The organism is Clostridium rhizosphaerae (genome assembly GCF_016765585.1).
Taxonomy (GTDB): Bacteria; Bacillota; Clostridia; order Clostridiales; family Clostridiaceae; genus Clostridium_AT; species Clostridium_AT rhizosphaerae.
Genome location: NZ_JAESWC010000023.1, coordinates 1 through 57,671 on the forward strand (window position 1 = coordinate 1; position 57,671 = coordinate 57,671).

General features: G+C 32.2%; 65 protein-coding genes, 2 tRNA genes and 1 other RNA gene (1 of these 68 running past the window's edge). 4 read left to right on the forward strand and 64 right to left on the reverse strand.

Annotation, left to right across the window (positions count from 1 at the left end):
- From JK636_RS22265 to JK636_RS22315, 11 genes are all read right to left on the reverse strand, one after another.
- Nucleotides 1-100, reverse strand: a 100-nt coding sequence (locus tag JK636_RS22265; RefSeq protein WP_202751192.1) for a GTP-binding protein, incomplete at its 3' end; no start/stop codon positions are given.
- Between the two features lie 62 nt (nucleotides 101-162).
- A tRNA-Thr gene (locus JK636_RS22270) sits at nucleotides 163-238 on the reverse strand.
- 14 nt (nucleotides 239-252) lie between these two features.
- Nucleotides 253-326 (reverse strand) — tRNA-Gly (locus tag JK636_RS22275).
- A 72-nt stretch (nucleotides 327-398) separates the two neighbouring features.
- Nucleotides 399-1,028 carry an RNA polymerase sporulation sigma factor SigH gene (gene sigH / locus JK636_RS22280; protein WP_202751296.1) on the reverse strand — a complete coding sequence of 210 codons (630 nt, stop codon included), beginning with the start codon at nucleotides 1,026-1,028 and terminating at the stop codon, nucleotides 399-401.
- Nucleotides 1,029-1,113: 85 nt separating this feature from the next.
- Complete coding sequence (locus tag JK636_RS22285) at nucleotides 1,114-1,626, reverse strand: NYN domain-containing protein (protein WP_202751193.1); 513 nt, start codon at nucleotides 1,624-1,626, stop codon at nucleotides 1,114-1,116.
- A 2-nt stretch (nucleotides 1,627-1,628) separates the two neighbouring features.
- A complete protein-coding gene (rlmB, locus tag JK636_RS22290) occupies nucleotides 1,629-2,399 on the reverse strand; it encodes a 23S rRNA (guanosine(2251)-2'-O)-methyltransferase RlmB (protein WP_338025816.1) in 771 nt (256 codons plus the stop codon).
- A 104-nt stretch (nucleotides 2,400-2,503) separates the two neighbouring features.
- Entirely contained in the window at nucleotides 2,504-2,920 is a 417-nt protein-coding gene (locus tag JK636_RS22295) for a Mini-ribonuclease 3 (protein ID WP_202751194.1), read from the reverse strand.
- Between the two features lie 6 nt (nucleotides 2,921-2,926).
- On the reverse strand, nucleotides 2,927-4,324 hold the full coding sequence (gene cysS, locus JK636_RS22300) for a cysteine--tRNA ligase (protein WP_202751195.1): 1,398 nt from the start codon (nucleotides 4,322-4,324) through the stop codon (nucleotides 2,927-2,929).
- 168 nt (nucleotides 4,325-4,492) lie between these two features.
- Nucleotides 4,493-5,194 (reverse strand): 2-C-methyl-D-erythritol 4-phosphate cytidylyltransferase, encoded by a 702-nt coding sequence (ispD, locus tag JK636_RS22305; protein ID WP_202751196.1) that lies wholly within the window; start codon nucleotides 5,192-5,194, stop codon nucleotides 4,493-4,495.
- The gene (locus JK636_RS22310) at nucleotides 5,187-6,293 is read right to left on the reverse strand and encodes a PIN/TRAM domain-containing protein (RefSeq protein WP_202751197.1); all 1,107 of its coding nucleotides are present in this window, start codon (nucleotides 6,291-6,293) and stop codon (nucleotides 5,187-5,189) included. Before JK636_RS22310 ends, ispD begins: the two co-directional genes overlap by 8 nt.
- A gap of 117 nt (nucleotides 6,294-6,410) precedes the next feature.
- Complete coding sequence (locus JK636_RS22315; RefSeq protein ID WP_202751198.1) at nucleotides 6,411-6,893, reverse strand: CarD family transcriptional regulator; 483 nt, start codon at nucleotides 6,891-6,893, stop codon at nucleotides 6,411-6,413.
- Between the two features lie 150 nt (nucleotides 6,894-7,043).
- On the opposite strand from JK636_RS22315, the gene JK636_RS22320 reads away from it, so the two are divergent.
- A complete protein-coding gene (locus JK636_RS22320; protein ID WP_202751199.1) occupies nucleotides 7,044-7,448 on the forward strand; it encodes a DUF1573 domain-containing protein in 405 nt (134 codons plus the stop codon).
- A 36-nt stretch (nucleotides 7,449-7,484) separates the two neighbouring features.
- On the opposite strand, the gene disA is transcribed toward JK636_RS22320, so the two are convergent.
- The 11 genes from disA to JK636_RS22375 all read right to left on the reverse strand — a co-directional run bounded on the left by disA (nucleotide 7,485) and on the right by JK636_RS22375 (nucleotide 20,234).
- The gene (disA, locus tag JK636_RS22325) at nucleotides 7,485-8,549 is read right to left on the reverse strand and encodes a DNA integrity scanning diadenylate cyclase DisA (RefSeq protein ID WP_202751200.1); all 1,065 of its coding nucleotides are present in this window, start codon (nucleotides 8,547-8,549) and stop codon (nucleotides 7,485-7,487) included.
- 10 nt (nucleotides 8,550-8,559) lie between these two features.
- Entirely contained in the window at nucleotides 8,560-9,924 is a 1,365-nt protein-coding gene (gene radA, locus JK636_RS22330; protein WP_202751201.1) for a DNA repair protein RadA, read from the reverse strand.
- 171 nt (nucleotides 9,925-10,095) lie between these two features.
- Nucleotides 10,096-10,857 (reverse strand): glucosamine-6-phosphate deaminase, encoded by a 762-nt coding sequence (gene nagB, locus JK636_RS22335; protein ID WP_202751202.1) that lies wholly within the window; start codon nucleotides 10,855-10,857, stop codon nucleotides 10,096-10,098.
- A complete protein-coding gene (locus tag JK636_RS22340) occupies nucleotides 10,854-11,579 on the reverse strand; it encodes a GntR family transcriptional regulator (protein ID WP_202751203.1) in 726 nt (241 codons plus the stop codon). Before JK636_RS22340 ends, nagB begins: the two co-directional genes overlap by 4 nt.
- 133 nt (nucleotides 11,580-11,712) lie before the next feature.
- Nucleotides 11,713-13,743 carry a penicillin-binding transpeptidase domain-containing protein gene (locus JK636_RS22345; protein ID WP_202751204.1) on the reverse strand — a complete coding sequence of 677 codons (2,031 nt, stop codon included), beginning with the start codon at nucleotides 13,741-13,743 and terminating at the stop codon, nucleotides 11,713-11,715.
- An 87-nt stretch (nucleotides 13,744-13,830) separates the two neighbouring features.
- Nucleotides 13,831-16,290, reverse strand: coding sequence for an ATP-dependent Clp protease ATP-binding subunit (locus tag JK636_RS22350; protein ID WP_202751205.1), 2,460 nt, complete (start codon nucleotides 16,288-16,290; stop codon nucleotides 13,831-13,833).
- A 26-nt stretch (nucleotides 16,291-16,316) separates the two neighbouring features.
- On the reverse strand, nucleotides 16,317-17,351 hold the full coding sequence (locus tag JK636_RS22355; RefSeq protein ID WP_202751206.1) for a protein arginine kinase: 1,035 nt from the start codon (nucleotides 17,349-17,351) through the stop codon (nucleotides 16,317-16,319).
- 36 nt (nucleotides 17,352-17,387) lie between these two features.
- Nucleotides 17,388-17,903, reverse strand: a complete 516-nt coding sequence (locus JK636_RS22360; protein WP_202751207.1) for a UvrB/UvrC motif-containing protein — start codon at nucleotides 17,901-17,903, stop codon at nucleotides 17,388-17,390.
- Between the two features lie 63 nt (nucleotides 17,904-17,966).
- Entirely contained in the window at nucleotides 17,967-18,422 is a 456-nt protein-coding gene (locus JK636_RS22365; protein WP_202751208.1) for a CtsR family transcriptional regulator, read from the reverse strand.
- A gap of 227 nt (nucleotides 18,423-18,649) precedes the next feature.
- Nucleotides 18,650-19,420 carry a hypothetical protein gene (locus JK636_RS22370; RefSeq protein ID WP_202751209.1) on the reverse strand — a complete coding sequence of 257 codons (771 nt, stop codon included), beginning with the start codon at nucleotides 19,418-19,420 and terminating at the stop codon, nucleotides 18,650-18,652.
- A gap of 97 nt (nucleotides 19,421-19,517) precedes the next feature.
- Nucleotides 19,518-20,234: a lysophospholipid acyltransferase family protein gene (locus tag JK636_RS22375; RefSeq protein WP_202751210.1), complete on the reverse strand. Its 717-nt coding sequence runs from the start codon at nucleotides 20,232-20,234 to the stop codon at nucleotides 19,518-19,520.
- Between the two features lie 113 nt (nucleotides 20,235-20,347).
- On the opposite strand from JK636_RS22375, the gene JK636_RS22380 reads away from it, so the two are divergent.
- Nucleotides 20,348-21,202 (forward strand): GNAT family N-acetyltransferase, encoded by an 855-nt coding sequence (locus JK636_RS22380; RefSeq protein ID WP_202751211.1) that lies wholly within the window; start codon nucleotides 20,348-20,350, stop codon nucleotides 21,200-21,202.
- A gap of 32 nt (nucleotides 21,203-21,234) precedes the next feature.
- Here JK636_RS22380 and JK636_RS22385 read toward each other — a convergent pair whose 3' ends face one another.
- The 3 genes from JK636_RS22385 to JK636_RS22395 are packed head-to-tail and all read right to left on the reverse strand — an operon-like array spanning nucleotide 21,235 to nucleotide 23,210.
- Nucleotides 21,235-21,885, reverse strand: coding sequence for a DUF6483 family protein (locus JK636_RS22385; RefSeq protein ID WP_202751212.1), 651 nt, complete (start codon nucleotides 21,883-21,885; stop codon nucleotides 21,235-21,237).
- A gap of 23 nt (nucleotides 21,886-21,908) precedes the next feature.
- A complete protein-coding gene (locus tag JK636_RS22390; protein WP_202751213.1) occupies nucleotides 21,909-22,640 on the reverse strand; it encodes a gamma-glutamyl-gamma-aminobutyrate hydrolase family protein in 732 nt (243 codons plus the stop codon).
- Nucleotides 22,641-22,664: 24 nt separating this feature from the next.
- On the reverse strand, nucleotides 22,665-23,210 hold the full coding sequence (locus JK636_RS22395) for a GNAT family N-acetyltransferase (protein WP_202751215.1): 546 nt from the start codon (nucleotides 23,208-23,210) through the stop codon (nucleotides 22,665-22,667).
- Nucleotides 23,211-23,358: 148 nt separating this feature from the next.
- Here JK636_RS22395 and JK636_RS22400 point away from each other — a divergent pair, with 148 nt between their 5' ends.
- Nucleotides 23,359-23,556 (forward strand): hypothetical protein, encoded by a 198-nt coding sequence (locus tag JK636_RS22400; protein WP_202751216.1) that lies wholly within the window; start codon nucleotides 23,359-23,361, stop codon nucleotides 23,554-23,556.
- A gap of 127 nt (nucleotides 23,557-23,683) precedes the next feature.
- Here JK636_RS22400 and ssrS read toward each other — a convergent pair.
- The 3 genes from ssrS to JK636_RS22410 form a co-directional block, all read right to left on the reverse strand.
- Nucleotides 23,684-23,875, reverse strand: a non-coding RNA gene (gene ssrS, locus JK636_RS24220) — 6S RNA.
- A gap of 105 nt (nucleotides 23,876-23,980) precedes the next feature.
- A complete protein-coding gene (locus JK636_RS22405) occupies nucleotides 23,981-24,928 on the reverse strand; it encodes a polysaccharide deacetylase family protein (protein ID WP_202751217.1) in 948 nt (315 codons plus the stop codon).
- Between the two features lie 28 nt (nucleotides 24,929-24,956).
- A complete protein-coding gene (locus tag JK636_RS22410; protein WP_202751218.1) occupies nucleotides 24,957-25,583 on the reverse strand; it encodes an HAD-IA family hydrolase in 627 nt (208 codons plus the stop codon).
- Nucleotides 25,584-25,745: 162 nt separating this feature from the next.
- Here JK636_RS22410 and JK636_RS22415 point away from each other — a divergent pair, with 162 nt between their 5' ends.
- Nucleotides 25,746-26,144 carry a hypothetical protein gene (locus JK636_RS22415; protein ID WP_202751220.1) on the forward strand — a complete coding sequence of 133 codons (399 nt, stop codon included), beginning with the start codon at nucleotides 25,746-25,748 and terminating at the stop codon, nucleotides 26,142-26,144.
- 27 nt (nucleotides 26,145-26,171) lie between these two features.
- Here JK636_RS22415 and JK636_RS22420 read toward each other — a convergent pair whose 3' ends face one another.
- The 36 genes from JK636_RS22420 to JK636_RS22590 all read right to left on the reverse strand — a co-directional run.
- The gene (locus JK636_RS22420) at nucleotides 26,172-27,710 is read right to left on the reverse strand and encodes a serine hydrolase domain-containing protein (RefSeq protein ID WP_202751222.1); all 1,539 of its coding nucleotides are present in this window, start codon (nucleotides 27,708-27,710) and stop codon (nucleotides 26,172-26,174) included.
- Nucleotides 27,697-28,260 (reverse strand): histidine phosphatase family protein, encoded by a 564-nt coding sequence (locus tag JK636_RS22425; protein ID WP_202751224.1) that lies wholly within the window; start codon nucleotides 28,258-28,260, stop codon nucleotides 27,697-27,699. The genes JK636_RS22420 and JK636_RS22425 overlap by 14 nt, the downstream gene beginning before the upstream one ends.
- Before the next feature lie 104 nt (nucleotides 28,261-28,364).
- Nucleotides 28,365-29,558: an MFS transporter gene (locus tag JK636_RS22430; protein WP_202751226.1), complete on the reverse strand. Its 1,194-nt coding sequence runs from the start codon at nucleotides 29,556-29,558 to the stop codon at nucleotides 28,365-28,367.
- 133 nt (nucleotides 29,559-29,691) lie between these two features.
- Entirely contained in the window at nucleotides 29,692-30,474 is a 783-nt protein-coding gene (locus JK636_RS22435; RefSeq protein ID WP_202751228.1) for a hypothetical protein, read from the reverse strand.
- Between the two features lie 11 nt (nucleotides 30,475-30,485).
- Nucleotides 30,486-30,740, reverse strand: coding sequence for a TfoX/Sxy family protein (locus tag JK636_RS22440; protein ID WP_202751230.1), 255 nt, complete (start codon nucleotides 30,738-30,740; stop codon nucleotides 30,486-30,488).
- Nucleotides 30,741-30,957: 217 nt separating this feature from the next.
- Nucleotides 30,958-31,851: an AraC family transcriptional regulator gene (locus tag JK636_RS22445; RefSeq protein WP_202751232.1), complete on the reverse strand. Its 894-nt coding sequence runs from the start codon at nucleotides 31,849-31,851 to the stop codon at nucleotides 30,958-30,960.
- Nucleotides 31,852-32,034: 183 nt separating this feature from the next.
- Nucleotides 32,035-32,793 carry a metallophosphoesterase family protein gene (locus tag JK636_RS22450; RefSeq protein ID WP_202751241.1) on the reverse strand — a complete coding sequence of 253 codons (759 nt, stop codon included), beginning with the start codon at nucleotides 32,791-32,793 and terminating at the stop codon, nucleotides 32,035-32,037.
- Nucleotides 32,794-32,964: 171 nt separating this feature from the next.
- The gene (locus tag JK636_RS22455) at nucleotides 32,965-33,843 is read right to left on the reverse strand and encodes an SPL family radical SAM protein (protein WP_202751251.1); all 879 of its coding nucleotides are present in this window, start codon (nucleotides 33,841-33,843) and stop codon (nucleotides 32,965-32,967) included.
- Nucleotides 33,844-33,874: 31 nt separating this feature from the next.
- Complete coding sequence (locus tag JK636_RS22460) at nucleotides 33,875-34,483, reverse strand: HD domain-containing protein (RefSeq protein WP_202751252.1); 609 nt, start codon at nucleotides 34,481-34,483, stop codon at nucleotides 33,875-33,877.
- Nucleotides 34,484-34,522: 39 nt separating this feature from the next.
- On the reverse strand, nucleotides 34,523-35,092 hold the full coding sequence (rfbC, locus tag JK636_RS22465) for a dTDP-4-dehydrorhamnose 3,5-epimerase (protein WP_202751253.1): 570 nt from the start codon (nucleotides 35,090-35,092) through the stop codon (nucleotides 34,523-34,525).
- A gap of 17 nt (nucleotides 35,093-35,109) precedes the next feature.
- Nucleotides 35,110-36,537, reverse strand: coding sequence for a UDP-N-acetylmuramate--L-alanine ligase (gene murC, locus JK636_RS22470; RefSeq protein ID WP_202751254.1), 1,428 nt, complete (start codon nucleotides 36,535-36,537; stop codon nucleotides 35,110-35,112).
- 42 nt (nucleotides 36,538-36,579) lie between these two features.
- Entirely contained in the window at nucleotides 36,580-37,122 is a 543-nt protein-coding gene (locus JK636_RS22475; protein ID WP_202751255.1) for a hypothetical protein, read from the reverse strand.
- Nucleotides 37,123-37,257: 135 nt separating this feature from the next.
- Nucleotides 37,258-37,992, reverse strand: coding sequence for an aminoglycoside phosphotransferase family protein (locus tag JK636_RS22480; protein ID WP_202751256.1), 735 nt, complete (start codon nucleotides 37,990-37,992; stop codon nucleotides 37,258-37,260).
- Between the two features lie 80 nt (nucleotides 37,993-38,072).
- A complete protein-coding gene (locus tag JK636_RS22485; protein ID WP_202751257.1) occupies nucleotides 38,073-38,318 on the reverse strand; it encodes a hypothetical protein in 246 nt (81 codons plus the stop codon).
- Between the two features lie 221 nt (nucleotides 38,319-38,539).
- Complete coding sequence (locus tag JK636_RS22490; RefSeq protein WP_202751258.1) at nucleotides 38,540-39,664, reverse strand: radical SAM protein; 1,125 nt, start codon at nucleotides 39,662-39,664, stop codon at nucleotides 38,540-38,542.
- A 115-nt stretch (nucleotides 39,665-39,779) separates the two neighbouring features.
- A complete protein-coding gene (locus tag JK636_RS22495; RefSeq protein WP_202751259.1) occupies nucleotides 39,780-39,947 on the reverse strand; it encodes a hypothetical protein in 168 nt (55 codons plus the stop codon).
- 145 nt (nucleotides 39,948-40,092) lie between these two features.
- Entirely contained in the window at nucleotides 40,093-40,761 is a 669-nt protein-coding gene (locus JK636_RS22500) for a Type 1 glutamine amidotransferase-like domain-containing protein (protein WP_202751260.1), read from the reverse strand.
- Between the two features lie 122 nt (nucleotides 40,762-40,883).
- A complete protein-coding gene (locus JK636_RS22505; protein ID WP_338025815.1) occupies nucleotides 40,884-41,348 on the reverse strand; it encodes a GNAT family N-acetyltransferase in 465 nt (154 codons plus the stop codon).
- Between the two features lie 93 nt (nucleotides 41,349-41,441).
- Entirely contained in the window at nucleotides 41,442-42,413 is a 972-nt protein-coding gene (locus JK636_RS22510) for a DUF2971 domain-containing protein (protein WP_202751261.1), read from the reverse strand.
- Between the two features lie 144 nt (nucleotides 42,414-42,557).
- A complete protein-coding gene (locus JK636_RS22515) occupies nucleotides 42,558-43,034 on the reverse strand; it encodes a cupin domain-containing protein (RefSeq protein ID WP_202751262.1) in 477 nt (158 codons plus the stop codon).
- 325 nt (nucleotides 43,035-43,359) lie between these two features.
- Entirely contained in the window at nucleotides 43,360-43,887 is a 528-nt protein-coding gene (locus JK636_RS22520; protein ID WP_202751263.1) for a GNAT family N-acetyltransferase, read from the reverse strand.
- Nucleotides 43,888-44,008: 121 nt separating this feature from the next.
- Nucleotides 44,009-44,608, reverse strand: a complete 600-nt coding sequence (locus tag JK636_RS22525) for a DUF5071 domain-containing protein (protein WP_202751264.1) — start codon at nucleotides 44,606-44,608, stop codon at nucleotides 44,009-44,011.
- A gap of 198 nt (nucleotides 44,609-44,806) precedes the next feature.
- Entirely contained in the window at nucleotides 44,807-44,995 is a 189-nt protein-coding gene (locus JK636_RS22530; protein ID WP_202751265.1) for a hypothetical protein, read from the reverse strand.
- A gap of 99 nt (nucleotides 44,996-45,094) precedes the next feature.
- Nucleotides 45,095-46,027 carry a hypothetical protein gene (locus JK636_RS23740; protein WP_243428292.1) on the reverse strand — a complete coding sequence of 311 codons (933 nt, stop codon included), beginning with the start codon at nucleotides 46,025-46,027 and terminating at the stop codon, nucleotides 45,095-45,097.
- Nucleotides 46,024-46,512 carry an RNA polymerase sigma factor gene (locus JK636_RS22540; protein WP_243428293.1) on the reverse strand — a complete coding sequence of 163 codons (489 nt, stop codon included), beginning with the start codon at nucleotides 46,510-46,512 and terminating at the stop codon, nucleotides 46,024-46,026. The genes JK636_RS23740 and JK636_RS22540 overlap by 4 nt, the downstream gene beginning before the upstream one ends.
- A 209-nt stretch (nucleotides 46,513-46,721) precedes the next feature.
- The gene (locus JK636_RS22545; protein WP_202751266.1) at nucleotides 46,722-47,642 is read right to left on the reverse strand and encodes a hypothetical protein; all 921 of its coding nucleotides are present in this window, start codon (nucleotides 47,640-47,642) and stop codon (nucleotides 46,722-46,724) included.
- 115 nt (nucleotides 47,643-47,757) lie between these two features.
- Nucleotides 47,758-48,051 (reverse strand): CD3324 family protein, encoded by a 294-nt coding sequence (locus JK636_RS22550; RefSeq protein ID WP_202751267.1) that lies wholly within the window; start codon nucleotides 48,049-48,051, stop codon nucleotides 47,758-47,760.
- 209 nt (nucleotides 48,052-48,260) lie between these two features.
- A complete protein-coding gene (locus JK636_RS22555; protein WP_202751268.1) occupies nucleotides 48,261-48,878 on the reverse strand; it encodes a DUF1062 domain-containing protein in 618 nt (205 codons plus the stop codon).
- Nucleotides 48,879-49,270: 392 nt separating this feature from the next.
- Nucleotides 49,271-50,149, reverse strand: coding sequence for an aminoglycoside phosphotransferase family protein (locus tag JK636_RS22560; RefSeq protein WP_202751269.1), 879 nt, complete (start codon nucleotides 50,147-50,149; stop codon nucleotides 49,271-49,273).
- Nucleotides 50,150-50,609: 460 nt separating this feature from the next.
- Nucleotides 50,610-50,990 carry an epoxyqueuosine reductase gene (locus JK636_RS22565; protein WP_202751270.1) on the reverse strand — a complete coding sequence of 127 codons (381 nt, stop codon included), beginning with the start codon at nucleotides 50,988-50,990 and terminating at the stop codon, nucleotides 50,610-50,612.
- Nucleotides 50,991-51,978: 988 nt separating this feature from the next.
- Nucleotides 51,979-53,421 carry a PQQ-dependent sugar dehydrogenase gene (locus JK636_RS22570; RefSeq protein ID WP_202751271.1) on the reverse strand — a complete coding sequence of 481 codons (1,443 nt, stop codon included), beginning with the start codon at nucleotides 53,419-53,421 and terminating at the stop codon, nucleotides 51,979-51,981.
- Between the two features lie 887 nt (nucleotides 53,422-54,308).
- A complete protein-coding gene (locus JK636_RS22575) occupies nucleotides 54,309-54,536 on the reverse strand; it encodes a YdeI/OmpD-associated family protein (protein WP_202751272.1) in 228 nt (75 codons plus the stop codon).
- Nucleotide 54,537: 1 nt separating this feature from the next.
- The gene (locus tag JK636_RS22580; protein WP_202751273.1) at nucleotides 54,538-55,116 is read right to left on the reverse strand and encodes a GNAT family N-acetyltransferase; all 579 of its coding nucleotides are present in this window, start codon (nucleotides 55,114-55,116) and stop codon (nucleotides 54,538-54,540) included.
- A gap of 141 nt (nucleotides 55,117-55,257) precedes the next feature.
- Nucleotides 55,258-55,386 carry a hypothetical protein gene (locus JK636_RS23965; RefSeq protein WP_274601636.1) on the reverse strand — a complete coding sequence of 43 codons (129 nt, stop codon included), beginning with the start codon at nucleotides 55,384-55,386 and terminating at the stop codon, nucleotides 55,258-55,260.
- A 615-nt stretch (nucleotides 55,387-56,001) separates the two neighbouring features.
- Nucleotides 56,002-56,424 (reverse strand): hypothetical protein, encoded by a 423-nt coding sequence (locus JK636_RS22585; protein ID WP_202751274.1) that lies wholly within the window; start codon nucleotides 56,422-56,424, stop codon nucleotides 56,002-56,004.
- A gap of 432 nt (nucleotides 56,425-56,856) precedes the next feature.
- Nucleotides 56,857-57,671, reverse strand: the 3' portion of a protein-coding gene (locus JK636_RS22590) for an NAD-dependent epimerase/dehydratase family protein (RefSeq protein WP_202751275.1). The gene runs 88 nt beyond the window's last position; 815 of the gene's 903 nt are visible here — the last part of the coding sequence; its start codon lies beyond the right edge, outside the window; its stop codon occupies nucleotides 56,857-56,859.

The window sequence follows — 57,671 nt, forward strand, 5'->3', positions numbered from 1 at the left end:
TTGTTATTGCTGCTGTTAATGTTGTCTTACCGTGGTCTACGTGTCCTATTGTTCCAATATTAACGTGAGGTTTGTTTCTTTCAAATTTTGACTTTGCCATTTTTTTGTTCCTCCTTTTTCAAATACACTCACCCTGGTGTGTTGTTAATTAAAAATATTTATTGGAGCCCATGACCGGGATTGAACCGGTGACCTCCACCTTACCAAGGTGACGCTCTGCCGACTGAGCTACATGGGCAATTTAAACTTTTCTGGAGCGGGTGAAGGGAATCGAACCCTCGTAACTAGCTTGGGAAGCTAGGGCTCTGCCATTGAGCTACACCCGCCCATATGCAACTAAATGTCACATACCAATTACTAATTTTAATATATAGAAGCACATATGTCAATATGTATTTTTACTTTCCATATAAACTCTTTTCAAGTTTCCTTTTCACTCTTTGAAGAGCATTATCAATTGACTTTGCATGTCTGTTTAAATCACAAGCAATTTCCTGATAGGATTTTCCATCTAAATATGAAGACAATACCTCCATCTCCAAATCTGATAAAACCTCTCCTATCTCTCCTTCTATGTACTTAAGTTCTTCCTGGCTTATAATAAGCTCTTCCGGATCTGTTACTTTAGCCATAGATAATATATCCAAAAGCGTTCTGTCAGATTCTTCATCATAAATCGGCTTGTTTAAAGATATATATGTGTTTAACGGTATATGTTTTTGACGAGTTGCAGTTTTTATTGCAGTGATAATCTGTCTTGTAACGCAAAGTTCAGCAAAAGCTTTAAATGAAGCTAGCTTATCCGACTTAAAATCTCTAATAGCCTTATAAAGCCCAATCATTCCCTCTTGATAAATGTCCTCTTTGTCGGCACCTATCAGAAAGTAAGATTTTGCTTTAGCCTTTACAAAATTCTGATATTTACTAATTAAATATTCCTGAGCCCTAATATCACCTTTTTTTGCCTCGATAACGATTTCTTCGTCCAGCTTATCTTCAAAACCATAATAATTTTTAGCAAAACTCATCCTGTTTTCCACAATATCCCCCCCAAAGCAACACAACGCCTTAACACTGATTATACATTACAAATATTTTTTTCGTCAAGGGATTTTATCGGCTTCTACGTATTTTTTCAAGTTTTTCCAAAACATCCTTTTGAATTCTATCTTCTAACAGGTGTCTTTTCTCTGAATACTTTTTTTGAGTTTTAACACTTATTCTGTTTTCAGTCTCTTTAACATCAAAATAAAACTCAAGTGATGATATCCTTATTGCACCTCTCTGAAATACTAGCTGTTGTTCCAGGGAATCAGAGGTTACTACACATACTTCCGTTTTTCGTCCAATACTGTCAATGGTTTTCTCAATATATGTGTCTGCAGTTTCCCCTTCCTTTGTATATACTACAGACAAATGCTCACTTATCTTTTCCTTCTTTTGCAAGCTTCCACTAACCATATGGGCATCAAATACAAGTATTATCTTATAACCTTTGAAAGCGGCATAATTTTGCAAATAATCTATAAGCTTTTGCCTTGCCGCTTCAAAACTATAATCTTTTATATCTCTAAGCTCAGGCCAGCTGTTTATGACGTTATATCCATCAACGAAAATATTTCTCAACTTTATTTCCTATTAAATCTTTGCTTTAAAATTTCGTACATCATAATTCCGCCAGCTACAGAGGCGTTTAGGGAATTTATGCTTCCTACCATTGGTATTTTAGTAAGCACATCGCATTTACTCTTTGTAAGCTTTGAAACGCCTTTCCCTTCACTACCAATTACTAAAGCCAAGGCTCCACTAAAATCAACATCAAAGCAGTAGCTTTCTCCGTCCATATCTGCACCATATATCCATATACCTCTATCTTTAAGTTCATCGATAGCGGTATTAATGTTTGTAACCTTAGCTATCTTCATATGCTCAATAGCACCGGCTGATGATTTATAAACTACAGGTGTTATTCCAACGTTTCTTCTCTTAGGAATAATTATACCATGAGCCCCACATACCTCAGCACTTCTTATTATTGCTCCAAAATTATGAGGATCTTCTATCTCATCTAATATTATAATAAAAGGCTTCTCATTTTTTTCTTCTGCAAGCTTTAGCATATCTTCAACTTCAAAATATTTATACGGAGTAACTATAGCAATAACTCCTTGATGCGCATTAGATATGGACATGGAATCAAGCTTTTTTCTATCTACTTCTTTAACGACTATGTGCTTATCTCTAGCTAAAGCTAATACTAGATTAATAGAACCTTCTACATCGCCCTTCGCTACAAATATTTGCTCTATTGTTCTATCAGATTTTAGTGCCTCAATGACAGCATTTCTTCCTTCAATTAAATCTTCTCTAACTGGCAATTCTTCTTTCTTTTCCTTAATATTAACGTCATTTTTTAACGGCCTTCTATTTACCTTCACTTCTTTGTTTTTATTATCACGGAAATCCTTTTTCACATTATCCCTTCCTTTGTGGAAACTTCATATCATTCTGCTTTTATCTGTACTATTTTATTAAGAATGTAATTCAATCTATCGTTTTGCTCTGTAATATATAAATATCCTAACATTGCTTCAAAACCTGTAGCTGCACGATATTCCTGCATATCTGCATTCTTTGGTACAGTTCCAGACTTCGAATTTCTACCTCTTTTAAACATGCTTATTTCATCATCTGTCAATTCAGACTCCATTTGCTTAATAAATTCACTTTGTGCATGAGCCTTTACATAGGAAATTGCCTCTACATGAAGCTTATGTACAGACAATTCCCTATTTCTATTTACAAGATAAGTTCGTATAAAAACCTCATAGATAGCATCCCCTATAAATGCAAGCACCAATGGATTAAGCATTTTTGCATCCTGGACATTGAATTTATCTTTAAGTATATCAAACTCCATATTGTTTTAAACCTTCTTCCACCTTACTCCCTGTGGGGTATCCTCAAGTACAATTCCTCTGGATTTTAAGTCATCTCTTATTTTATCTGAAAGATCCCATTTTTTTTCTTTTCTTGCTTGTTGTCTTTGAGCGATTAATTCCTCAATTTCATCTTCAAGGCTTCCTTTAGTAGACTTTTGAAGTATTCCAAGCGGCTGACCAAGTTCTCTTATAAGCTCTAACGAATATTTAATCAACTCCTTTGAAGAATTGATGTCAATATTACTGTTTATGTCTCTTACTAAATCAAAAATTATTGAAATACCATCTGCTGTATTAAAATCATCATCCATCTTTTCTATATACTTATCTCTATAGCTGTCTAGATTAATCTTATAAGTTTTTTCTTCATCACTCATTGTTTCTGCGTTGACTTCTTCTAAAAGGCTTTCAAGATTTCCTACAGCATTATAAAGTCTTTCAAGCGAAGCTTTCGCTGAGTCTAAAAGATCTACACTGAAGTTCAGCTGGGTTCTGTAATGCCCAGATAACATAAACAACCTTACTACATCTGGATCATAATTTTTCAATATTTCTCTAGCTGTGAAAAAGTTATTAAGTGATTTTGACATTTTTCTATTGTCAACATTTATAAACGCCGAGTGAATCCAATAGTTGGCAAATGTTTTACCTGATCTTGCTTCACTTTGGGCTATCTCATTTTCATGATGTGGAAATACTAAATCTTCCCCTCCAGCATGAATATCAATAGTTTCGCCTAAAAGCTTATGAGCCATACAAGAACACTCAATATGCCATCCTGGTCTTCCAAGTCCCCAAGGGCTTTCCCATGCTGGCTCTCCCGGTTTTTGTTTTTTCCAAACAGCGAAATCCATTGGGTCCTTCTTTCTTTCATCAACACTGATTCTTGCACCTGCTTGAAGGTCATCTAATTTTTGCCCAGAAAGTTTGCCATAATCATTAAACTTTTTAGTACTAAAGTATACATCTCCATCTACCTCATAAGCATATCCTCTATCAACTAAATCTTTTACAAAATCAACAATTTCATCGATAAATTCAGTTGCTCTTGGATTTATTGAAGCTCTCTTTATATTTAAAGCATCTGCATCCTTGTAATACTCATTTATAAATCTGTCCCCTAATTCCCTAACTGTTGTATTTTCCTCATTAGCCTTCTTTATCATCTTGTCATCAATATCGGTAAAATTTTGGACAAATTTAACGCTATACCCTCTATATTCTAAATATCTTCTGAATGCATCAAAAACTATAAAAGTCCTTCCATTACCTATATGAAAAAAATTATATACAGTAGGACCGCATACATACATCTTAACCTCACCTGAGGTTATCGGTATGAATTCCTCTTTTTTCTTGGTTAATGTATTATATATCTTCATTACATTTTACCTCCTGGTATTTATCTTCTATGTAGTATAAAAACTTATATATTTATACTATAATATTCTACCACACAATAAATTTCTATACGACATGTAAATTAATAAAATAAAACTCACCTTTTAAGGTGAGTTAAAAATCATTACAGTGAAATTATATATACTAATTTAAAGTACGTCAACTGATAAATGTTCTAATATTCTTTCTCCGATGATTAAATCTTCAGGTGTAGTTATTTTTATATTGTCATAGTTTCCCTCATAAAGATATACTTTATGACCATAATGTTCTACAACGCTAGTATCATCAGTAACCGTAATACCTTCATTTATTCCTTTTTCATGACAGGCTAAAATTAAATCATACTTAAAACACTGCGGCGTTTGAACTTGAAAAAGAGAATTTCTATCTAAAGTATCAATAGAAAATCCATTTTGATCAACATATTTTATAGTATCCTTGGGCTTGACACCGCACGTGCACGCTCCATATTTTTCAGCATTGATTATACCTTCTTCAATTGTACTTCTATCAACAAATGGTCTGGCGCCATCATGGATAAGAACAACATCACTTTTTTTAACTGCCTTTAATCCATTAAATACTGAGTGCTGCCTTTCCTTTCCACCTTCAACAACGGCTGAAATTTTGTTTATACCGTATTTTTTAACAATCTCATCCATACAATACTGTTTTTTATCTTTCGCAGTTACTAAAACTATTTCGTCAACCAACTCACAAGCTTCAAAAGCTTTTAGTGTGTAATAAAGAATAGGTTTACCCTTTATATTAAGAAATTGCTTATTAATATCAGCTTTCATTCTTGTTCCCTTACCTGCGGCAACTATTACTGCGCTGACTTTACTCATTTTCAAAATCCTCTTTACGTTTAGCAAAAATCATTCTTCCTGCTGCAGTTTGAAGTACAGAAGTAACTATAACATCCATAGTTTCTCCAATATGCCTTTTTCCTCCTTCAACAACAATCATGGTACCATCATCAAGATAAGCAATACCTTGTCCCGATTCCTTTCCATCCTTGATTATCTGAATTCTCATTTCTTCTCCTGGTAAAACTACAGGCTTAACTGCATTTGCCAGCTCATTTATATTCAGTACTGGAACTCCCTGAAATTCTGCAACCTTGTTCAAATTATAATCATTTGTTATAACCTTGCCATTTAAAACTTGAGCCAGCTTTAAAAGCTTACTGTCTACTTCAGCTATATCTGGAAAGTCTTTTTCATAAATTTGAACATCAATATTTAATTCCTTTTGAATCTTATTAAGAATATCTAATCCTCTTCTTCCTCTGTTTCTTTTTAGCCCATCGGAAGAATCGGCTATGTGTCTTAGCTCTTCTAGAACAAAATTAGGAATTATTAGGGATCCCTCAATAAATCCTGTTTGACAAATGTCAAATATTCTTCCATCTATGATAACTGAAGTATCTAAAACCTTAGCATCGCCTTTTAATGACCCTTTTCCTTTTTTGTCCTTTGCACTTCCTGATTTCCTTATATTAGAGAAAATCGCCACCAATTCTTCTCTTTTTCTAACAGCAATATCTGCTCCTATTGATGCCATGACTATTGCCAGTACTACAGCTACAATAGTCCAAAAGAAAGATACATGTGCAAATAACGCTCCAAGTAAAGCTGCAATAACAAGACCTGATATAGCTCCTGCAGTACCAAAAAGGATTTCATTTGCAGGTATTTTCTGAATGCTCTTCTCCATGTAGTCAATTGCAGTAAATATAATCTTATTAATCCACGGCGATACTAAAAAGAGAATAAATCCAAAAACAAGTGTACATATGGTTAAAAACAAAATCTTTAGTATGATATTATTGTTAAAATAATCTAATTTTGAAAAATACTCTGGGTTTAATAAAAGTCGACCAATAACAAATCCCAGTATAAGTCCAATTATAGTAAAAAGACCTCTTAGAATCTTTTTTAACAAAAAAATCACCTCCTCATAAAATTATTAACAAATTTTACAAATTTAAATCCTTTATTATTTAATATAACTTAATAAAGTATATATTTCAAGAATTGATGGCCTTATTTAATAATTTATTTAAGAATTTTTATCTAGATTTCTTATAATTTCATAAGCCTCTTTAAGAGTTATATCCAATACAAGCATAGTTTCGCTGGCAATAAGAGCTTCAGCCTTATCCAGTATTTTTTGTTCTCCAGGCGGCATTAACCCTTTCCTTTTTAAATGATATAAATCCCTTAGAACCTCGCACTCGCCTTCTAAAGTCCCATTATATATCTTATCATTATTTTGTCTGTATCTTTTATTCCACTTCTTTTCTATTATAGCACATTCAAGTGATATTATAGATAAACACTTTTCAAGCCTATCTTTAGTTACAATCTCTCTTACTCTATATGCTTCAATCCTGCTAACAGGTATTGATAAACTAATATTATCTATCATCATTGTAACATCAACGAACTTATATATAGTATCATATACTTTTCTAAATTCAACAGTACTCACAATTCCTGCTCCATAGCTTGGTACGAATATCTTGCTTCCAACACTTAACATAATTATCCCCCTATTCATAAAATTGTTTCTGCTTTATTATATAAATGTAGATTGAAATTTGTCCTATGGTTGATTGACAAAATTATCAATAAAATCTTATAATTAAATTGTAAGCAAAAGTTTGAAACTTTTTTAAGGGGTTGAAACTAGATGAAGGACGTTATCTTCGATGATTTTCAAAACTCTGTTAACGAATCTTTACTAAGACATAGAAGTATTTTAGATATAATGACAAAACTTCAAGAGTCAGAAGCCAGAATTAACAGAGCAGTTGCAAAAACTGTTACCAATTGTGGCTGCATGCAAGTAGAAGCTAAAAAACAGGAGATGCCATTACATACCGATGATGTAGATATTGAATCACTAAAGCATCAACTTCAAACTCATCTTTCTGGAACAACATGTGAAAACTGCAGAGATGTATTAGAACGTGAAATAGGAAATCACATGTTTTATCTGGCTTCTTTATGCAACCTGCTGGATTTAAATCTATACGATATTCTTTTAAAGGAATATGACAGGATAGACACTTTAGGTAAATTCTCATTAAGATAAATAAAAGCGGCATCACTCACTTGATGCTGCTTTTATTTATATTGGCTTATCTATCATAATCTGCTCTCTTAGTCTTCTAAGTCCATTTTTTATAGCCTTTGCTCTTGCTTCCCCAATACCCTCAACCTTATCAAGCTGTTCATATGAAGCTTCCATAACACCTTTAAGCTCTTTAAATCTTTTAATAAGATTTTCTATGACCCCTGATGGTATTCTTGGAATCTTGTTTAACATTCTATACCCTCTAGGAGATATAAAAGTATCTACTAAAGGAACACCAGTATATCCAAGCATTTTTGAAATTACATCTAAATTAAGCAATTCTTCTGACGAAATATTTTGTATTTGAATATATATTTCATTATAATCTAAGTTGCTTTGACAATAGTCTCTAATTAAAAATATGCCATCTTGTTCGACAGACTTGATTAACTCATTAAGCTGCATAGATATTAATCTGCCTTCATTACCAAGTTCACATATGTATCTTTCTATTTCGCTTACAATTCTTAAAACCATTTCTGTTCTTTGAATAGCTGTTATTACATCAAACAAAGTAGCCAAATCTTGAAATTCTAGTAGATTCAAGTTGCTTATAACTCTGTCTAATACTGATACATACTTTTCCAAGGTTTGAAGCGCCTGGTTTGCTTTACTTAAGATAACGCTGCTGTCTCTCAATATATACTTAACATTTCCTTTATAAATAGAAATAATGTTTCTCCTTTGTGAAATAGCAATAACTATTGCACCAGTTTCTTTTGCAACTCTATCAGCAGTTCTGTGTCTGGTACCTGTTTCAAAGGTTGGTATACTTGAATCTGGAACTAGCTGTGTATTAGCAAATAATATTTTTTTTAAATCACTGCTTATTACGATGGCACCATCCATTTTAGCAAGTTCATAAATATATGTCGGTGTATAATCCGAATTAATGGCAAAGCCTCCATCAACAATATCAAGAACCTGTTCGCTGTCACCTAATACTATAAGTCCTCCAGTTTTAGCTCTTAATACATTCTCTAAACCCTCTCTTAATGCTGTACCAGGTGCCATGATTTTTAAAATACTTAAAAGTTCTCTGTCCTTTTCAATTCTCACATAAATCACCCTACTTAAAAACTTTGTTTAAAGCTTCTTTAAGAGAGGAAACTAATATAACGTTCGCATCCTTAACAGAAACCTTTTCTCTGTTTCTATATGGTATAACTACATTTTTAAATCCCATTTTCATGCCTTCATTCACTAGTCTGTCACAATAGGATACCGGTCTAACCTCTGCTGTAAGCCCTACTTCTCCAATTATTAAAGATTTCTCTATGCTTAACTCTTTTCCCTTAATACTAGAAATAAGAGCCATAGCTAGACCTAAGTCACCATAGGTACCGTCTATATTTAGTCCTCCAACAACATTAACATACACATCGCAATTATAAAATGGAATTCTAAGTTTTTTCTCCAAAACAGCAAGTATAAGATTTAGTCTTGAATTATCAACGCCAACAGCAGTTCTTCTTGGCATTACAGCTTTTGTTTCACTAACCAAAGCCTGAATTTCTACTAATATAGGTCTTGTTCCCTCCATCACTCCTATTACGACGGCGCCCTCTTTTGTGGTGCTGCTTTCTTCAAGAAAAACCCTTGATGGATCTGTAATTTCTTTAAGCCCCTCATTTACCATCTCAAAAACTCCAATTTCACTTGTAGTTCCAAAACGATTTTTTATAGTTCTTAAAATCCTAAATTCTTCTGTTCTCTCCCCTTCAAAAGAAAGCACTGTATCAACCATATGTTCAAGTACCCTGGGACCGGCGAGCTCCCCCTGCTTAGTTACATGAGCTACTATAAAAAATGGTATATTTTTAGTTTTTCCAAGTCTCATTAAATCACTTGAACATTCTCTCACTTGCGAAACGCTTCCAGGAGCTGAAGTTAATGAAGTCTTAAATAAAGTCTGTATCGAATCTATTATTACAAATATAGGTTGTATTTCATTCACATGCTCTTCAATAACGTCAATATTAGTTTCAGAAAGTATGTAGAGCTCTGATGCATTTACTTCAAGCCTATCCCCTCTCATTTTTATTTGTTCTTCAGATTCTTCTCCTGATACATAAAGTACCTTTCCATACTTCTTTGATATGTTGCTTGCACTTTGAAGAAGCAGAGTAGATTTCCCTATACCAGGATCTCCTGATATTAATGTCAGTGAACCTCTTACGAGTCCTCCGCCTAATACTCTGTTTAGTTCAGATATTCCAGTATCAAATCTTTCATATTCACTTGACTTTATATTAAGTATGCTCTTTGGCTTATTACCGCTGCTGATAGTAACTGCTCTTTGAAAATCCTGTGCAGTATTTTTTTGTTCTTCAGCCATACTGTTCCATGAATCACAACTCGGGCACTTTCCAATCCACTTGGGTGTTTCATATCCGCAATTTTGGCATACAAATACATTCTTTATTTTTGCCATAAAAATATCTCCCTTATACCTTTGTAGATATAATATTATAATCATAACTTAAGAAACTTTCAAACTATAATACTATTTATATATTTTCCTCTTTAATCACCTATTAATCAAGTTAATAATTTATATGAATAAAAACCTGTAGAAGTTATTATAACACTACAGGTTTTCATATTATTTTACGTATTCAATTTCATTATTTGAGCTATTCTTTAGTAAAGAAGCAGCAGCATTATCAACTATTACTAAAACATTTTGATGAACCTGAAGCATTGAAGCTGGGACTCTTGTGCTTATTTTATCTTCAACGAGCTTAGCAATAATATCTGCCTTCTTTTCCCCGCTCGCAAGCAGTATTATTTTATCTGCCTTCATTATACTTCCAAGTCCCATTGTTATTGCTCTAGTGGGAACTTCATCTATACTATCAAAAAATCTTGAGTTGGCTTTTATAGTATCTTCAGTTAAATCAGTTTCATGAGTATTTAAATTTAAAAAATCAGATGGCTCATTAAAGCCTATATGACCATTAGTTCCTATACCTAAAAGCTGAAGATCTATGCCTCCTGCCTTCTCTATAGATTCATCATATTCCTTACATTCTTTTTCTATATTTTCTGCAACCCCGCTTGGAACATGAGTTTTATTCTTATCGATATTAACGTGATTAAAAAGCTTTGAATTCATAAAATATCTATAACTTTGAGGATGGTCACCTTTCAATCCTTTATATTCATCTAAATTAAAGGAAGTAGCTTTTGAAAAATCTACTCTTTCTGCTTTATTCAGTTCTATTAATTCTCTATATACCCCCTCAGGTGTGCTTCCTGTTGCAAGTCCAAGAACTGCATTGGGCTTTACATAGAGAAGCTTTGCTATCTCCTTAGCTGCTATTTTGCTCATTTCTTCATAATTTGGTGCTACTATTACTTTCATCTTATTTTCCCCTCTCTCCTAAATATATTTACTTCTAAGACATATTTATCAGATCTATAAACTGATTCTTCCACAAATAAAAGCTTTCCCTCTGATGTTATGTTTTTGCTGAAGGATTTTATCAAGGGGATAACTTTATCTGTTCTAAATATTTGTTTGTAATCTTCATCCATTAAAACAGCCTGCATCGAAGCTTCCGAGTGATCTATAACATATCCATAATCTTTTAGAATCTCATAAAAAGAATATTTAAGTCTTTCTTCATTTACATAACCGCAATAATCGCATGGAATATAAATAATCTCGTTTGCTATTACTTCTCCTTCTACAATTCTAAGTCTGTCAATTTTATAAATATCTTCAAACTGAAGCAAATCCAACAAAAAATCAGGAGTATGTATCCTTTCAAATTTATTTACCTCAGTAGTTAATTTAAGCCCCATCTTTTTAACCATATCTGAGAAACTCATAATATCCCTTTGCTTTACTTTTGGTTCACAAACAAAGGTGCCTTTTCCTTTTTCTCTATGAAGTATACCTTCTTGAGCAAGCTCTCCAAGTGCCTGACGCACAGTCATTCTGCTCACATTATATTGTTCTGATAATTCTCTCTCACTATCAATGCATTGGCCAACCTGCCATATTCCCTTGCTTATTTTCCCCTTAATGTCTTCTTTTAATTGATAATAAACAGGAATGGGACTATTTTTATCTATAAGCATATTAATCACCCCGCTTGCTTACCTACATTATAATCTATATACCTATAGATGTCTAGACCAGTTGTAAAGTAATTTCAATTTATAAAATAAAAAATGAGGAATGAAATTTTGTTTTTCATTCCTCATTCTTCACTTATTTCAGGTAACTTTGTATTACATTTTTAACTTTCGGTACAACATATCCACTTCCACCTTTATCTTGAGTGTCTTCAATCATCATTACAACAGTAAGTTTAGGGTCATCAGTATTATATGCTGCAAACCATCCGTTCTCTTTTCCTTTTGTGTTTTGTTCAACCTTATTAACTTCTGCAGTTCCAGTTTTTCCTGCTAGGTTTAAGCCTGGTATCTTTGCATCTTTCCCTGTTCCTCTTTCTACTACCTGTATTAAGTCTTTTGTTATAGTATCAGCAACATCCTTTGAAAAAACATTTGCCTTCCAAACCTTAGGAGTGTCAGCCTTATCTTTCATATCTAAGATAGGGTTCAGTATATTTCCATCGTTAACAAAGGAAGTATAAATCATAGCCATATGCAGAGGATTCATAAGCACTTTATCTTGACCATAACCGCTGTCTGCAAGCTCTACATCCTTATCAAGCTTTCCTATCTGTGAAGGGGCCATTGTATATGGGAAAGATATTTTTTCTCCTATACCAAACTCTTTTGCACCATTTAAGAAGTTATCTTTTTGTATGTCTAATGCTGTCCTTGCAAAGTATATATTGTCAGAAGTCACAAATGCATCCAATAAATTTACAGAAGTATCATCCGCATGAACTCTCTTTATCTTATATGTTCCCCAAGAAGAGTCTTTTTGCCACTCGCTTCCTGTAATATTTAATTCCTTTGACGGATCTAGCTTTCCTGTTTTAAGTCCAATTGCAGCAGTAATAGGTTTAAATGTAGATCCTGGAACTACATTTCCTGCAAATCTTGCTAAAAGAGGCTTTCCTGCATCATTTTCTAATGATAAATAATACTTGTTGCTTATTTCATTAGCCAGAGTATTAGGATTAAAGGAAGGAGTACTTACCATTGCTAAAACTTCTCCTGTTTTAGGTTGAACTGCCACTGCTGTTCCCGTATTTCCTGATAACTGGCCATATATGCTGTTTTGCAGCTTAGCATCAATTGTTAACTTGATATTTTCACCATCCACAGGTGCTTTTTCTAAAATAATATCTTTTTTATTGCCTTTGTCATCAGAAGTATAAAGTGTTCCTCCAACTTCACCCCTGAGTCTTTTTTCAAAAAAAGATTCAAGCCCTGTCTTACCTATAATATCGTTGGAATCATAACCTTGATCCTTATATTTATCAAGCTCTTCTTTATTAATAGTATCAACATAACCAGTCAGCTGAGCTGCAGCTTCCTTCAACGGATATTCCCTTATAAGAGAATTAGCTTTTGGAGTTTTAACACCTTTTAGTGTGTCCCTTGCTTTAAGAATCTTATCCATTTCATTCCTTGATACATACATAATATTTACAGCTTGGTCAGGATGTTCAGTTTCATATTTCCCCTTAAGCTTGCTTTCTATTTCATCTGTTCCAACTCCTAAGATAGCTGCTAATTGAGATATTGTATTTGCTCTATCAGCTTCTATTTCCTTAGGAACTACTTGAATAATATTAGCCTCACTATTAACAGCTAAGCCTTGGTTATTTCTATCTGTTATTTCTCCACGCTTTCCTAGTTTCTTTTCGTACTTAACTCCTTCGCCTTTATCTAGCTCTGGTAAAAGCATTTTTTCATCCCAATTTAAAAACCACTCATTACTTTTTCCCTGCTTTTCCTTTGTCAAATTAACCTCATAGGTAAATTTTTTTATTCCTATAGGTGTTTCCAAAGTAATCTCCGCTGGAAAATGAACCTTTCCGTTATCCTCTTTAAGTTTTTCTGGATACTCTGGAGTAATAGATATTTTACTTACTTTTGCAGTCCCATAAACATTCTTATATCTATCTACAAAATACTTTTCATCAACACTTTTTTTGGTATCTGAAGATACAAGCTTGTACATGGACGAGTAATCACTCTTCTGAAGATACCCTATGTATTCTTGAAAACTACCCTTTGGGTCTTTAGCCTTAGAGCATCCTGAAAAAGAAACTAAAGATAGCAGCAGTAGGCCGCCTGCTAAATATTTTTTATATTTCACCACTCTAACTCTCCTTTTAATTTTATTAGAAAGAGCATAAAACTATATGTCTTATGCCCTTCCATAGCTATATAACTTTATTTTATCTTAAGCTTTTGTAAAACTCAACCCGTTTTCTAAAGCAGCAACCTTTACTTTATCACCTTTTTTAATATTTCCTTTTAATATTTCTTCTGAAAGCTTATCTTCTACAGCCTTCGTTATAGCTCTTCTAAGTGGTCTTGCACCATAGGTTAGATCAAAACCTTCTTTAGCAAGATAATCTTCAGAACCCTCATCAAAAATAAGTTCTATATCCTGCTCTTTAATTCTTTCTGCTACAGTTTTAAGCATGAGCTTAACAATATACTTTAAGTCTCCTTCTGCAAGCTGATGGAATACGATAATGTCATCAATTCTATTCAAAAATTCTGGTCTGAAGGAACGTTTTAATTCATCCATAACATTTTCCTTCATCTTTTCGTATTCATTTTCCGCTTCTTTCTCACTGTATGCTGCAAAGCCTAGAGTCTTTTGCTTTTTAATTGTGGTTGCGCCTACATTTGAAGTCATTATTATAATAGTATTTTTAAAATCAACAGTTTTTCCTTTTCCATCTGTAAGTCTTCCATCTTCAAGTATTTGAAGAAGAATATTAAATACATCTGGGTGAGCTTTTTCTATTTCATCAAAAAGAACAACTGAATATGGATTTCTTCTCACCTTTTCGGTCAATTGTCCTCCTTCATCATAACCCACATATCCTGGAGGGGAACCTATAAGTCTAGATACTGTGTGTTTTTCCATATATTCAGACATATCTATTCTTATCATATTATTCTCATCACTGAACATAGCTTCAGCGAGAGCTTTGGATAGTTCTGTTTTTCCTACACCGGTTGGACCAAGGAAGATAAATGAACCTATTGGCCTTTTGGGGTCTTTAAGTCCTACTCTTGAACGCCTTACTGCCCTTGCTATAGACTTTACAGCTTCTTCTTGACCAATAACTCTATTATGAAGTATTTCTTCAAGCTTTAATAACCTCTCCGATTCCTTTTCCGTAAGTTTCTCAACTGGCACATTAGTCCATCTTGAAACTACTGCAGCAATTTCCGGTTCACCAACAATATGATGAGTTGATCCCTCATTTTGAGTTCTCCAATTATGTTTTTGACCATCGAGCTTATCCCTTAATTCTTTTTCTGTGTCGCGAAGTCTAGCTGCCTTTTCAAAATCCTGAACACTTATAGCATCTTCTTTTTCTTTTGTTGTCTTTTCTATTTGCTCTTCAAGCTGCTTTAAATCTGGAGGTGCTGTTAAATTTTGAATCCTAACCTTTGCGGCAGCCTCATCAATAAGATCTATAGCCTTATCAGGAAGATATCTATCTGTAATATATCTATCTGATAAGTTTACTGCTGCACCTATTGCCTCGTCTGTAATTTTTACTCTGTGATGAGCTTCATATTTATCTCTAAGTCCATATAAAATTTGAAGAGCTTCTTCTTTACTTGGCTCTCCTACGGTTATTGGTTGGAATCTTCTCTCTAAAGCTGAGTCCTTTTCTATATGTTTTCTATATTCATCAATTGTTGTAGCACCTATGCATTGAATTTCTCCTCTAGCTAAAGCTGGCTTTAATATATTAGAAGCATCAATTGCTCCCTCTGCACCACCAGCACCAATTATTGTATGAATTTCGTCAATGAATAATATAACATTTCCAGCCTTTCTGATTTCCTCCATTACCTTTTTAAGTCTATCCTCAAATTCTCCCCTATATTTTGAACCTGCTACCATAGATGAAAGATCTAATGTTACTACCCTTTTATCCTTTAATATTTCGGGTATGTTGCCTGCTGAAATTCTTTGTGCTAACCCTTCAACAACCGCTGTTTTACCAACTCCAGGGTCACCTATAAGACAAGGATTGTTTTTAATTCTCCTACTTAATATTTCAAGTAATCTTTGCGTTTCCTTATCTCTTCCTATAACCGGGTCAAGCTTTCCTTCCGCAGCCATACTTGTTAAATCTCTTCCAAATTGATCTAAAGTTGGAGTTGCTTCTTTCCCTGATGCTTTATGAGTAGCAGCTTTTCCCATACTTGGCTGCTCTCCAGGAGTTCCTCCCGCCATACTATCAACAATTTCTCTTCTTAATTTATCAAAATCAGCTCCTAAATTGCTCAGTATAGTATAAGCGACACCTTCTGATTCTGTTATAAGAGCAAGAAGTATATGCTCTGGGCTTATATAATTATGTCCTAAGTTTCTTGATTCCAAAAGACTAAGTTCAAGGAGCCTCTTTGTTCTTGGAGTTAACGGTATTTCATTTTTATAAAGATCTGCATCACCTTTTCCTTCATACTCTTCAACCAAATTACTTACGTTTTCTATAGTTATACCTGAATTATTAAGAATTTTTCTTGCGATACCATCTTCTTCTTTCAAAATACCAAGCAAAATATGCTCTGTACCTACATAACCATGTTGAAAACTTTGAGCCTCTTGTTGAGCATACATAATGACCTTTTGTGCTCTTTCTGTAAATCTTGAAAACATCATTGTAATCACCACCTATAAATTATTTATTAATCTAAATCATTGCCGCCAAGACTTTTTCTTAGAAGTTTAGCTCTACTAAAATCTCTATCCTTTTCTGACAACTTTGCATTGGAAATAAGCTGAAGTGTTGCAGGCTGAGTCTCAACAAGCAAGGAATTTAATACTTGAACGTCTACATCCTTAATTATGCCCATTTCTACACCCATTCTTACATTTGAAATAAGATTTAAACACTCTTCTGAATTTAAAAGTACAGCAGATCTTAAAACCCCCAGGGACCTATAAACCTTATCTTGAAGCTCGTACTTATAACCTTTCATAAGCTGCTGTCTCGACCATTGTTCCCTGTCTATTATCTGTGCTACAACAGCTTTCAGATTATTAATTATTTCTTCCTCGCTTAAGCCTAAAGTAACTTGATTAGATATTTGATATAAATCACCTTCTGCTTTAGAGCCTTCACCAAATAAACCTCTTATAGTCATACCCACCTGTCCAACTACATTTAAAATTCTTACCATTTCATTATTCATAGACAAAGCAGGCAAATGAAGCATTACAGATGCTCTAAGCCCTGTACCTATATTTGTAGGGCAAGCTGTTAAATAACCTAACTTTTCATCAAACGCATAATCCAGCTTTTCTTCTAAAAGATTATCAAGTTTATTTGCTAAATCATAAGTCTCATCTAAATTAAACCCTGAGGTTATACATTGAAGTCTGATATGATCCTCTTCATTAAGCATAATGCTTACAACTTCATCATTATCTAATATGAATGCTGACTTTTTATAATTTCCTAATAACTTGTGACTTATAAGATGTTTTTCATAATATGCTCTGTTAGTTAATTCTTCGTTCATCCAAAGATATTTACTTTTATAATTTTCTTCTGTATACGAAGAGCTATAGAAAGCATCTTCAATATTTTTAACTATATCTTTTCCTGTCTCCTCTGATAATTTATCAGGAAACGGAATCTCTCTTAGATTTCTTGCAAGTCTTATCCTGCTGCTTAAAACAACATTATAATTATCATCAGCTTTAATCCAATTTTTCATATATTCCTTAACCTCCTTTTCCCTTGGAAGCTTCATTTATTCATTGTTTTGAAGAGATTTTATCTGATCTCTAATTTCTGCTGCCTTTTCATACTCTTCACTAGCTATAGCCTTCTGCAAGTCTTCCTTTAGCTTAGTAAGACGCCTTTTTTCAACTATTTCCTTACCCATCTTTTTAGGAAGCTTTCCAACATGCTCTATATTTCCTTGAACCTTTTTTATAACAGGATTTATACTTATATTGAATTCCTCATAACACTTACTGCAGCCGAGAAGTCCATTCTTTTTAAACTCACTATAAGTTGTTCCACAATTCTTACATGTCAGATCACTGGTTTTAGTAATGTGCTGGGAAGGACTCATATAATCCATTAATCCGCTTAAGATACTTTGAAAAGTAAAAGCTGATCCAAGGCTATTACTGGCTTCACTATGAAAGCCATTTAGTTCTTTTGCACATTGCTCGCATAATCTTAACTCTTGTTTTTTGCCATTTATTATCTGAGTCAGATAAACGTTAGCTTCATTTTTCTTACAGTTTTCACATTGCATATACTTCACCTCAATTACAAAAGGAATTTAACTTCTTGGTAAATTATACCATAATATATTTTTTTAATAAATAATAGTGGCTGTCATTGCCTTTAATATATCCGCTCTTAGTTTGTTTTTGCTATCGATAACTCCTAAGGTTCTATCACTAATGGCAATCTTCATTAGGCCTGATTCTCTATGCGTTATTATGTTTGCTTCAAGCAGTCCATTAATAACTTGAACTCCTCCCTCATAGGTTAAACTATTACCTATCTTTTCATTTATTGCTTCCAACAGAGATTTTTGATGACCGAATTCAATTTTTTTAATTAAAATACAACCCCCTCCACCTCTTTTGCTCTCTATGTAGTAACCTTTGTCAATTGTAAATCTAGTGGTTAAAACATAATTTATTTGTGAAGGAGCGCAGCTAAAATAACTTGCTAGCTCATTTCTTTGTATTTGTAATTCTTCTTCACTGCTTTCTTCAATAAGCTGCTTTAGAAATTCTTCAATTATATCAGATAGTCTTGCCATAAATGCATCTCCTGTTTTATTTCAATGTTTCGACTTTGACTTTCTTTGACCTTAATTAAATAATAGTATTTTAGTATTTTCTATTCAACATCTAAAATATTCATTTTTAAATCAATAAACAATATTAGGCGCTAATATCTCTTTATTATTAATTATCTCTCACTTTTTCTTATTTTACATATAAATTAAAGGACAGAAGCTAACATCTGTCCTTTGATTTACAATATTTATATTTCTTCATCTTCAAAATCTATTTCTCTAATACTATAAACATTTTTTATTGTAAAGGTAGCAAGCTTTCTATAAATATCTCTAGCTTGATCCATAGTAATTCCTGAAGCTATAACTTCTTTTACTATTATCGGATTTACTCTTTCAAAAGCACCTGCAATTTCTGCCGCTCTTACCTTTATATTAGAAGGTCTTTGATTCATATCTATATTTCTTAATGTAAACATAACTACCGCTCTTACAATAGCATCTCTTCTATTCTCATCAATAGTCTGAAGCTTATTAAATAAGTTGCCCCGCTGACCTATAAGTTTTGTTATATTATCTGCCTTTTGATTTAAACCATCAAGTTGTTCTTCCTTAAGAATATTAAGTACAAAAACTATGATGCTTCTAAGTATCTGGTTAATACGATATTCTGGGACCCCATGGTATCTCATAGTATTAAATATCCAAGAATTAGTTCTTTTTAGTTCATTAATAAGAGATAAGCTAGTTGCTTCTATAGTTCCAGGAAATCTTGAGTAATTGTTTGCCGTATAAGTAACGACAGTCTTAAAAATATTTTGTGTAACATTTGTGTTAAGGCCATGTCTTTGAAGTTCCTGATATAAGTTTGTAAATTGAGTGTTAACCAAATTAATAATTCTATTAACGTCCTGCATCGGTTGTCTCATAAAGTCATAATCAAATTCTTCTTTTTCAATAAACTCATCATCTTCTACTATTATTGGCAATTTAGTCAGCTGGTCTGCATAAATGCGCATTTTACCCCTCCTAAAACATCTACATTAACTAATATATGATTTGTTTTTCAAAAGGGTTATACTAAATACACACTATTTATTTTGTTATTTGATAGAGTTATTTTTCAAGAGTTGCTTTTATTAAATTCTGTACCCTATTTGGAAGTTCTTTTGACTCTTCTTTTGAAAGTTCTGAAGTAATAATTGGTTCTAATATATTTACTGTAACCTTTGCAGGCATAATTATAAGACTTTTCTTTCCCATAATTTTATAAGAACCATCAATGGCAACAGGAACAACTGGAACACCGCTTTTTAAAGCAAGCTTAAAACTCCCTGCCTTAAACTCCCCCATTTGTTCTCCGCCGCTTCTTGTACCTTCGGGAAAAACAACCATGGAATAGCCTTCTTTTAAATATTGTGCTCCCTCGTTTATACAGCTTATTGACTGTCTTATATCCTTTCTATCCATAAACACACATTTCATCTGCCTCATCCAGGATACCACCATAGGCATTTTTGTAAGCTCAATCTTAGCTATAAAACCTTTAGGTCTATTTACATAAGTCATAAGTATAGGAATATCAAAATTACTTTGATGATTGCTTACATATAATACAGGACCTTCTGGCAAGTTTTCTTCACCAATTACTTTAATTTTAGAACCGCTTAGACTTATAAGCAGCCTTGTCCAAAGACTTGTCGCCTTATGTACAACTTTAATTCTTTCTTCATTTTTGTTTTGTTTATCTAAAAGCTTTGCCCATAATAAAGCAGGCATGCTTAAAATTAAAGATATCCAAAACCAAATGAACCATATAATTGTTCTTAACATAACATCCTCCATTTTTACTATTTAATGTGCTTATTATATCATATTTTTTGACTTTGATAAATTTTCCTGTAATGTTATAATAACAACAAAAGTTATAAATAGGAGGATTTGTCATGATTGAACTTAGAAGAATAACACCTGAAGATTACGATGATATAGTTGATATATCGAAAAGTATTTGGGAAGGTTCAGATTATCTTCCTAAACTTTTTCATAAGTGGGTTAATGATGAAGGTTATTTTCTTGGTGCGGTTGATACTGAAAAAAATAAAGTTATTGGTGTTGGAAAATTTTCTATCCTACACGATAATGCTGGATGGCTTGAAGGTCTAAGAACACATGTTGATTACAGAGGCAGGAAAATTGCCAGACTTCTAAGTGAAAAGCTCATTGAAATATCTAAAGATTATCTGCAAGAAGGTAAAATAAATAAAATAGGTTTTGCTACTTACATAGATTCTATAGAAAGTATTACGCTTATGCAAAAGTTAGGTTTTAAACTAGAAAAAAAGCTGTATCTTATTAATAAAGAATATGATAATTTAGATTCTAATCTCTCCTTGTGTGATTTTAAAGTTGAGTCATGGAAATTAACTTATGAAGAATTTACAAATCTTAATTATATAGAAAAAAGAGATGGCCTTCTGGACTTAGCCTTTGTATTCCAAAAGCCCACATTAGAACTGTATGATGAGCTAATTGAAAATGAAAGTTTTATAATTATAAATGGTTATAAAGGTATTATTAAGCTTAAAAACGAGCCATATTTTGCAGTTGAAGGTGATAGCTTTGATGGAATAAATACCTTTATGAATTACTGCTTGTTAAAATATAAAAATAAAGATTTATCTGCTCCATTTACAACATTAACTGAACAAGATAAAACTATAATTACAAAATTAAAGCAGTCAGGTTTTATATCATGGAGTGGCTGGCAGCTGGACTATTTATATTTTTTATACAAATAAAAATACGGATGATGTTATCATCCGTACAAAATTTATACTTCTCTTAGACTGTTAAGAGCCTCCTCTATCTCATCTTTGGGGAGGTTTCCTTTTTCAAGCTCCTCTTCCGTTTTATCTAAAAGCCTTTTATAAAAACTTATTCCCAAGTTAACTATATCTTTACTATTATTAGAATCCTCCAGAAGCTCATAAAATATATCTTCTGCTTTATCATATTTTTTAGCTATTTCATAATACTGAAAAAGCAATTTCTTGCTTTCAAAGGGTATCTCATACTGATTTATATCATTAAGTATTGACTCTATATTTTCCTCGCACTGATCCAACAAGTCAGAATCCTTTAAAAGAGCATTTGAATAAATATTAACGCTTTTTAAATTTAAATTAAAGGCTTTCATAACATCTCCTTCAGCCTTAAATATATCGCCATCAAGCTTTAAAAGTTCAGCAAGTATTAATAGCTTTCCCCCTTCAGTAGATTCATAGGAGGCCACAAAATTCATCAGATCGTTATAGGAAAGACTTTCAGCCAGCTCTTGATTTAAACCTAATAGCTGCTTAAAAGCTTCACCTATAATCTCATGGCTTTCTTCAAATTGTTGTTCTCTATTTAACTCAAAAATCTTTGCTATTGTTTCTGACAATTGTTTCATCTTTGTTTTAAAATAATCGTTTTTTATCATATGTAATCTTCACTCCTTCATCGTTATAGAGTTTTCGAGGATTCCTTAATTAATCTTTCAAAAAGTCTTCTCATAATCTCATTTGTAGCTGCCATCATCTCCGGATGCCACTGAACAGCCATAACAAAAGCCTTATCTTCCATCTCTATAGCTTCGACAGCACCATCCTTTGCTCTTGCTGTAACTTTAAAATCCTTGGCTATATCTTTTAGAACCTGATGATGAAAACTATTTACATAAGTATTTCCCTCTGTAATTTCATACAGCTTGCTTCCTTTCTCAACTTCTATTATATGAGTAGCCACATCTGGCTTTGCATTTTGCGAATGTTTTACAAAACAGCCTGGCATGTAGGATAAATCTTGATATAATGTTCCGCCAAAGGTTACATTAAGTATTTGAGCACCTTTGCATATACCTAGTATCGGTTTATTTAAACCAACAGCTGCTTTAATTGCCTTTATTGTAAAATCATCTACAAGAGGGTGAATAAATCCTAAATTTTCTCTTGGTTCATCACCGTAAAGCAAAGGATTAACATCATATCCTCCAGAAATTATAATTCCATCTAAAATACTTATTTGTTTATCTATTATCTCATTATCCAGAAGAGGAGGAATTATTACAGGAACTCCTCCTGCCATATGTACAGCTTTGATATAGTCATTATTAACATAGGACCTTTCCGAACCTGCAAAAATATCATTTTCAATTAAAAGTAAGTTTCCTAAAATACCTATTACAGGCTTTTTCATAAACCTTCCCTCCTAAAAAACTATTTATAGTAATAAAGCCATCGCATAACTATTTGTAAATGTACCATCAGCCAGTTTCTTATCCTTTATAAAAGTACCTTCAACCTCAAAGCCCATTTTTGTATAAAGGCTAATACCTCTATAATTTTTTGTATCAACTTCAAGAGTTATTCTTAAAAATCCATTATCTTTTGTCCAATTTATAGCTGCCTTCATAAGTCTTGTTCCAATCCCTATGCCCCAAAACTCTTTAGCTAAGGCGATTCCAAGAATTCTAGAATGTATCAGCCTTTTGCGGCTGCTTCCATGAAGTCCGCAGGTCCCTGCTATTTTACCATCAACCTCTGCGATAATAAACAGTTCTCTATCATTGCTTAATTTATCTTCCAAAAACTCTCTTTCCTTTTCTAAAGTCATGGTAAATTCATCCGGCTCTCTTAAAAGGAAGGTAGTTTCATTATCTATTTTTCTAATAAGCTCAATAAGCTCTTCTGCATCATCTACTCCTGCGCTTCTTATTACAATATTCTTATCCTTACACATATATTTTATTTCTTCAAAACTTCCCATTATATTCCCCCCGATTAATTTAATGTATAAATTATACCATAAATTCCAATATGTTTATCAATATATCAATTAACTATGGGTAAACTATATTTGTGCACCTCCCTAGCACAATTTTTATTTTTCGAAAAAGATTGAAAAGGAGAAAACTATGAGCGATAAAAATTTGCAGGAAACAAAATTATTAAATGAGCAAGCAAAAGCTAATTCTACACCTGACGGGAAATCAAAGATAAGTCTAACTCAGGGCGTTACTGAAGCTGACTTTAGCAGCAGCGTTAACAGCTTGAATTTAGAAGAAGCAAAAAAGCTGAATCAACAGTCAAAAGCTAATAAAGGTCTTCAATAAGTAAACTTAAACTAAAAAACTCTAGTAAAAAGTACAAGATTTATACTTTTTACTAGAGTTTTTATTTGCCTAAACGTTAAAGATCAATTGCTTGTTCTTTTAAACACTTAAGATTATTTTCATAAAAATCATGTCCGAAATACCGGTGCCCTTATTTTGACACCTATCTCTCGATAGGTGGGTATCCTCACAGATCATTCAATCGCTCTCAATGCCGTTAAAGGACTCACAGGTGAGTACATTTATCTATCTAAATATCGGATTCCCTTGGCTTTAATGTAGGTTCAAAAGAAGAGCTTAGCGCATATTCCAGAACACATGATTTATATAACACAGTAGGTTGTTCCCTTCTGTGATTTATATAATATCACAAATAATTTTATGATACAAGGGGGCTATTATGGCAATTAATACAATATAGATCTTATTTAGTAAACTGACAAGTATATGAATCTTTTGTCAGCGTATCAAAACTATACCCCATTGCCTTAAGTCCTTCAATTATGTTAGACAAAGCATCAGCAGTGGTTGTCTTAGCAGCGCTTTCATGCATAAGCACTATAGCCTTTTGTTTGCCTTTTGCTCCATTTAGTACATTTTTAATTATTGTGTCCTTAGAAAGAGTAGCTGCTGAAGCATCTGAAGAAGATACATTCCAATCAAAATATTGGTATCCCAGCTCCTTCATTTTAGGTATAAGCTGTTTTCCCATGAACTCTTTGCCACTGTATCTCCAGCTTACCTGATTGTTTGACCCTCCTGGAAATCTTAGTATATTAGGTCGTATACCCGCAGCTTCATATATAAAATCGTTTAGTTTATTTGTGTCAGCTATATAATTATCAACAGAAGAATAAACATAAGCGTAATTATGAGAAGCAGTATGATTACCGATAGAATGCCCTTCCGAAGCCATTCTCTTCAGCATTTGCCTTTGAAACTCCCTATTTTCAGGTTTATCCATTATATTAGGAAAAAAGGTGGCTTTAATATTATATTTCTTTAAGGTATCCAAAATTTTCACTGTATTGTTAGACATAGCATCATCAAAAGTTAAGTATACAATTTTATCTGCTTTGCCCGGAGTTTCTGTAGGCTTTTTGTCCGGCTTTGTTTCAGTCGCAGTAACCACCGGCTTACTATTTTGTTCTATTTTTTGCTCTACTTTTTCTTCTTTGCTTGTACTAATCTTTTCATCAATCATTTTATTAACCTCTGACTGAGAACTTTGACTTTGCACATTTTGCTCTTCATTAGTTGCCAACACTTTATTATTCTCTACTTTAGGCTTGTCCCCTGCTTTGCTGCAACCGCTAAATATACACACAATCATAGATATTACTATAGTTACTAAAAATAACTTTTTAACCAAGACCCATTCCCCCTTAAAATAAAATCTATTAATCAAATAAAATTTCTTTCAACTCTTCTAGTGAATATATTATAAAGTCTGGTTTCTCACTATAGTTTACATTATTAGTGTCATACAAACAGGAGCTTATGTTTGAATTTTTTGCCCCCATAATTTCAAGTTCTCTGTCTCCTACTACTAGTGCCCTGCTTTTATCTATTTCGTATTTATCAATCAAATAATTAAACGCCTCTGGATGCGGTTTTCTCTTAAATCCGCTATGCTTATTAACTACCTCAGTAAAACACTTCTCCATATTATATGCTTTCAAGTATTTATAAGTGCTGTTACCTCTATGAGTTAATATAAAATTTTTTCCGCCATTTTTAGCTATTTCCTCACAAATTTCCTTTGCATACTTAAAAGGAACAATTTTATCAATAGGCGCTTCTTTCTCATAAGCTTTAAACCTGCTAATAAAGCTTTCACTGATGCTATAGTTCTCACTGAAATAATTGATTGCATCAGATACAGAAATTTTTATATACTTATGTATATTATCATCCTCAGTTTCTATTCCATCGTCTTTTAAAGCCATCTTAAAGGCATATATAATAGACGGATATGTATCAAATAAAGTGCCGTCGAAATCCCATATAATATCTGTATAGTTCATAGCTCTCCCCCCAATATTTGCAATTATTTAACATATAAAATCTCTCTATATAAACATACAACAGACCATAATACTTGTCTATAAAAGCAATAAAATAATTTACATTACGACATTAATATTTTATTATTAAAGTATAACCATTGTCGAATGGGAGGAGAAAGCATGGAAAATTGTTTGAGTACCACAGGCATTTACTATAAGGATATAAAGGAATACAAAACGGATATCAACGCTGTCATAGAAAGTATGATTGCAAATAAAGAACGTTTAGTATTTTCAGTCGTAGCAGAAAAAGCATCAATTACTCCTTTCGTAATAAGACAGTACCCTGATCTTAGAAACTATATACTCCAAACAATGGTAAACTATAAAGAGATACAAGTTTTAAAGGAAAAGATAGAAAAAGCTGCTGCAAGTTTAGCTAAGTCAAATAAAAATCTCACATTTTTAGCTATAATAAACAAATGCAAATTTGACTCTAATATGGTTTATCAAAACCAGTACATAAAAGAAAAAATAAGAAGCATAATAGCTGAACAAAACCAAAGGAGCAGTCTTTAAAAAACTGCTCCTTTTTATGTTACATATTTAATTTTCTATAAACTCCCGTTTGCCTTTTCTCTTATTGCTCATTTCCGAAAATAAAATTAATATTTTTCTGACACCAGTAATTAAAAGTACAATAAATATTAGGTCAGCTTCAATTGCCAAATCAGGAGCAGTATTATACAAAGCCTTTGTCATAGTTTCATAACTTAGTGCAGCTATCGGCATCAGTATATTAATTAAAAGCCCCCATATCAAATATAAGACCTTTGATTTCCCTCCGCCTCTAAATTTTTTTCTCCAATGGGTCAGTCTGAAAAATAAAATAACTGCACCTAGTAAAATACCTAATAAAATTATATTTATAACAACCTGTACCTTTACTATGTTTACACTATTAATTTCAGTGGGGTTGTGTCCCTTCATAATATTTTTCATGGCTCCATCAAAATAGATACTCGGAAGTTCTACATTATACTTATTAATAATATTTTTGAGTCCAATAGTTTCTAATACTGAATATAGCATATGATTAGAGTTATACACTAAAAATCCAGCCTTCTTATCAATGGGGTTTATTACCATAAAGGCGTGATAATTTTCATGGTCACCACCATGATAAAACATACCGCTCTCAATAAACATTCCCAAACCAAATTGAAAACTTGGATCAGTTACAACTGGCCATGTCATTTTTTTAAAGCTTTCAGCTGATAAAATAGTTTTATTGTTATAGCTTCCTTCATTTAAAAGCATAGACATATAATGCGCCATATCATTTGCACTTGAATATATCCATCCTACTGAAACACAGTTTTCCTGATAAGGACGATAAATGCTATAGGTTCTACCAAAGAAAGGTTCAACCCCTTCTGATACATTTTCCTTAGGCAGTTCCTTTTCTGATAAGTAAGTATTTTTCATGTCGAGAGGCTCTAGTATGTTTTTTCTTAAATACTCTTTATAAGACTGCCCAGTAACCTCTTCAATAGCTGCACCTAGTATAAGAAAGCCTAAATTGGAATATTCCCACTTCTCTCCTGCTGACCTAATTGTTTTTAAATCCTTAATTTTCAAAATACGCTCTTTTATGCTTATATTTCCTTCATTAGAAAATAAAACATCCTGATATGCACCTAGCTTAAGACCACTTGTATGAGTTAAAAGGTGTTTAACCGTAATCTTAGGTGCCCCTTGAGGAACACTTATTTTAAGCCATGGCACATAATTTTCTATTGGTGTATCAAGATCAATCTTCCCTTTTTCAGCAAGCTTCATAATTGAAATTGCTGTGAAGGTCTTACTTATAGATCCAATTTTAAACAAAGTATCTGGATTAACTTCTTTTCCGCTATTATCATAAGTTCCAAAACCCTTTGAATATACTTCGTTATTGCTTATAATGCTTACAGCTGCACCTGGTATATTAGATTTCTTCATTTCATCTTGTATAAATTGTTCAAGCTTTGAGTAATCCTCTTTACTTCCTGCAGCAGTATCCCTAGCATATACAATATTAGATATTGAAAAAACAAACCCAACAATCAAAGTTAATACTTTTATTAGTTTACTTTTTTTCAATCCATCCACCCCATTTAAAACTCTTACTAAAATCTACTTCTAAAATTCCGCAATAAGGTATATCATCTTGGTACATAAACTGTCTCATTACAACACCATGAGTTACAACAATTATTTTGTCATAGCACAAATATTTTTCTAACCCTTTAAAAGCCCTGGCAGCTACTGCGCTCAGCTTTTCCCAATTCCTTTTATCGCTTTCTGCATATTCTCCTTTACACAAAGTACATTCCTTGCCGGCAGCTTTAACCACATCATCAGATATGTAGCTAAAGCTTAAATCAGGCAGCCACTCATGAATATCAACTTCAATCTCTATATCAAGATTTCTTTCCTTGGAAATAATTGCTGCTGTTTGAAGTGCCCTTGTATAAGGCGATGATACAATAAGCTTTGCCCCATTAAGTCGCTCATCCTTTGCTGCATTCCTTGCCAGCTCTTTACCCTTTTCAGTAAGCTGAGCCAAATCTAATCCATGGCCCTTAAATTTCCTTTCGGTCACAAAACTATAATCTGGTTCCCCATGTCGTATAAGAATAAGCTTTGTCATAATATTAACCCCCTTGTAATTTCTATTTATCATATAAAGTTTATTAAACCTTATACCCCTTAAATAATTTGAGGCTGCATACTCAGCAGCCCCTAAAGAAGATATTATTCAAATTCTATATCTTTATTTTGTTTTATAGTAAAATATATAAAATAAGCAATTAGACTAAAAGCTAAAAATCTAAAACCAATAAATATAGAATAATTCGTTGCGAAATATCCAAAAAATAATCCGCATATTATAGTAAATACTCTCAAGGCAAGGGACTGGAATGATTCTACAGTAGCTCTTATTTTTGATTCAGTTCTATGGTGAAGATAACCTAATACTAAAGGTTCAACAACACCATAAGCTGCAAACGAAATTATGAGCGGTATAATCCCTAAAGATGTTTTTAAGACACTTGCTCCAAATATTGATGATAAAAGAACTATTATTACAGTGGAAAAAATTGTTTTGTTTGAAAACTTATTTTTAAGCTTATAAGCATATATACCAGATAAGCTTGAAGAAATCATTCTTGAAGCACTTATAACTCCAAAGAGAATAACGGGAACATTTATGGCCTGAAGATAAGTTTGCCAGAATTCATCAATATAGGTGAAAACTGCCCCTGTAACTATACCAAAAAATAATATGAATTTAATGGCTGATTTATCTTTTAGAAAATTAAAAGCAGCTGCCATATGTCTAAAATAACTTATAACCTCTTCCTTTTCATAAGCTGCTTTTGGCTCTTTAAAAAAACAGGCTATAATAACCGAAATCATAACACTTATCAAAGACATCCAATAAGTAGTTATATAACTGCTTTTAGCTGCAACAAAACTGCCTAAAAGCGCTGCAAGCATAGCAGCAAAATAATCATAAAAACCTATTCTGCCTAAAACTCTCTCGAAGCATTCCGTATCTCTATTCATCTTAAGTGATTCAAACACCAATGCATTGCTTGTTCCACTGCATAAGGATTTACCTATACCTGCCATAGTTACAGCTAAAGCAAAATGCCAAAAGCTATGAGCGTATATCAAAATTATAAATTCCAGCAAAGAAAAAACTGCATGGAATACCATTAATATTTTTTTGCTCCATTTATCAGCTAAAGAGCCTGTAGGAACTTCCAGCAATATAACAACAGCTGCATAAATAATTTCTATATATACAACCTGCTGACTTGTTATTCCTCTCGAAGCCCAATAAAGCCTTTCTATAACATAAGCAAAAATCAAGCTGTGAAAAAATGAATATGCATACATCAAATAAATGTTAAGTTTATATCTAAATAAATTATTATCCATTATCTCTCCTCCTTATTATTAAAACATAACCTAAATAATAAGGCGGCGGACGAGGATAATTTATTATATAAGCCTTTAATAGGTCTTAATTAGGCGGCATAAAACAATCCCTCCTTTGTTTTGAGTATTAATCTCATACTTTTAAATTATAAATCCCTTCAATTTCTTTTATTAATTCATTACAAGTCTTTTTAGCCTTCTCTGTCTTAATGCGAATATCTTCTAAGCTTGAAATTTGATAGTAATACTCAAGCAATTTAACTTCCTCTTTAGGTATATGATTGGATATATGTATAAAATGCAGATAATGATACTTAGGTGTATATTTAACTCTCATAAGCTGTACCAAAGGATCAGCAGCATATTTTAAATAATAAATGAAAGCCTCCGGGTAGTTGTTTCTCTCAACATATTTAATTACTCTAGAATGCTGATTATACTTGGCCTTTACTTCACTAATAATATTTTCAATTAAACTTATGTACACTTTTTCTTCATCTTTTAATATTGTTATTACATTTGACTTATCAAATATTACCTTAGGAAATTCAAGTATATCTCCTTCTATAAACCTTACCTCATCTTTATCTCTGCTGTGACTTTGTATACAAAAATCAATTATTAAATATTGGCTTGTTCCCTCTATATGATAATAGTTTTGATGAATTTTAGGATGCGCATGATTTATGCTGTATTTAAAATCTAATTTTCCAAGCCTTGATAGTTCCTCTTCAGCTAGAGCAAATGCTCTGTCCTCATATCCATCTTCTACATCAAGCCAAATATCTATATCTGAATACTCATCTACTGCATTTAGTGAATCTGCTCCCTCAAGCCAGTAGGCATGAACCTCATCCATTGAAATGAATTTATCTTTAATAGCATTAATTATTGTGTTTCTATCTATGGAGTTCATATATTTTCTCCTTACTTAAATGTTTTAAAAAACTTTTTCAGATCCTCTTTAGTAATATCATTTAAGTTATGCCATCTCACTCCTTGTACTGCTCCTTCTAAGGCACATAACATACTGCAGCATGCTGTATTGTCAATCACCTTAATTCTAGTAAATGCTTCCTTACTACCTAAGTTTATCAATTCTTCCGGGGTGTTGATATCTACATCTTTTAATTTTTTCTCTAATACTGAACCTATATTAGGCATTTTAGTTAGTTCTTCCAATTAAATCATCTCCTGATTATTTTTATCCTATCAAGTACTTCAAAATAATATTTCTTCAACAACCTTATAACCTTTAATTATATTATAAGTTATAATTTGGTATACATATATATAAATATTTTATTTTCCAAACTTTAAGACTTTTAATGCTCACTACCATAGTTACTAATCCTGAACATGAATTTAAAGGCAGTTTGCTTAAAACTGCCTCTATTTCTTATATAGTAACAGGAATCCATATCTCGCAGACATAATCGTCACAGCTTGTATCTCCCGGAGGATATACCTCTATTTCATAATCGGCTGCTCTTTTATACCCACATGTAGTAAACCACTCAGTTGTTATTCTTGTCCACATCTCATCAATAGGATGCTCCTTGCCTGACAAATTTCCTCTTGCCGTAAAAACTGCCCACTTGTTAGCTGGAATAGTATATACGTCTAAATCGGTTAAAATATTATCATCAGCCTCAGCACCGATTGCAAGTAATGTTTCTCCATTTTCAAGCGTTTTTGTAAAGCCCATTTGCCACATAGGAGCACGATATAACTTATATTGGTCTCTAATTTTTTCATTCATGCCGTGATTTAAAAATTCATCCCAAATATTCCAAACCTCTCCTGCTACCTCTCTCCAATCATTTGCAACAATGTTTGCAGATTGCCTTTGTATTTTCCTAACCATTCCTGTCAGCTTAATTTCTTGTTTTTCTTCGATACGATATTCCATCTCTACATCTCCTTTAATTGAAATATGAAAAGTGATGCGAGGATATGCTTTAAGCTTTACACCTAAATTTCGAGCCATCTTTGGAGTAACACCATGCATTTCATAAAAAGCACGAGTGAAAGCATCGGGGGAATTATACCCGTACTTTAGAGCAACATCTATTACTTTCATACTGCTCTTTTGCAAATCCAATGCAGAAAGTGTCAATCTTCTACGTCGAATATACTCAGACAAGGATATACCTATAATATAGGAAAAAACTCTCCCAAACTGATGCATTGAGCAGCATGCAATTTTTGCTACTTCATCATACATAATATCCTCATCCAAATGATCTTCAATATAATCTATGGTAGCCGTCATTCTCTCAATCCATTCCATCTTGCACCAACCTTTCGTATTTAATCTTAACAAAGGTGACTTTAATGTTCCCTGCATTTTAGGTACAAATATGCAGGTGTATATAGATAGGTTGATTTACTTTATATATCTTAAGAAGTCCAAACCTAATAACTTCTCTTAGTTCTTCTGCTGCAATCCCTTGACCCCAGTTTATAAAATTTATTATGTACCAAAATAATTATGAGCTGTTAGAACAGTCGTAATTATATCCATTGACCATTTTCTATATTTTTCAATATAGCCCTTTTTATCAAATTCCTCTACAAACTTTAGCCTGTCGTATTCAACACAGCGTCTTGAAGTTGAAATTTTATTATTAGTTATATTCAATATAGTATACTGGGCTCTAGGATCTCCATTGAATGGCATTCCTACGGAACCAGGACAAATGAACCTTTTTCCATTCACTTCTTCATCCATAAACAAATGATAATGTCCAAAAATACAAATATCACTTTCCATAGCCTCTGCTATCCTAACAAGTTCATCTCTATTAGGTTCATTATTTTCTCTTCTTAAGCTGTCAGCATTTATGAAAACATCACCATCTGATGGGTTATGACATAAACTCATAACAACTCCATCCTTTTCGATTAATAAGGCATTAGGAAGTGATTTTAAAAATTTTATTCTTTCTTCTCCTAACTCATTATATATTTCTTTATTTACTGGATAAAGCCAGTCAGCATTTTTCTCTATTGGAGTTATTAATTCGTCAATATTTCCTGATATAATTAGATTATCTTTGTTTTCTCTCTTGCACTTAATTAATAAGTCTACTGTTTTATTTGATCCATAGCCCCCAAATACATAATCACCTAGGAAAAAAATCATATCTGCTTTTTCGTTATTTATATTCCTTAATACAGCTTCAAAAGCAGTACTATTGCTATGTATATCAGAAACCAGTGCAATTTTCATATAATACCTCTCTAATAAAATTTAATATACTACTAAAATCATCAGTTAATATATTCTTCTTAATATGTAAAATTCCTTCATTATACTACATAAACTTCCATACATAAAAATAAGAACCCTTTTTGAAATTTATAAGAGTTCTTAAATGCTATATATTAATTTTTTATAATACTAAATTAATCCAGGTATTACTATTTGTTCATATGTATTTTTTTCTTCAAACTTATGAAGATAATCAAAGCACTCTCCGATATCGTATACTATACCATTTGATTTGCACGTACTTTCAAATATTCTCATTAGCTTTGCATTATTAGGACTTGGTAGCTGATATGCAAAGTTATATTTTTTAATATATCTATCCTTCATTCCCGGGAAATACCGATCCAGCTTTTCATAAAAATACTCTCTATTTCCTTCCCGCAAGGTTAATCCCATACCAAAACAAATAATTCCATGCACTTTTGCCTCAATACAATAATCTAAAATCCCCATAATATTTTCCTCAGTATCATTAATAAAAGGTAAAATAGGACAAAGCCAAACTACAGTAGGGATTCCATTATCACGCATTATCTTTAAAACTTCAAATCGTTCCTTTGTAGTACTTACATTTGGCTCTATAATTTTGCACAAAGCTTCATCATAAGTAGTTAAAGTCATTTGTACCACACACTTTGTTTTTTCATTGATTTTTTTAAGCAAATCTAAATCTCGCAAAATTCTTGCAGACTTAGTTTGTATTGCAAGCCCGAAGCCATAGGAATGGATAAGTTCAATACATTTTCTTGTATTTCCAAGCCTTTCTTCTAAATGGATATAAGGATCGCTCATGGCACCAGTTCCTATCATGCATTTCTTTCTTTTTCTCCTAAGAGTCTCTTCTAAAAGCTCAGGAGCATTTACTTTTATCTCTATATCTTCAAAGTCATGCTGCATCTGATAGCATCTGCTTCGTGAATCGCAATAAATACAGCCATGAGTACAACCTCTATATATATTCATGCCATTCTGAGCTGACAAGATGCCTTTTACTTTTGTTTCATGCATAATCTTCTCCTCTTTACTCTATATAAGTCTTCTAATTAACTGTAATATCATCTTCCAGCTGTCTTGTAAATTCTTCAACAATTTTTTGTTTCTCGTTCCAATAATATTGTGCTTTTTCCGTTACCATTGGATTAATTAAACGTTTATTACTCCCCATAATGATGTGCTTATAAACATCCAGATAGCTCTGTGCACCGCTAATTCCTTTATCTAAGGAATACCATACTATTCTCAGTGCTCCTTCCTCATCAAGCAAATCAGCCTCCATAAGGATTATCAATTCTATAGGAGTGTCCTTTTCCTTCAATAATTCCTTTGAAGAATGAAGGGATATTAAACCTTTTACCCTTTCAATGAATGTTAAATCTAAATTCATTTTTAGACCATATTCATAAAATATTTTAGCACTTCTCTCAGCATGAAATTCTTTACCCTCAGAACAGCCTATATCATGAAAAATCACTGCTGTAAATAAAATATCTGTATCTACATCTTTTCTTTCTCTTACTAATCTTTTAGCCCATCCAAGTACACGCAAGGTATGCTGATATTTAGACCTGAACGCCATTAAGGGATTAGGCGGTACATCTCCATGTAAAGCAAAATACTCTTTTACATAATTTAAATGTTCTTCATACATTTATTATATCTCCTTAAGTCTATAACCAATTTAAAGCTCTTAACTTTTAGGCTTTAATGCTATTCCTTCGCTAAAAGCAGGATGATTATTATCCCTTTCAGAAGTTATAATTGTCATTCCTTCAGGAATTGGCCACTTAACGCCTATTGTTTTATCATTCCAGGGAACACCGCTTTCATCCTCAGGGTGATAATAATCGGATAGCTTATAAGCAAATTCAGCAGTTTCGGAAAGGACTAGGAAACCATGTGCAAACCCTTCTGGAACATATAACATATTTTTCTTTTCAGCCGACAAAATAACTCCAAACCACTTACCATATGTCTTTGATCCTTCACGAATGTCAACTGCCACATCGAACACCTCGCCGCTTATAACACGAACCAGCTTCCCTTGCTGATATGTTTTTTGAAAATGTAATCCTCTAAGAACTCCTTTTTTAGACATTGATTGGTTTTCTTGAATGAACTCCATATCAAGCCCCGCTTCTTTAAAATCTTTGGAATTATATGTTTCTAAATTATAACCTCTTTCATCTAAAAATATTTTAGGTTCTATAGTATAAAGACCTTCTATATCCAAACATTTTTCAAACTTGAACTTCCCCATCTTTTACCTCCATCTACCTACTTACTTTCAGTATTTTTTAACCTTTCAACGATTAATTTAGCAAGCTTATGTGAATTGCCAGCACCAAAAACGATGATAATATCTCCCTCTTTAGCTTTTAAAGAAATTGTATCTGCAACATTATTAAAATCTTCAATATAAGAGGCCTTACCAGCATCAACTTTACTTATGAAGGAACCCATATCCACAGGTTCTAGATTTTTATTAATTTCTCTACCAATATAAGTTTTTGTTACTATGACCTCATCTGCATTGTTCAAAGCAGCAATAAATTCCTCAGGAAATAATTTCAGTCTTGATATTTGATGAGGTTCAACTATTGCATATACTTTTTTATTCTGGTAAATAGTTTTAAAAGTATCCAAAACCGCAGCTATTGCAGTAGGATGGTGACCATAATCATCGTAAACTTTTATTTTATTCACTTCATCAACTAATTCAGTTCTTCTCCCAATACCACTAAATTTTTTAAACACAGTTTTCATTGTTTCTATACTTACCCCCAATTCAATAGCAGCACTGAGTACCCCTAAGGAATTTAAAACATTATGTGCCCCTAGAAGACCAATCTTAAAACTATCTTTAAAATTAGGGCCACAAACCTCAAAGTCTACACCATCTTCAGCAAACTTCATTATTTCACCTTTATACTCAGCGCTGAAAGGAAAATTAAATTTATGTTTTAAGTAATATCCAATGACCTTAACATTTTTCTCTTGAAGCCAATCTTTTATATCTATAAGTACTTCTCTAATTCCCTCATTTTCTTCATTTACCACAAGAGTACCGGAATTCTTTATGTTTCTTATAAACTTTTTAAATGCCCTTTTAAATTCTGCGAAGTCTTTGAAAAATTCAGGATGATCCATTTCAATGTTATTGATAATGATTAGAGATGGTGAATAATTTAAAAAATTGCAATTAAACTCATCTGCCTCACAGACAAAGTATTTAGATTCAGATATCCTGAAACCACCTCCCCAAGGTTTATATATAGTTCCAGCTTCTACTATAGGATCTAGTTCTCCAGCCTCTAATACTAATCCTGTTAAGACTGTAGTAGTGGATTTTCCGTGGGTGCCTGCTATTGCAACAAGAAATTTATCTTTCTGAAGATATTTGCCCATGAATTCCTGCCAGGTCATTAATATATTCCTCTTTCTTGCTTCAACAATTTCTGGATGGTTAGGGTTAATATCAAAAACAGCTGGTGTAACTGCCAGAATGTCTACCCCCTTTAAATGTTCTGAGCTATGCCCCAATTTTATATCAATTCCGCTATCAAGTAATGCATCACTATAATAACTTGTTTCATTACAGTCACATCCGGACACCTCGAATCCTGATTTTTGAGCTATTACTGCTATAGGTGCCATTCCGCTTCCTCTTATACCCATAAAATGCACATGCAATCTTTTATCCATACTTTTACTCCTTTGAAATTAATTATATAACTAATACTCAGTCTAAAAATATATGTCATTCCACAATTGCACCTCAATATATCCTCCGACAAGTCCATATTTCTCTGGAGTGCTTCTAATAAATTGTAGAATATCTTGTTTTGATTCGTTAATTAGCCTAAATAGATCTTCTTTTCTCCATACTGTGTTTTCAGTTCTTCCCATATCCATGAGGTGCATACTATCTCTTGGAGTAAAGCTTATATGTGAAGCTTCAATATCCTTTAGTAAAATCTTCACATTATTGTCATTGCCAAAAAAGCTGTGTAACCTCTCACTCTCAAGTAATGTAAAATATATTGGATGATGTGTCTGGGGTTCACCCTTTAAAGATGTAAATTCATTATACAGCCATTCTTCTGTTCTCAACCTTTTATGATAATAGGTATCGAAGTAATCGCCATATCTATCTCTTTTTGAAAGGCTTGCCTGCGACAATTTACTTGCCAAAGCATAGGCTTCTTCTTTGGTTAATCTTGTTATGCTGTGTAGTGGTAATCCACCAGCTTCCCTATAATTTGTTATATACAGGTCATCAATGTTCATAATAGCTATCCCCTTATAATTTTAAAATAGCCTCCAATTCGTAGTATTCTAAAATATATAGTCATGTATAATTTTTTCTGAATGATGGCGACATAGAAGTAAAGTTTGTACACGCTGGCTCAATAACTTTTAATGTTATTCATTAGGGCATTCACCCTTTCTGGCCATAATTATAACTAATAGGTAATCCTGTATCATTTCTCTTGTAACATTCATTTCCATAAGATATAAATCTGCCAGTGTTTTCTTTAGTTGTAAAAGCACTTCCCTATCATAAACTTCTTCTGGTACAGGTGTATATTCTACGAGAAATACAGTTCTTGCTACATCATATAATAAATCTCCATGGCAAATGTTCATGAAATCTAATACAATTGTATTTCCATTTGATATCAATATATTACCTGGATGGAAATCACCGTGACATAATGTATCTCCCTCTGGCAGCTTATCCAGCAATTGTAATGCATCTTTCTGTTTATTCAAATCCGCAGAGGATGCTCTTAATATATGAAACTTTAAAAAGCCTTTATAATTGGATACATTATTAATCTTATTTTGGACTATTGTTCTGTGCAGCTTTGCCATATACTCTGCGCATTTCTTTACATCACCAGTTTTCATAACCCAATCTAGTAAAGATTCACCTTCCACCCTATCGTATATAATGCCACTTTTTCCTTCAAAGGAAACTATTTCATGTGCCTTTGGCTTTTCAAAATTCATTTTTCTTATTGCCATTGCATTATTAAACTCTTTTGCTACATCTTCTTCTGGATATCCTTGATGAAAAAGCTTAAGAACTTTACCTTCTTCCCATTCATATACATTTGCTGTATTTCCTACACCAATTAATTTCCCATACTCCATCTGCCTGCCTCCAAATCCTTTACGTTAAATTTGGTTCTACTTTAGTCAATTTTTAATCAGCTATATGATTTTCACTATAGTTACTCAATCGTTACTTTAGAAATGTTATTGTTAAATTTATTTGCTAATGAACTAATTACGATTTCTAACGCTTCTATATTGCAGTTTCCGAAATCAATATGAATACTATATTTGTCTTCTTTCTTCATTAACTCTCCAATATAATGTATACTCTCGCTTTTTGCTTTAGAATTCCAGTCTCTAATTGCCGCTACTAGTGTATCAACCAATAATTCCTTTATATTGTCCCCCTCACGTTTGGGCACAATTATTCCAAGAATTATATCAGGCCCAATATTTCCTAGCATTAAGCATACTAGTGTATTTCTTAATTAATCCGAATGCAATATCTCACCTATATTTTGATTATAACCCATAATTTTACACAGTTCCATATAAAAAAAATCCACCTGTCGAGGTGGACAATAATACTTTATTATATATAAATTTATCCCTATGCCTTGAAGGCATTTTTTTATGATAATTTCTAATAAATCAATTCTCCCGGCTTATAGCCATCAGGCAATTCTTCTTCACTTAAAAATTTGAAATTGTCATCACTCAGTATTGGTAAAAATGCTTCGTATGGAATTCTTGGAAACTCACAGGCATAATTGCTGGCTCCGAACCACTTACCTTCTTTGCTGCTCAAATTTAAATCTCTAGCAAATTTTGTATTGTTTGAACAATCATGAACTACTAAATCCCACTTTTCTTCATCGGCTATTTTCATGAATTTCAAAGTTAATTCTCTGCTCCAAATTGGAGATATATAGCCATGTCTTGAAATATACATGTTTTCCTCATAATAATTATTTATGTTATTCTCATTTAAATGTAATTCTGCACAATTTATAAAATCCAGTTTTGTTTCAAAGATTGCTTGCTTTTTCTTAAAAAACGCCTCAAAAAACTCAGGAGTCATTGGAGTTTCAATACCTACATTATTAATATATTTTTTTGCTATTCCAATATTTTTAATAACTTTGTCTGAACAATTAGAAGCACCCAGGTTGAAACGTATCTCGTTAAGGCCGGCTTCACCTAATGCTTTCAAGGTCTCTTCTGTAGCTAAGATACCATTTGTATAAAGATGTTGATAAACCCCTGCGTCACTAAATTTTTTTATTATAGAATAGTATTTTTCAATTTCCATGAATGGTTCTAAATAAACGTATGCAACGCCAGTTGGTTTCTTGTGAACTGAAAGAAGCATATCAATATCTTTCTCATAAAATTTTGTACCTCCAATATCCCACATACCTTCGCCAATTGGAGGAATATCTTCTAGTTCTCCATAATTGTAACAGAACTTACACTCTATATTACATTTATTCGTTTTCCTAATTGCACCTAAACCGGTACCCATGAGACAAGAAATACATCCTCTTGGGAATTTACTTTCATTTCCTACAAATAAAGTTCTATTCTTTAAAGTATTCAAACCTTTAATTTCTGACATTAACATATCATTTCTATAATCAATGGCTTCCTCAATTTGTGCAAAGGTAGAGTACATAATCTCCTTTTGTTTTGTCATTAATTCCTCTTCCTCTGGCAACATTGAAAAGAATTCAAACCACATCAACGCATCTTTCTTTGAAATTTTCATAAGTATCCTCCTTGTATTTCTCATCCTGCACATATTCTTATTCAAAGGTATATATGAACAAATTTAATTATATAGCAATTTTATAGTTTTGTATGTAGATAAAATTTTCAATTACTTATTCTAAATAACTTGATTTAAAAAAAGTTACCCAATCTTCATATATTTCTTTTTCAGTCTTGCCAAAGGCCTGTGAATAATCTTCGGTTTTTATTAACTTTAAGATCTTTTCCATTCCATATGTTTTATCTAGATATTCAATATAAGTATAAGAAACTGGATACATATTATGATTTCCAAAGGTTATAGGGTTTGTAATTTTAGTATCTTCATATGCTGGAATGTAGTTGAATTTAAAAGAGGGTTTATTTTTATGTGTATTATCAAGCTTAGCTGCCTAATGGCTCGATTTTAAAATTATCATAGTTGCTTTACGTTAATACATGATATTTTTTTGCATTTCCTAATAATATAATTTGGCTCCCATCAACAATTATTGCACTTTGAGGTTCTGTTGTATAAACCATTTTATTCTTTTCACGCATATACTTTTCAATACTATTATTTATTGTATCTACACTTTTATAATGAACTTGAACCGCAAAATCTTTTATAAACCTTAAGCCCTTTTTATAAACAAACTCCGGATAATCTTCATCCGGTGATATAAAGTAGTCAAAACATTGCATCATAGCTCCAGCACTCCACCCCATTTTTATGCCATCATACTTTTCAATATCGTCAATTAAATCAAACTCTTCTAATCTAGTCATAGCTTTGTCAGGGAAGCCGCCTGTAAAAAAGATAATATCACTTGCATTTATTTTTGCTTTAGCATCCTCACTACTGTCTGTAAAATAATTAATCAAAATAATGTCTTTGTCTTCAATTCCATAAATATAAAATGGATTAGCTATTTTCACGTACTCTGACCCATTTGTCTTATTATAAAACTTTTCCCATTCCTCTTTATTTTTCATCCATTCCTCATGGAAGGCAAAAGGAACTACGCAAATTTTATAAGTAGGTTTAATTATATTTTTTAATGTTTCATATGCCCATTCCTCATTAAAATCCAATTTATCTAATAGGATATTCACAGTAATCCCCCCAATAAAGTTATATGTTTTTCTATCAATACTTTCTCAAATATATTCAATTAACTTCAAACTTATTTTATTATTTAATAGAGTTACGAAATTGTAGTTGTAAAACTATTTAATCATTTTTTATGTAAAATAAATTTCTGATTGGGATAGTTAAATTCAATTACAAGCTCATCTTCTTCAAATCCAAATTTTCTATATAGTTGTCTTGGAGCAATTCCTTTTATATCATTTTCTCTAAAGGTTGTAACTGATATGTCTGTGTCATTTGGAAATAATGATAACATTTTTTCTATCATAGCAGATGCAATTCCTTTTCTACGATGATTGGGATGAACTGCCATACAAGAAATGCATTTAGAATTAAAAGAAAAAAGCATAATTCCAACAATATCCCCTTTATGTTTCACACAAAGAGCAGTTTGTCTTTTTATGTTTTTAATTACAGTTTGCCTATAACCCTCCATATCCTCATCTGTCTCTAATCCGGGAAAGTTATCTCGTACAATTTCAACCATTTTAATCCAGGAGTCTATGTCATTCACTTCTGCATAACATAATGAATATTCCTCACTCAGCACATTACACACCTCCTTTAATTTGTCCTATTTAGCTACAGCCTCTTAGTAAACTTATTAAAAAATCTTTGAGCAGCAGCACTTTTTATGAAGATCTTAATACCTTATAGGTACTTTTGACTGTTCAATTGTAATACTGCTAAAACCTTTAAGTTTTAAGTACCTTTTTAAACCTTGCTCAGCTAATTCACTTTCCAGCATTGGTGATAGCATAATAGAATCGATTGTATTTTCTTTACTAATTGACAATACACAAAAAGGTGTGAATACTCCATTTTTAACATCAAATCCAATAGAAATCGGATCGCTCGTATTAGGCGTAAATTCTAGAGGAAGTTTTATTACAAATCGATACTCTTTTTCATTGTTGAATGCTTCATCTTTAAAAAATAATCTGTAGTTTTCTATAAACGTTAAGACTTCTCCTATTACTTCTTGTTCACTTAAGCTAATGTCTTCTGAACTTTTAGCTTTACTTAATTTGTCTTCGAGATCTTGATCTGCTTTTAAAAGTAAATCTTTTAATAGATTGATTTGATCCCTTTCCTTATAAATTACTTTGCCGTAAAAAACATCAATTTCAGGGTTTTTAATGGTTGAGAAACAATCAAGTAACTTACTTATGCTAAGCCCGATATTATACCCTTGATAATTGCCACCTTTTACATAGTAATTCCACATCCCTAATGAGTCTTGCGCCGTTGAACTGCAAAATACATAATACCTCTTTTTTATAGATTGTAATGATTGCTTAGAAGATTTGCCCTCTAGCTTAATATCATCTTGTTCAAAATTATTACTGAGTAAATCCATTACACTTGTTTCCAAATCATTGTGTAAATCACTTTTAATTTCTTCAAAGGCTTTAATTAGCGGCTTTTTGATATGAGTATATTCTGACTTATCATTTAAGAACTGACAATCGGTAAATCTAATAGTTGAATTGTCTAAAATGGCATAAAGCCCGCGTGGAGATGTATAGTGATATATTCGTTGTTTGGCATATAAACTTCTATCTTCTGTGGATGGATTAAAGCATTTAATATGCTTATTTCGATATTCATTCATTCAAAAATCCCCCTAGTATACTTAAACTTAAATAAATACAATCGACCTGAAAACTATCTAGCTAATTTCACATATCATTTCCAACTTCCGATACTGCTACACTTAGACATACCTGACTTAGTGTAGCAGGCTTAGCTTGGCTATTTATTCACCTTCATAATAGTCCAAATTTGTATTTTTTCTATAAAATGTACTTGATTCTCCATTTAGAATAATGCCAACTTTATCAGAATTAGGATAATATGCTATGTCAGGATTGTTAAGTGTGTCGCAATCTAAATATACAAGCATTTCATTATATGAAGAATTAATTATTTTGTGTGCTCCTTTTTCTAATGGCGGGCAGACTATAATATCTCCAGCTGAGATAGTCTTATTTCCACTAGGTGTCTCTAAAATTCCGTTTCCGCTAATGATATAGAAAACTTCTTCATTTTTTAGATGATAGTGGTATGGATAGCTTGCTTTCTGGGGTGGAATTTCATAAATAGCAACATAACATTGGCTATCTTTGCCTCGTTTTGTTACCTCGTACTTATAGTATTCGTAAGGCTCATGCTCACTTTTATGTGTTGGTTCGATTAGGTTTTTATTGGTTATTTGAATTTCACGATTATTCATCTCATTACTCCTTAATATCATATAAATACTTATCAATTCTTTATAATTTATCTATACTTATAACTAAAAGGATTCAAAAAACTCTAAACTACCGCTCTTGTTCTCTAAAATTATATATTGCGTTTCTCATTCAAGACGTTTCTGAAACGTATTCCAGAAGAATATCTTTGGCTGTACTTGAGCCGATGAAGGAATGTGCCTTATTAGGCCAACTGCTTTAACCTATATATAGATTATAAACCATAAATTTACACATATCTATATTAAAAAATCCACCTACAAAGGCGGATGTAAAATTTTGTTATATGATGTTTTAGGTCTTTTGCTATAACTTTAAAATGTACTCTTTACCGGCATATAAATTTTTTCCCCTACTACATTCATAGGGTATATCCTTAATATATGTAAATCCTAATTTTACCATAACCTTGCCGGAAGCAGGATTTTCTTTTGCATGTCTTCCCATTATTTCTTTTATCCCCAATTCTTCTTTTGCAAATTTTATAACTTCCTGCATTGCTTCTGTTGTATACCCAAACCCCCAAGCTTTTTTGCCCAAATTATACCCTATTTCAAATTTTCCATACTCTTCTTCAAGATAAATTAATCCAGTTCCAAGCAACTCTCTTGTTTCCTTCGATAAAATTGCCCATCTGTACCAGTCATCAGAATCTATTTTTCTTAATTCTTTTTTTACCCAGCTAATAGTTTTATTTATATCATTATGACTGCTCCAAAACATATACTTTGCAACATCAGGATCACTTTCCCAACATTCAAACACTTCCTGTGCATCTTCCAGGCAAAATGGTCGCAAAATTAATCTATCTGTTTCTAATATTGGCGTTTTCATATCTATATACCTCTCATTATGTTATATAAAATTTGAAATACAATTCAAGCTAATGCGAACAGTAACATTTTATTTATATGAAGTGCTAATGGAATTATCTATGTCATGTATATTAAAATTACTACATTTCTTTAATTGATTCTCTAAACTCATCAAGATTTTCTACTAATTCTTCATACAATTCCGTTTTTCTTTTAATAATATTTAAAACCTCAGGCTTATATATAAACTTGCTTTCATAAAGCAGTTTCATAGATTGTATATCAACACCTTCAATAATAAGATTATTATCTAAAGTAACCGATAACTTATATAAATCATCTTTAATCTGCTTCTTTAGATCCTTGTTCCATTTACTCACTACCTCAGATAATAACCATATTATCCAAATTCCATCTCTTGATTTTAAGACTTTTTTTACATATGGTACTACCTCATCATCAACTGTAATCAATAAGTCAACTATTTCTTGTGCACCAGGCCAGTTCATATCTTGAATCCATTCCAAAAGTTCTGGAATTATCGATTTAACTCTTGGATATCCAATTTTCTTTAAAACTATTGCTGCATTTCTCCAATAGTTCTTTGATATTGGTTGTAGAAGTAAATGCAATTTTGAGCCTTCAAGATTAATAAGTTGACTTATAGCATAGTCTTGTAAATATTGAGGTGCCTCTGAGTTTAGATTTTGTATATATTCTTCAATTTCAATGTTATCCATTACTCTCTCCTAATATTTTAATCTCTAAATAGCAAAACTTATGATCATTGCATAATCCTTATTGTACTTCTGTATAACTTTATATTCTAGAAATTCACAATATTTCCTTCATAAAAATTAAAGCTAGAAGAATTAATTCCTCTAGCTTTGCTTGATTCAATATTTAAGAATATGTATCATAATATATTTTAATTTATATTATACTATTTTCTTTTTAACATTGTTTTTCATTATACTACCTGAGCTATTTTTCTTTATTTGTTCAAGTATATCAAAAAATGATGCACCTTCCTCATTAGCTCTTCTTTTACGGTTATATTCATATGTATTTTCTACCTCTTTGTGCATTCTGCTTTGATCAGACTTATTAATTGGATTAACTCGCATTTTTATCACTCCCATGTATAAATACGAAACCTACATTCCTTTTTATAGTGTATGGAATGAAAATATACCTTATTACCAGGGCAATAAGGTATATTTAACCTAATTTAATTCATTCCAGAACTTATGGAAAGCTTCATTATCCATCTTGAAAAAGCAATGAGAACTGTTATAAAATATATAACCATTTTTAAATAGTCTTAATTGAACCTCGCTTCCATCCTTTAAAGTTATATATATAAACTTTTGATTTGCGTCTCCTTGGTTATCAAAAAGATTCATTAAGCTCTCTTGTGTATATGGAGTTGTATTTTTTAATTCCTTTATAAAGTTGTTTAATGACTGGAGGTTTTTCAGCTCTGTATATTGTTGTTTGTTGTTATTCCAGCTTTCGAACTTCTCTAGTGTCGCGGAACTTATATTATTTTCTATTTTTAATTTACCAAAAACATCCTCACCTGATTTTATAGTAATTCCATTGAAGCACTCAAAAAACTCTGCATTAACTATTCCTTCTTGATTAGTATAGGTCATTATTCTGAAGCTTTTATCATACCCCTTAACAGAGTAAACCTCAGCTATACCAATTGTTGATGCAAACTCGACAGCATAATCTTTCTGCTTGCTCCATTCATCTATATTTCCTTTTGTAGTTCCAAGCTTTTCACCAAGCAATTTTTTTCCATATTCAGGACTTATTTTTGTACCTGATTGAGTATATATTCTTCCTTCATATACAATAAGCCCTATCATATTCGCCTTTGAACCTTTTTGATTTGGTAATTGAATTTTAGGTATATTGATACCCTCTCCAGAGTTTGAGACTACAGGAGGAGTAGTTGCTTTTTTCTCTACGAGCTTATGCCCAAATATTCCAAGGTTTGTAACTATCACAATAGTAGCTGCTAAAGCAGCTATTCTTTTCATGGAAAACTTATTATTTTGTTTTTGTGATATTTTTTCTGCCAGTCTTTGCTCCATTTCTTTATCTGGAACTAGCTTTTCAATTGCACTCTTAATTTCGTCCCTTTTCATAACTGCTCTCCCTCCAATTCTATTTTTAATGTGTGTCGTCCACGTTTTAAGCGCATTTTTACAGCAGACTCTGATATATTAAGTATTTCTGATATATACTTAACACTATAATCTTCAAAGTAATAAAGATAAATAACATCCTTGTACTTGGAAGATAGCTTTAAAATCTCCTCCATGACATTCATATCATTAGAATTGTCATAGTAGCTCTCAATATCCTCCTGTTTAAACACCCGTTTATGCCATACACTTCTAAGCATATCTTTACATATATTGATAGTTACTCTGATTAGCCAAGCTTTTTCATGTTCTTCATCAACAAATTGCGGGCTCTTGTAAATTAGTTTAAAAAAAGCTTCCTGAATAGCTTCCTCTGCATCCTCTTTATTACCAAGGTAAACCATGCAAACTTTAAATATCATATCACTGTATAAATTGTACTTTTGTGCGAAATCATCAGTTTTATATTTAGACGGCTTCTCCAAAATCAAAACCTCCTTTCATCTATAACACGAATCAAAGTGGCTGATAGTCACATTTAAAATAATAAAAAATAACTTTTTTTATTGAGTAGTGCTAATTATATTAAAGTACTATTTATAGATGTTTTTGAGATTATAATATTTTAAGGGAGACCTTCATTAGGAGGTCTCCCTTAATTTTGAGAGCTAAAGGGCATCAAAATAAAAAAGTCTTACTGCGTTCTTCTAAAATTCTTTAAGAACTTTGCTCTTTCAATTGCCTTTATAGATTTCCACCAGTTTTCACTAATTGTTGACTCTTTGGGATACTTTTCGTTATTTTCAAACCATGACCATGAGATTGGCCAAACATCATTTTCTAGTAGAGTATCACATAAAAAATCTAATTCTACATTAATAATATCTTTATTATCTTGATAAAAAATACTATCTTCAAATTTGATATAATCCGACGGTCTATAACCATAGTAAGGCCACTGCTCTGGGTTTCGCTGGATAGAGTTATTTACTAGTTCTTTTAGTCTTAACTCCAATTTATCATAATCATAACCCTTAATCTGTGCATGTTTCATAGCATTAACCAAGGAAATATATCCAGTTGGCCCCATATCTCCAAGATTATCATCGAATAGTTTTACCAGCATCTTACCAATAAGTTCTAATGCCGCCGAATACATTTTTGAGTCACAATAATTCTCAATGATAAATGAACAAAATCCTAAAATAACACCTGTACTTTCAGTTATATTATACTTTTCATCATAATTATAATAACTAGCATGAGGATAATCTTTGTTTGTAATCGCAGTAAAAGTACAACCTTTCGGAAAGTTTAATTCAGTATCAATGTACCTCTTTATGCCTAAATATATTGGATGCTGCATATCAAAGAATTCAATATCCTTTAAGATATTAATACTAAATAGCGTTGCCATTGGTAATGAGTTTACATTCCAATTATCAGGATCAACCGCATTGCCAAATCCACCATCCTCGTTTTGATAATACATTAAGGCGTTAACCACATCTTCTTTATTTCCGTTCTCAAAATGATAATTCCATATTGCAAGCTCAAGTTCTCTTGCATTTCTATGCATCCAAGATGCTACATGGTTTAAGTTTACTTTCTTCATAAATACCCCCCACAAGTTAATATTTGTCTTTAGCTTGTACCTTATTTACTTCTTTTAGTATACCATATCTTGTAAGTACATTATTACTTAATAAAAAATGTGCTACCTAAACAAATTAGGTAACACATTCTATATTATGGTATTTCCTCGTTTCTAAAATAATCCTCTGTATACTTTTGTATGACAAATAATACTTCTCTGAAAGGGATTTTGTGCACATTCCCTTTAAATAATCTTCATATATACTTGCATTCCTTTTGGAAAGTTCGCTTTTGCTATTGGTTAGTTTCCCCCAAGCAATTTTATTTTCTTCTTTCTTCGGTATATAAATGAATTCACCATCCACATAGTTTTGAATTATCTCTAGTATTTCACTCGGGAAAATATCCCTTGCGTTTGAATAGCTCATTTGATGCTCCTCCTAAATATGGTTTTACTTTAGGATTAGCAAAGGCTATTTTTTACAACTTATTAACTACCTTTATGCAATAGCCCCTGCTATGCACAAAAAATATATCTTCTCATAAAACAATGCTCCCTTCTTAACTACCCTTACACAAATTTTACCAAAACTGCTTCATGATTGCAACAGATGCTTACAGCCAATAGAATATAGTATCATATTGCGCCCTCTAAGGTTTCTATATTATCTACTACCTGTAAAACATGTATCTCCATTCCATCCCGCACCTTTATATTTGATGAATTTTTATTATCATTAACAAAGACTATCCCTTTTTCAATCATACTCTTAATTTTACTCCTTGAAATTTCAAGTATGTCACTTAAAAGCTTATCAACTCTTAAGTCTATTGGATACTTGCAAATAATCTCAATAACAAGTTCATTTTCTTTTATATAGTATGCTTCTAATTTTCTTTGAACTAATCTATAACTTATATCATCTAAAAAAACTTCAGCTTTATTCGTGTTATATATACTTGAATTAAAGGCATATTCTCTGACCAAATCTCTGTCGTTGGAAAGAAATTTATTATACTCATTCTTACTAATATTACAAGGCTTTATTCTTTCATATATAGTCATATTCCAAGTTGATTTACATTTTTCACATTTATAAATTAACCAAATATCAATGCTATTTTTATTTGCATTTATTCTAAATTTTTCACTATTTATATAATTTGTTTTTTCATTGCACTTAGGACAACTTCTTTTTACTATCGGTAAGTTTTGAGGGACTAGTTCCCATTGATGTTTATTTAAATAGCTCATTATGCTCCTCCAAGTCATTTATTTTTGGATTTGCAAAGGCTATTTCACTATATTTTCAACTAATAATGCAATAGCCTCTGCTATGCATTAAAAATATCTATTGTCATAAAAAATTCCTCCAATCTTTTTTCTAAATATATTTTATCAGCTCTACATACTGCATAAAACCTCATTCTTATTTTATAAATAAGAATGAGGTCAGAATACCACCTGTTATTCAAAAGCACACATATAGATAGCATAATAGCTTCGTCTATCATCCATTTGACTGTTATTCATGGACAATGGAAAATTGTAAACTATAAGGTACGCCAGCACCCTATTTTTATTTTCTGTATTTCTTATTTATATTACATCAAAGTTTTCCTAATTGTTTAATCTAGAATACAATCTTATATGTAACCCTTATACCAAGTTGGAACGGGATTCTGCATATTATCATACCACTCAAGAACTTCTTTGGCCTGATTTATCATCGTGTCAATTTCACTTCGCCCAAATGGAATTGCCCAAGGTATAGATGATATGGTATTGCTTGAAATGTATAATGCAAGCAATCGCCAAAAATCCATTGGTACTTTTTCATGAAAATAGCCATTTACCATGCCAGAAGCAAAAAGTGGCGATTTTTGTGCACTCCAAACAATTCGATTAAATTCCTCCCATGGATCACCAAAATCATCTCTATCAAAGTCAATAATTTGCAGTTTGCCATCATAATCAATCATCATATTTCCGACATGGTAATCACCATGCTGATAGCATTGTGGACGACTTTTCAGCAAATAGCGGTTTGTATTTATATAATCAATAAAAGATTGTCCGTTATCATATTTTATCGGGCAATCTTTATACATTTGGATTTTTCGCTCGATTTTACGATTAAATCGTACCTCCCATTCCTCCTGCGTATCAGGCGCTGAAATAGTATGAATATGCTTTAGTATTTGACCCGCCTCAATTCCATAAGCGTACTGTTCTGTATCAGTTAACATCATAAGTACCTCTTCGAAATCTTTTCCTTCAATCCAACTTTGTAAGGAATATACACCTTCGTCACAAGTACCAAATGCAATCGGCTTACACATAGGAACACCGAGAGCCTCCACACACTGCATCATTTCAAATTCAACACTCTTGCGTTCTAGTTGCTCTATTTTTGAAATACGTAGCAAATATTTTTTCCCATCAGATGTTGTAACGCAATATTTTTTATCACCTGACCATCCCTTTGCAATCTGTATCTTGGTCTTAAAATCGTATATAGACAATCCTATTCATCTCCTACAAAAAAACAAATATTATGTTAGATAAATTACTATTTATTAACTTATTTTATTTCAATTGCAGCTCTATAAAAATATATTATTCCATTTATGATGGCGACAATCTATTTGCATTCTATCCCATATACATAGATACCATCTCATATTCAAATATAAACCTATAAAAATATTCATATATTTAAATATAGACCTATAGAAATATATAAATATTTACTGCAAACATGCGGGTTTGCAATAAATTTGCTTTCTATAATATAAAAAAATATGCTCATATCTACATTATTATTAAACAGCCCATTATTTATTTTGTTTTAACATTTTTAGTTTTGTCCAATCTATTAGTCAATTGCAATAAGATTTCAACAACTGTCACATACTCCTGACACCGAGAAGCTTAGTGCAACTGAACTTAACTTAGCAGATTAAATATCAATTCATAGTGCTCTTATAATTTATAACTATTATTTTTCATATATTTTTGTGTCCATGTACAATTAGCTAAACACTTTAAACAACCGATACAGTTGTATACATCCAGAATTAAATCCCTATGAACATTTCTATTCCAAGTGCAGCCATGAATTACTCCTGCTGGACAAATATCCTTACAAACTGTACATTCTCCGCAGCTAGACGTTAGAATCGGTTTATTTTCAGTAGGCAATTGCGCATTTGTCAATACTGTACACATACAAAATGCACTTCCATATTCCTCGGTAACTAACAAGTTGTCTTTTCCAATCCAACCTAACCCTGATAAAAGGGCAATAGCTTTATGTGGAAGTGGAGTTGTTTTCGTTGCTTCATCATATAATCCGTTTGTCAATAGACTCCTTGTCAGAAAACTGACTAAATATAAAATTCCTATCACTTGTTTCTATATTTTTTAAAAATAATCTCTCAGTTTCTAAATCAGTAAAAAACATAAAACCCCTCCCTTAAACATAAGCTTAATATCTATGAAGCAAATTTTATTCTAGTCCAACATCTTGTTATTCAAGTAACCTAAACTTCTAAATGTGTAAACTATACTTTCATAGACTTGAAATTGCAGATAACGCTTTGTGCTGTCGACATTCCTGAACCTTGGCGCGACACGCTTGGTGAAGAAATGTGCCTTGGCGTCAATTCAATCAACAACCTATATATTCATTATAAACCATAAACTTACACTGTACTATATAAAAAAGTCCACCAGCAAAGGCGGACGACAGCATTTGGTTATATGTAGTTTTAACCGTTCTCCTTTGAATAAAGTCTTTTTCAATTGACCTTAAATTATTTTTACAATATAAGAATAAGATATTTATGTTCATTATCACAACATATCACTTGTGCATTTTTATACTTCCATGACCTTATTAATCGGCAAGCTTATTCTATCTAGGAATTTTATGAATAACAATGTGGTATTGAAAGATTTCTGTTTATTAGAAACAATTATGAAATAATAAATTCTGGTTATACCGCCTGCATCTTGAAAACTACTTTATATAGCCCAAATGATAAGAAATCCATATTTGAGTTAGCTAATCAATTTTATTTTTATAAGATAATTGATGAATTTTCTAAAGCAAATATTCCAGACGCTGGTGTAAACAAGTGAAAATGAGAAAAAAATACTATAAAACCAAGAGAAATATTAGAAACGGCAGCTATGGCAATAGGAAGAGTACTTAATGGACTTAAGACCAAGCCAATGGCAGGTAAAAATACAGGTGCTGCTAGTATTTAGAATACTGATTGATGCGCGCATATTTCTGCATAAGCAATGAAGGTATATCTTCATAATATACCTCCAGTAACCGCATTCATCACGGAACAATTTCAAAAACAGTACCTTGGTTAAAATCATTCACATTCATAGAGCCATAAGCCCCTAAATATAGTCTGGTTTGATCCAGGTTCGTTCCCAAACTAGTATAATAAGCTGATTGAGACCCGAAATTATAATCGGTTTCAATAACACTAAAATCACTTAGTTTACAATCTGGTCTTACCCTGGTATAAGCTAAAGCCCCTCTAATGGGAGGCTCTGATCCTTCATCCCGGGCAAAATCGGTAAACACAACGCTTCCCTTTAAATCGGGAATCCCATTCCCCATATATGCCTGGACTCCCGTAAGTGCAGTTCCTCCAAACTTATCCGGTCTAGGATCTTGATGAAAATAACAAGTTAGAGGCTGAAGACGCTTCACTGAAGTTTTTACTGCATCCTTGTAGTAAGCAATTGTTTTCTCATCCAAAGCTGGATTTGCAGAGCAGCCCCTTATAATGGAGGCAGGAAAAACACCTTCCCACCCTCGCCAGCCAAAGTTAACAAATCCTTCTTGGTCAGGTTCAGATTCCATTAAAGAAGCTTGAATAAGCTGGGGAACCGGTATTGGTTTATAATGAACGAATGAAAAAATTGACTCTACCAGATCCTGTCCTACAATTCCTACATATTTGATATACTGGTTATAAAACCTTTGAAATGAGATGCCAGGTATATTGCGGACCCCTTTGGCTATTACCGTAAGAGTTTCCTGAATAGGTGCGGGAAGTTCATTAAAACGTGTAACTACCGGTGGATTATTGACAAATGTATTCTTAGCTACATCAATTTCAATTATTTTACCGGCGATTTCCATATCATTCTGGGCTGCATTAAATGGATCATAGCCAGATCCGCCATCTCCCGTTGTTAAAACAAGTTTTCCTGTTTCAGGTGAAAAGTTTAAGCTATTGATACCATTATGATTAAAAAATGGTCTTCTTAAATTAAGTAATGTCCGACGTTTTTGAGGTTGACCATTAGACTTAAAAATCCATTCTTCAACTGTATCAATATGATCATAATTAACTTCTCTCTTTATCCACCTTTGGTTTAATGTACTAGGGTCACAGGGGTTAGGCTTAAAAAATTCAGGAAGTTGTCTTGAAACTTCTGAACTGGGAAGAGCACCTGGACCTTGTGTTCCAGCTACTGAATAATGAAGATAAAACAGACCGTTATAATTAAATTGGGGATGAAACGCCAGCCCTATGAGTCCCCGTTCATCATATTTACCACCTGAAAAACCTAGTTTTAAGACTCGCGGGCGAATATCTAAAAAAGTCCTTATAACTCCGTCTCCAATGTAAAAGATCTCTCCTACCTGGGTTGCAATAAATAATCTTTCCATTGAGTCACCGGTCAGTATAGCTGTTTTCATAACAGTAGGTAAATTTATCTTACTAACAATGGGCCGTAAACTAACTTTAACTTTTATCAAGAACTTTACACTCCTTCATATTCCTTTCTTTTATAAGAATATGATTAGAGCTGTTCCATTAGTACCAAATTGGGGCTAGGAATCTGATGAGATATTACACTATTTTCCCCACCAGTATCGGAGTAATCTAGCGCGATCATTGGGGACGTGCCTGCTTTTGCACATTAGATTGATAAATATTAACATCTGGAATAGAATTCAGTAGATGTGATAAACATGAGTAAACCGCCGAGAACAATAAGTCGAATCAGTCATAACCCCTCAGCTAAGGGGTACCAGCTTCAAGCGGCATTGTTTTTATCTCCTCAAGGCATGTATAATCTACACACGTTGAGACGGTAGTACTGCTAGAGAAAAAATAAGAATAACGGGCTTTGAAAACGGCTCATCTACAGCATTTTCAAGAGCCTCATTTATTTTAAAGCAAAATAAAGAGCCGTTTTCAAGGTGAGTTATAAATAATTCATCGATTTGTTTATGATTAATAATTATTTTAGAAATATTTGAGCAGTCACTCTGTTAAAATAAAATTTCAGATAACGTCTCGCACTCAAGACGTTCCTTAGCCTAGCCATACTTGGCTTGGTTAAGGAATGTACTTTGTCTACTCCACAAGCCAAAGCGAACTTGAGTATTTTGTTAGCTGAAGTTGTCAGTCAAATGGCTATCTTTCAATCAATTTCTGCTATAACATCATTTATTGCTTTAACAGCATATTCAGAATTAGTACGATAAATTGAACGTTTTGAACCTATTACTTCTATAAATTGTCCCCTTGTGACATTAATTTATCTAATAATCTTACACTACTTCCACATAGGTATGCTCTGCAAAATAAGCAGTCTCTACAAAAAGTCTCAACAAAATCATTTCTTTCATATAAATATTTATAGTTTAGTTGTTAACGTTTTCTTTTCTGCTTTAAGCATTAATAAGGCTTTACTTGCACGGTCTTTTCTTGTTTTCTCTTGTTTTGCTCCACCAACCCATTCGTCGTACCCCTTTTTATAGGATGGAGCAAGACTTTCGTAAAATAGGCGAGCTTTTTCCGATGTTGCCATTACCTCTGCAAGCTCAATAGGCGTTCCCATTATTGGGTTTTGATTTTTAATCATATTAATCTCCTCTTTTTACATTCAAGACCTTATCAATAATTGAGTCTTGAAATTCTTCATTAAGCATGTCCATTAAAACTTCATCATACTCATTATTACCATATATAATTGATTTTCTTCTCCTTCCAATCTCCTTAAAGCCACATTTTTTTAATACTTTTATTGCTGGTTCATTGAAAGAATAAGTTTCAATCATTATATTCCTTAAATTGAGAATATTAAAACCAAAGTCTAGTAATAGCTTTGTAGCTTCTGTTCCAATACCATTGTTTCTATTATTTTTCTCACCAATAAACATACCCATAATAGCATTCCTATTTATAAAGTTTACCCTCATTAATCTTCCAATTCCCACCACTTCATTATCCTCTTCCCTTATAATATAAAATGCATAACCACTACTATTATTCATATTTTCAAGATATCCCCTTTGGATCTCGTTTGTAATCATATCGGAAATATCCCCTGTTCTAATAGCAACTTCCATGTCATTACTCCACTTAGCAACTTTTTCTGATTGACTACTATTTAGTGGAGATAAATAACACTTCTGCCCAACAAGCTTTCTTAAATAATTCATTTACATCACTCCTCATAGTTTAGTTTAGTTTATAATGTAAAAATATAATTTCTACTAACTGTTCAAGTTGCTAATGTTTTAATTTGTTTTCATTACAATAGCATAACATTCATTTTCCTCATGTAATATTTATAAGATATATTAAAATATCTTACTATTAATAATAAGTGGTTTCATTGCATCAATAATTATTAAAACCATTCCCAACTTTTCAATTGTACCTTGGTAATCATACACAATTTTATATGTCAGGCCAAACTTCCTTTTCATATTTCATCTCCTATTTTTGTGATATTTTCTCTTGATTATGTAAAATATGCTTATCGTGTAAATAATTATTCAAATTTGTTCAATATCAATGCAAATATAAAATAAATTAATCATCATCATAAAGCTCTTGTCAGCAAATTATAGAATATCATTACTTCTTTTCATTTTTTTATAATAAAACTATAATAAAAAAATGTGATGCGTAAACCATATTATCTGGATTTGAAATACCATATAACGTTTCGCACTCAAGACGTTTCTGAGCCTAGCCAGACTTGGCTTGGTGAAGAAATGTGCCTTGGCGAGCCAAATATTTAGCCTATATATTGATTATAAACCATAAATTTACACAGTACTATATAAAAAAGTCCACCAGCTAAGTCGGACGGCAGCATTTTGTTTTATGTAGTTTTAACCAATACACTTTGATAAAGCCTATTTTAACTAACTTTAAATTAGTTATGCAGTATAAGAATATTGTTCATCAATTATTATATCAGTATCAAAAGCTACTATCTTTTCTTCAATATAAGAATTTAATTAGTTGATTAATTAATATAAAAAGAGTGAGTCTCATGATACTTATGAAATCCACTCTCTAAAAACTAATTATTTTTAATATCCACCTTGATTAGGTCTTCTACGTCTTCTTCTTCTGCGTCTTCTTCTATGAAGATCTCTTAAAAAAAGTATTCTAATTAAATCTCTTATAGCACGTCTTCCACGGGGACGCTGCCTTGAATCTTCTTCATTTTCATCTTGCTCATCATACTCATCAATATTTATATCCATCTTTAGCCTATCATATATGTTGTCGGTAATTTTTCCTACTTCATCTCCAGTAGGAGAATACATTGCACCATACCTCATTTCCATTTGGTCACCGTAATACATTACCAAAGGCATTACCCTATGATATAACCCTGGATATAGCATCGCTAAATCTTGTTCATCTTCCTCTTCTATCATTGGATCATACATGTTTCCAATTGATCCTTGATACCACATCATACCAGGTGGCATTTGTCTGTAAGCCATATTTCCTTCTCTTTTAATTAAAATTGTTGCTACAGTTTATCTTATGCCATTTTTTATAATTGGTGATTAAAAAGCAAATTTTAGATGTGCGTGTCCAGGAGCTGAACTAATTTGAACTATCGCTCTATTTCTCAAAAATTTCATATAACGTCTCGAATTTCCGACGCCGAGGCACTTATCCAGACTTGGTTAGTGTGGCAGTCGTAGTGTGGCTATCTTTTCAAGCCAAGCTGAATGGAAATTTTTTGCTATATGGTCTTTTAAATCTTATGCTATATATGTGCAGGAATATTTCCACAATCTAAGTTCCTTTCCTATTAATTCACATAATAAGAATGATGTGACAGACCATCAAATCTAAAATTATATTGCATCAACTCTACAAATTGAAATTTATATAAGTAATTCAAATTTAAATTATCACTATAATAGTTACTCAAGATTTTGTTGAATAAATTTAATGTAATCTTTTTTCACAACTTCATCAGAATTATTCTTAAACCATTCATAAGACTCTTTTAATCCGTCAAATAAATCCTTTTGTTCTGGTAATAACTCATTCTGTCTTGAAACATCTAAGGTATATTCATAATCATAGAAACTGAAGTATTCCCTTTGGTTATCATGGTTATTTACATATACTTTTTCTAATGGAACCCCTACCACTTTATAACACAATTCAGCGAATGTATTTATATCTATTACTTCTGTATTACCTACATTAAATATATGATCCTTAGGATGTATTTCTAAAATTTTTCCAAGAACTTTACACAAATCATCTACATAAAAAAATTGCAATTTCATTTTTCCATCTTTAGGAATATAAAATTTTCTATTTTCTAAAGCACACTCAAATACAAATGGCTCTCTATATACATTTTGCATTGGTCCATATAAGTAAGGTGGTCTTAAAATATATGCATTAGGAACTCTTGAAAGCAAGTATTTTTCAGCTTCAACCTTATCAGTTCCATATTTACCCCATATCGTATTCAAACCAATTCTTTGATTTTCAGAAAATGGTTGTAAGTTTGTTTCTGGATAAACAGCAGATGAACTAATAAATATGTAATCTTCAAATTCTCCAACAGCATCTAATAGATTTTTAATATCTTTTTGATTATATCCACATACATCAATTATGGCATCAAAAGAATACTGTTTCAGACAATCTTCTAAATTATTTCTATCTGCACAAATTAAATTAACATTCTCTATTTGTTGTTTAGTACCTCTATTTAAAA

Bases quoted from the DNA above. Each gene is read 5' to 3' on its own strand.
- sigH (WP_202751296.1), bottom strand. From the start codon at position 1,028: ATGAGTTTTGCTAAAAATTATTATGGTTTTGAAGATAAGCTGGACGAA.
- JK636_RS22295 (WP_202751194.1), bottom strand. From the start codon at position 2,920: ATGGAGTTTGATATACTTAAAGATAAATTCAATGTCCAGGATGCAAAA.
- cysS (WP_202751195.1), bottom strand. From the start codon at position 4,324: ATGAAGATATATAATACATTAACCAAGAAAAAAGAGGAATTCATACCG.
- ispD (WP_202751196.1), bottom strand. From the start codon at position 5,194: ATGAGTAAAGTCAGCGCAGTAATAGTTGCCGCAGGTAAGGGAACAAGA.
- JK636_RS22315 (WP_202751198.1), bottom strand. From the start codon at position 6,893: ATGTTAAGTGTTGGAAGCAAGATATTCGTACCAAGCTATGGAGCAGGA.
- JK636_RS22320 (WP_202751199.1), top strand. From the start codon at position 7,044: ATGAAGGACGTTATCTTCGATGATTTTCAAAACTCTGTTAACGAATCT.
- radA (WP_202751201.1), bottom strand. From the start codon at position 9,924: ATGGCAAAAATAAAGAATGTATTTGTATGCCAAAATTGCGGATATGAA.
- nagB (WP_202751202.1), bottom strand. From the start codon at position 10,857: ATGAAAGTAATAGTAGCACCAAATTATGAAGAAATGAGCAAAATAGCA.
- JK636_RS22340 (WP_202751203.1), bottom strand. From the start codon at position 11,579: ATGCTTATAGATAAAAATAGTCCCATTCCTGTTTATTATCAATTAAAA.
- JK636_RS22350 (WP_202751205.1), bottom strand. From the start codon at position 16,290: ATGATGTTTTCAAGATTTACAGAAAGAGCACAAAAGGTCATTATGTAT.
- JK636_RS22355 (WP_202751206.1), bottom strand. From the start codon at position 17,351: ATGAAAAATTGGATTAAAGCTGATGATAATTATAATGTTGTTTTAAGC.
- JK636_RS22360 (WP_202751207.1), bottom strand. From the start codon at position 17,903: ATGCAATGTGAAAACTGTAAGAAAAATGAAGCTAACGTTTATCTGACT.
- JK636_RS22365 (WP_202751208.1), bottom strand. From the start codon at position 18,422: ATGGCAAGACTATCTGATATAATTGAAGAATTTCTAAAGCAGCTTATT.
- JK636_RS22370 (WP_202751209.1), bottom strand. From the start codon at position 19,420: ATGCGCATTTATGCAGACCAGCTGACTAAATTGCCAATAATAGTAGAA.
- JK636_RS22375 (WP_202751210.1), bottom strand. From the start codon at position 20,234: ATGTTAAGAACAATTATATGGTTCATTTGGTTTTGGATATCTTTAATT.
- JK636_RS22380 (WP_202751211.1), top strand. From the start codon at position 20,348: ATGATTGAACTTAGAAGAATAACACCTGAAGATTACGATGATATAGTT.
- JK636_RS22385 (WP_202751212.1), bottom strand. From the start codon at position 21,885: ATGATAAAAAACGATTATTTTAAAACAAAGATGAAACAATTGTCAGAA.
- JK636_RS22390 (WP_202751213.1), bottom strand. From the start codon at position 22,640: ATGAAAAAGCCTGTAATAGGTATTTTAGGAAACTTACTTTTAATTGAA.
- JK636_RS22395 (WP_202751215.1), bottom strand. From the start codon at position 23,210: ATGGGAAGTTTTGAAGAAATAAAATATATGTGTAAGGATAAGAATATT.
- JK636_RS22400 (WP_202751216.1), top strand. From the start codon at position 23,359: ATGAGCGATAAAAATTTGCAGGAAACAAAATTATTAAATGAGCAAGCA.
- JK636_RS22410 (WP_202751218.1), bottom strand. From the start codon at position 25,583: ATGAACTATACAGATATTATATGGGATTTCGACGGCACTTTATTTGAT.
- JK636_RS22415 (WP_202751220.1), top strand. From the start codon at position 25,746: ATGGAAAATTGTTTGAGTACCACAGGCATTTACTATAAGGATATAAAG.
- JK636_RS22425 (WP_202751224.1), bottom strand. From the start codon at position 28,260: ATGACAAAGCTTATTCTTATACGACATGGGGAACCAGATTATAGTTTT.
- JK636_RS22430 (WP_202751226.1), bottom strand. From the start codon at position 29,558: ATGGATAATAATTTATTTAGATATAAACTTAACATTTATTTGATGTAT.
- JK636_RS22435 (WP_202751228.1), bottom strand. From the start codon at position 30,474: ATGAACTCCATAGATAGAAACACAATAATTAATGCTATTAAAGATAAA.
- JK636_RS22445 (WP_202751232.1), bottom strand. From the start codon at position 31,851: ATGGAATGGATTGAGAGAATGACGGCTACCATAGATTATATTGAAGAT.
- JK636_RS22450 (WP_202751241.1), bottom strand. From the start codon at position 32,793: ATGAAAATTGCACTGGTTTCTGATATACATAGCAATAGTACTGCTTTT.
- JK636_RS22455 (WP_202751251.1), bottom strand. From the start codon at position 33,843: ATGCATGAAACAAAAGTAAAAGGCATCTTGTCAGCTCAGAATGGCATG.
- JK636_RS22460 (WP_202751252.1), bottom strand. From the start codon at position 34,483: ATGTATGAAGAACATTTAAATTATGTAAAAGAGTATTTTGCTTTACAT.
- rfbC (WP_202751253.1), bottom strand. From the start codon at position 35,092: ATGGGGAAGTTCAAGTTTGAAAAATGTTTGGATATAGAAGGTCTTTAT.
- murC (WP_202751254.1), bottom strand. From the start codon at position 36,537: ATGGATAAAAGATTGCATGTGCATTTTATGGGTATAAGAGGAAGCGGA.
- JK636_RS22475 (WP_202751255.1), bottom strand. From the start codon at position 37,122: ATGAACATTGATGACCTGTATATAACAAATTATAGGGAAGCTGGTGGA.
- JK636_RS22480 (WP_202751256.1), bottom strand. From the start codon at position 37,992: ATGGAGTATGGGAAATTAATTGGTGTAGGAAATACAGCAAATGTATAT.
- JK636_RS22490 (WP_202751258.1), bottom strand. From the start codon at position 39,664: ATGAAAATTTCAAAGAAAGATGCGTTGATGTGGTTTGAATTCTTTTCA.
- JK636_RS22495 (WP_202751259.1), bottom strand. From the start codon at position 39,947: ATGTATCCAGTTTCTTATACTTATATTGAATATCTAGATAAAACATAT.
- JK636_RS22510 (WP_202751261.1), bottom strand. From the start codon at position 42,413: ATGAATGAATATCGAAATAAGCATATTAAATGCTTTAATCCATCCACA.
- JK636_RS22515 (WP_202751262.1), bottom strand. From the start codon at position 43,034: ATGAATAATCGTGAAATTCAAATAACCAATAAAAACCTAATCGAACCA.
- JK636_RS22520 (WP_202751263.1), bottom strand. From the start codon at position 43,887: ATGAAAACGCCAATATTAGAAACAGATAGATTAATTTTGCGACCATTT.
- JK636_RS22525 (WP_202751264.1), bottom strand. From the start codon at position 44,608: ATGGATAACATTGAAATTGAAGAATATATACAAAATCTAAACTCAGAG.
- JK636_RS22530 (WP_202751265.1), bottom strand. From the start codon at position 44,995: ATGCGAGTTAATCCAATTAATAAGTCTGATCAAAGCAGAATGCACAAA.
- JK636_RS23740 (WP_243428292.1), bottom strand. From the start codon at position 46,027: ATGAAAAGGGACGAAATTAAGAGTGCAATTGAAAAGCTAGTTCCAGAT.
- JK636_RS22545 (WP_202751266.1), bottom strand. From the start codon at position 47,642: ATGAAGAAAGTAAACTTAAACCATGTAGCATCTTGGATGCATAGAAAT.
- JK636_RS22550 (WP_202751267.1), bottom strand. From the start codon at position 48,051: ATGAGCTATTCAAACGCAAGGGATATTTTCCCGAGTGAAATACTAGAG.
- JK636_RS22555 (WP_202751268.1), bottom strand. From the start codon at position 48,878: ATGAGCTATTTAAATAAACATCAATGGGAACTAGTCCCTCAAAACTTA.
- JK636_RS22575 (WP_202751272.1), bottom strand. From the start codon at position 54,536: ATGATTAAAAATCAAAACCCAATAATGGGAACGCCTATTGAGCTTGCA.
- JK636_RS22580 (WP_202751273.1), bottom strand. From the start codon at position 55,116: ATGAATTATTTAAGAAAGCTTGTTGGGCAGAAGTGTTATTTATCTCCA.
- JK636_RS23965 (WP_274601636.1), bottom strand. From the start codon at position 55,386: ATGAAAAGGAAGTTTGGCCTGACATATAAAATTGTGTATGATTACCAA.
- JK636_RS22585 (WP_202751274.1), bottom strand. From the start codon at position 56,424: ATGGCTTACAGACAAATGCCACCTGGTATGATGTGGTATCAAGGATCA.